The 47,268-nt window shown below is 68.9% G+C and carries 50 protein-coding genes (1 of these 50 running past the window's edge); 35 read left to right on the forward strand and 15 right to left on the reverse strand.

What is annotated here, in order from left to right; all coding sequences use genetic code 11:
* Together DMA15_RS36240 and DMA15_RS36245 are read left to right on the forward strand one after the other, a co-directional pair.
* On the forward strand, window positions 1–210 hold the end of the coding sequence (locus DMA15_RS36240) for a TetR/AcrR family transcriptional regulator (protein ID WP_125517065.1). Its footprint begins 405 nt before the window's first position; 210 of the gene's 615 nt are visible here — the last part of the coding sequence; its start codon lies off the left edge, out of view; the stop codon is at window positions 208–210.
* 81 nt (window positions 211–291) lie between these two features.
* Window positions 292–453, forward strand: coding sequence for a hypothetical protein (locus DMA15_RS36245; protein WP_240660132.1), 162 nt, complete (start codon window positions 292–294; stop codon window positions 451–453).
* Between the two features lie 552 nt (window positions 454–1,005).
* Here DMA15_RS36245 and DMA15_RS36250 read toward each other — a convergent pair.
* The 3 genes from DMA15_RS36250 to DMA15_RS36255 form a co-directional block, all read right to left on the reverse strand.
* The gene (locus DMA15_RS36250; RefSeq protein WP_125517067.1) at window positions 1,006–1,188 is read right to left on the reverse strand and encodes a hypothetical protein; all 183 of its coding nucleotides are present in this window, start codon (window positions 1,186–1,188) and stop codon (window positions 1,006–1,008) included.
* Between the two features lie 39 nt (window positions 1,189–1,227).
* Window positions 1,228–1,362, reverse strand: a complete 135-nt coding sequence (locus tag DMA15_RS38105; protein ID WP_276314385.1) for a hypothetical protein — start codon at window positions 1,360–1,362, stop codon at window positions 1,228–1,230.
* Window positions 1,363–2,067: 705 nt separating this feature from the next.
* Window positions 2,068–3,867 carry an acyl-CoA dehydrogenase gene (locus tag DMA15_RS36255; protein ID WP_125517069.1) on the reverse strand — a complete coding sequence of 600 codons (1,800 nt, stop codon included), beginning with the start codon at window positions 3,865–3,867 and terminating at the stop codon, window positions 2,068–2,070.
* Window positions 3,868–4,503: 636 nt separating this feature from the next.
* On the opposite strand from DMA15_RS36255, the gene DMA15_RS36260 reads away from it, so the two are divergent.
* From DMA15_RS36260 to DMA15_RS36305, 11 genes are all read left to right on the forward strand, one after another.
* Window positions 4,504–5,037, forward strand: coding sequence for a PDZ domain-containing protein (locus tag DMA15_RS36260; RefSeq protein ID WP_240660133.1), 534 nt, complete (start codon window positions 4,504–4,506; stop codon window positions 5,035–5,037).
* A 690-nt stretch (window positions 5,038–5,727) separates the two neighbouring features.
* Complete coding sequence (locus DMA15_RS36265; protein WP_125517073.1) at window positions 5,728–6,753, forward strand: hypothetical protein; 1,026 nt, start codon at window positions 5,728–5,730, stop codon at window positions 6,751–6,753.
* Between the two features lie 292 nt (window positions 6,754–7,045).
* Window positions 7,046–7,249, forward strand: coding sequence for a cold-shock protein (locus DMA15_RS36270; RefSeq protein WP_125517074.1), 204 nt, complete (start codon window positions 7,046–7,048; stop codon window positions 7,247–7,249).
* Window positions 7,250–7,532: 283 nt separating this feature from the next.
* Complete coding sequence (locus tag DMA15_RS36275; RefSeq protein ID WP_164551912.1) at window positions 7,533–7,766, forward strand: hypothetical protein; 234 nt, start codon at window positions 7,533–7,535, stop codon at window positions 7,764–7,766.
* 153 nt (window positions 7,767–7,919) lie between these two features.
* Window positions 7,920–8,135: a hypothetical protein gene (locus DMA15_RS36280; RefSeq protein WP_125517077.1), complete on the forward strand. Its 216-nt coding sequence runs from the start codon at window positions 7,920–7,922 to the stop codon at window positions 8,133–8,135.
* 2 nt (window positions 8,136–8,137) lie between these two features.
* On the forward strand, window positions 8,138–8,563 hold the full coding sequence (locus tag DMA15_RS38110) for a hypothetical protein (RefSeq protein ID WP_276314386.1): 426 nt from the start codon (window positions 8,138–8,140) through the stop codon (window positions 8,561–8,563).
* Entirely contained in the window at window positions 8,478–8,999 is a 522-nt protein-coding gene (locus DMA15_RS36285) for an ATP-dependent DNA ligase (RefSeq protein ID WP_276314387.1), read from the forward strand. The genes DMA15_RS38110 and DMA15_RS36285 overlap by 86 nt, the downstream gene beginning before the upstream one ends.
* A 126-nt stretch (window positions 9,000–9,125) precedes the next feature.
* Entirely contained in the window at window positions 9,126–9,641 is a 516-nt protein-coding gene (locus DMA15_RS36290) for a hypothetical protein (RefSeq protein WP_125517079.1), read from the forward strand.
* A 62-nt stretch (window positions 9,642–9,703) separates the two neighbouring features.
* Window positions 9,704–10,504: a DUF6042 family protein gene (locus DMA15_RS36295; RefSeq protein WP_125517081.1), complete on the forward strand. Its 801-nt coding sequence runs from the start codon at window positions 9,704–9,706 to the stop codon at window positions 10,502–10,504.
* A complete protein-coding gene (locus DMA15_RS36300; RefSeq protein WP_125517084.1) occupies window positions 10,501–11,064 on the forward strand; it encodes an AAA family ATPase in 564 nt (187 codons plus the stop codon). Before DMA15_RS36295 ends, DMA15_RS36300 begins: the two co-directional genes overlap by 4 nt.
* 149 nt (window positions 11,065–11,213) lie before the next feature.
* Window positions 11,214–11,759, forward strand: coding sequence for a hypothetical protein (locus DMA15_RS36305; RefSeq protein ID WP_240660134.1), 546 nt, complete (start codon window positions 11,214–11,216; stop codon window positions 11,757–11,759).
* A gap of 13 nt (window positions 11,760–11,772) precedes the next feature.
* On the opposite strand, the gene DMA15_RS36940 is transcribed toward DMA15_RS36305, so the two are convergent.
* The 6 genes from DMA15_RS36940 to DMA15_RS36335 all read right to left on the reverse strand — a co-directional run bounded on the left by DMA15_RS36940 (window position 11,773) and on the right by DMA15_RS36335 (window position 17,881).
* Window positions 11,773–12,084, reverse strand: a complete 312-nt coding sequence (locus DMA15_RS36940) for an HTH domain-containing protein (protein WP_164551913.1) — start codon at window positions 12,082–12,084, stop codon at window positions 11,773–11,775.
* Window positions 12,081–13,001, reverse strand: coding sequence for a replication initiation protein (locus DMA15_RS36315; RefSeq protein WP_125517090.1), 921 nt, complete (start codon window positions 12,999–13,001; stop codon window positions 12,081–12,083). Before DMA15_RS36315 ends, DMA15_RS36940 begins: the two co-directional genes overlap by 4 nt.
* A gap of 799 nt (window positions 13,002–13,800) precedes the next feature.
* Window positions 13,801–14,565, reverse strand: a complete 765-nt coding sequence (locus tag DMA15_RS36320; RefSeq protein WP_030786692.1) for an SDR family NAD(P)-dependent oxidoreductase — start codon at window positions 14,563–14,565, stop codon at window positions 13,801–13,803.
* Window positions 14,552–16,030, reverse strand: coding sequence for a hypothetical protein (locus DMA15_RS36325; RefSeq protein ID WP_125517092.1), 1,479 nt, complete (start codon window positions 16,028–16,030; stop codon window positions 14,552–14,554). The genes DMA15_RS36320 and DMA15_RS36325 overlap by 14 nt, the downstream gene beginning before the upstream one ends.
* Window positions 16,027–17,001, reverse strand: coding sequence for an LLM class flavin-dependent oxidoreductase (locus DMA15_RS36330; RefSeq protein WP_030786698.1), 975 nt, complete (start codon window positions 16,999–17,001; stop codon window positions 16,027–16,029). The genes DMA15_RS36325 and DMA15_RS36330 overlap by 4 nt, the downstream gene beginning before the upstream one ends.
* A 7-nt stretch (window positions 17,002–17,008) precedes the next feature.
* Entirely contained in the window at window positions 17,009–17,881 is an 873-nt protein-coding gene (locus DMA15_RS36335; RefSeq protein ID WP_125517093.1) for a phytanoyl-CoA dioxygenase family protein, read from the reverse strand.
* A gap of 1,294 nt (window positions 17,882–19,175) precedes the next feature.
* On the opposite strand from DMA15_RS36335, the gene DMA15_RS36945 reads away from it, so the two are divergent.
* From DMA15_RS36945 to DMA15_RS37865, 19 genes are all read left to right on the forward strand, one after another.
* Window positions 19,176–19,328, forward strand: coding sequence for a hypothetical protein (locus DMA15_RS36945; RefSeq protein WP_158708900.1), 153 nt, complete (start codon window positions 19,176–19,178; stop codon window positions 19,326–19,328).
* A gap of 91 nt (window positions 19,329–19,419) precedes the next feature.
* Window positions 19,420–20,313 carry an aminoglycoside phosphotransferase family protein gene (locus DMA15_RS36340; protein WP_125517094.1) on the forward strand — a complete coding sequence of 298 codons (894 nt, stop codon included), beginning with the start codon at window positions 19,420–19,422 and terminating at the stop codon, window positions 20,311–20,313.
* Complete coding sequence (locus tag DMA15_RS36345; RefSeq protein WP_125517096.1) at window positions 20,300–21,205, forward strand: T3SS effector HopA1 family protein; 906 nt, start codon at window positions 20,300–20,302, stop codon at window positions 21,203–21,205. The genes DMA15_RS36340 and DMA15_RS36345 overlap by 14 nt, the downstream gene beginning before the upstream one ends.
* Window positions 21,202–21,927 (forward strand): flavoprotein, encoded by a 726-nt coding sequence (locus tag DMA15_RS36350; RefSeq protein WP_125517098.1) that lies wholly within the window; start codon window positions 21,202–21,204, stop codon window positions 21,925–21,927. The genes DMA15_RS36345 and DMA15_RS36350 overlap by 4 nt, the downstream gene beginning before the upstream one ends.
* A complete protein-coding gene (locus tag DMA15_RS36355) occupies window positions 21,924–22,499 on the forward strand; it encodes a GNAT family protein (RefSeq protein ID WP_030786714.1) in 576 nt (191 codons plus the stop codon). Before DMA15_RS36350 ends, DMA15_RS36355 begins: the two co-directional genes overlap by 4 nt.
* A complete protein-coding gene (locus tag DMA15_RS36360) occupies window positions 22,499–22,954 on the forward strand; it encodes an ester cyclase (RefSeq protein ID WP_164551914.1) in 456 nt (151 codons plus the stop codon). The genes DMA15_RS36355 and DMA15_RS36360 overlap by 1 nt, the downstream gene beginning before the upstream one ends.
* A complete protein-coding gene (locus DMA15_RS36365; protein WP_078594340.1) occupies window positions 22,951–23,931 on the forward strand; it encodes a ketoacyl-ACP synthase III in 981 nt (326 codons plus the stop codon). The genes DMA15_RS36360 and DMA15_RS36365 overlap by 4 nt, the downstream gene beginning before the upstream one ends.
* Window positions 23,932–23,983: 52 nt before the next feature.
* On the forward strand, window positions 23,984–25,138 hold the full coding sequence (locus DMA15_RS36370) for a zinc-binding alcohol dehydrogenase family protein (protein WP_125517102.1): 1,155 nt from the start codon (window positions 23,984–23,986) through the stop codon (window positions 25,136–25,138).
* Window positions 25,139–25,144: 6 nt separating this feature from the next.
* Window positions 25,145–25,984 (forward strand): class I SAM-dependent methyltransferase, encoded by an 840-nt coding sequence (locus DMA15_RS36375; RefSeq protein WP_051819766.1) that lies wholly within the window; start codon window positions 25,145–25,147, stop codon window positions 25,982–25,984.
* Window positions 25,981–26,541, forward strand: a complete 561-nt coding sequence (locus DMA15_RS36380; protein WP_051819769.1) for a DUF6624 domain-containing protein — start codon at window positions 25,981–25,983, stop codon at window positions 26,539–26,541. Before DMA15_RS36375 ends, DMA15_RS36380 begins: the two co-directional genes overlap by 4 nt.
* 151 nt (window positions 26,542–26,692) lie before the next feature.
* Window positions 26,693–27,307: a phytanoyl-CoA dioxygenase family protein gene (locus DMA15_RS36385; protein ID WP_125517105.1), complete on the forward strand. Its 615-nt coding sequence runs from the start codon at window positions 26,693–26,695 to the stop codon at window positions 27,305–27,307.
* A 104-nt stretch (window positions 27,308–27,411) separates the two neighbouring features.
* Window positions 27,412–28,923: a hypothetical protein gene (locus DMA15_RS36390; protein WP_125517107.1), complete on the forward strand. Its 1,512-nt coding sequence runs from the start codon at window positions 27,412–27,414 to the stop codon at window positions 28,921–28,923.
* Window positions 28,924–29,315: 392 nt separating this feature from the next.
* Window positions 29,316–29,954 (forward strand): hypothetical protein, encoded by a 639-nt coding sequence (locus tag DMA15_RS37845; protein ID WP_240660135.1) that lies wholly within the window; start codon window positions 29,316–29,318, stop codon window positions 29,952–29,954.
* Window positions 29,955–29,993: 39 nt separating this feature from the next.
* Window positions 29,994–30,278 carry a hypothetical protein gene (locus tag DMA15_RS37850; protein WP_240660136.1) on the forward strand — a complete coding sequence of 95 codons (285 nt, stop codon included), beginning with the start codon at window positions 29,994–29,996 and terminating at the stop codon, window positions 30,276–30,278.
* Window positions 30,279–30,312: 34 nt separating this feature from the next.
* Window positions 30,313–30,927: a Mu transposase C-terminal domain-containing protein gene (locus DMA15_RS37855; protein ID WP_240660137.1), complete on the forward strand. Its 615-nt coding sequence runs from the start codon at window positions 30,313–30,315 to the stop codon at window positions 30,925–30,927.
* Window positions 30,924–31,577: an ATP-binding protein gene (locus DMA15_RS36400; protein ID WP_240660138.1), complete on the forward strand. Its 654-nt coding sequence runs from the start codon at window positions 30,924–30,926 to the stop codon at window positions 31,575–31,577. The genes DMA15_RS37855 and DMA15_RS36400 overlap by 4 nt, the downstream gene beginning before the upstream one ends.
* A gap of 104 nt (window positions 31,578–31,681) precedes the next feature.
* Window positions 31,682–32,422, forward strand: coding sequence for a hypothetical protein (locus DMA15_RS36405; RefSeq protein ID WP_240660139.1), 741 nt, complete (start codon window positions 31,682–31,684; stop codon window positions 32,420–32,422).
* Window positions 32,423–32,557: 135 nt separating this feature from the next.
* Window positions 32,558–33,880, forward strand: a complete 1,323-nt coding sequence (locus DMA15_RS37860) for a hypothetical protein (RefSeq protein WP_240660140.1) — start codon at window positions 32,558–32,560, stop codon at window positions 33,878–33,880.
* 17 nt (window positions 33,881–33,897) lie between these two features.
* The gene (locus DMA15_RS37865) at window positions 33,898–34,629 is read left to right on the forward strand and encodes a Shedu immune nuclease family protein (RefSeq protein ID WP_240660141.1); all 732 of its coding nucleotides are present in this window, start codon (window positions 33,898–33,900) and stop codon (window positions 34,627–34,629) included.
* Between the two features lie 153 nt (window positions 34,630–34,782).
* Here the strand turns inward: DMA15_RS37865 and DMA15_RS36415 are convergent, their stop codons facing one another.
* The 4 genes from DMA15_RS36415 to DMA15_RS36430 all read right to left on the reverse strand — a co-directional run bounded on the left by DMA15_RS36415 (window position 34,783) and on the right by DMA15_RS36430 (window position 39,642).
* Window positions 34,783–35,025 carry a hypothetical protein gene (locus DMA15_RS36415; protein WP_125517108.1) on the reverse strand — a complete coding sequence of 81 codons (243 nt, stop codon included), beginning with the start codon at window positions 35,023–35,025 and terminating at the stop codon, window positions 34,783–34,785.
* A 166-nt stretch (window positions 35,026–35,191) separates the two neighbouring features.
* On the reverse strand, window positions 35,192–36,088 hold the full coding sequence (locus DMA15_RS36420; protein ID WP_125517110.1) for a hypothetical protein: 897 nt from the start codon (window positions 36,086–36,088) through the stop codon (window positions 35,192–35,194).
* Window positions 36,089–36,523: 435 nt separating this feature from the next.
* Window positions 36,524–36,826 carry a hypothetical protein gene (locus DMA15_RS36425; protein WP_125517112.1) on the reverse strand — a complete coding sequence of 101 codons (303 nt, stop codon included), beginning with the start codon at window positions 36,824–36,826 and terminating at the stop codon, window positions 36,524–36,526.
* Window positions 36,823–39,642 carry a DEAD/DEAH box helicase gene (locus tag DMA15_RS36430; RefSeq protein WP_206302902.1) on the reverse strand — a complete coding sequence of 940 codons (2,820 nt, stop codon included), beginning with the start codon at window positions 39,640–39,642 and terminating at the stop codon, window positions 36,823–36,825. Before DMA15_RS36430 ends, DMA15_RS36425 begins: the two co-directional genes overlap by 4 nt.
* A gap of 854 nt (window positions 39,643–40,496) precedes the next feature.
* Between DMA15_RS36430 and DMA15_RS36435 the strand changes: the two genes are divergently transcribed.
* From DMA15_RS36435 to DMA15_RS36445, 3 genes are all read left to right on the forward strand, one after another.
* A complete protein-coding gene (locus DMA15_RS36435; protein WP_164551653.1) occupies window positions 40,497–41,762 on the forward strand; it encodes a Mu transposase C-terminal domain-containing protein in 1,266 nt (421 codons plus the stop codon).
* A 370-nt stretch (window positions 41,763–42,132) separates the two neighbouring features.
* On the forward strand, window positions 42,133–42,570 hold the full coding sequence (locus tag DMA15_RS37875) for an ATP-binding protein (RefSeq protein WP_240659622.1): 438 nt from the start codon (window positions 42,133–42,135) through the stop codon (window positions 42,568–42,570).
* 637 nt (window positions 42,571–43,207) lie between these two features.
* Window positions 43,208–43,771, forward strand: a complete 564-nt coding sequence (locus DMA15_RS36445; protein WP_125517116.1) for a hypothetical protein — start codon at window positions 43,208–43,210, stop codon at window positions 43,769–43,771.
* Between the two features lie 215 nt (window positions 43,772–43,986).
* Here the strand turns inward: DMA15_RS36445 and DMA15_RS36450 are convergent, their stop codons facing one another.
* The gene (locus DMA15_RS36450; protein WP_240660142.1) at window positions 43,987–46,140 is read right to left on the reverse strand and encodes a DEAD/DEAH box helicase; all 2,154 of its coding nucleotides are present in this window, start codon (window positions 46,138–46,140) and stop codon (window positions 43,987–43,989) included.
* A 417-nt stretch (window positions 46,141–46,557) separates the two neighbouring features.
* Window positions 46,558–47,118: a putative phosphothreonine lyase domain-containg protein gene (locus tag DMA15_RS36455; RefSeq protein WP_164551915.1), complete on the reverse strand. Its 561-nt coding sequence runs from the start codon at window positions 47,116–47,118 to the stop codon at window positions 46,558–46,560.
* Window positions 47,119–47,268: the final 150 nt, after the last annotated feature.

Consider the following 47,268-nt stretch of genomic DNA (forward strand, 5'->3'; position numbering starts at 1 on the left):
AGCGCGCTGGTCGCCGAGCGCATCCGCCGTGCCCAGGCGGACGGACAGGTCGCCGCCGACATCGACCCGTACCGCGCGATCGAGCTGATCTATGCCCAGCTGTACTACCGGCTGCTCGTCGTGCGCGGCCCGAACGACGAGGCGTACGTCGAGGACGTCGTCGAGCTCGCCATACGCGGGCTCAGGCCCCCTCGTCAGGACGCGACGTGACTCAGCTACGCCAGAAAGCCGCCAGTGGATGATCTTGAAGTAGGAGAGTGCTGCATCCCAGCGGGCGCCACCCACACCGTGATGAGCGTCGTGATCGGCGACCCGGTGCCGTGCACCGCGGTCGCCGTGAACCTTCAGCAGCTGCGCGCGACACGCTTTACGGACGCCACCCGCGTCGGTGTAGTGCCGGCCGAGACGATGGCACGAATGGACCAGGCACTGCGCGCGGTTCTCGATCTATGAGGCGCAGCCGCACCTCAAATCCCGTCTTTGAACCTCTGTTGCTCTCGTACACGCGCCACGCCACCCGATTTCACTGGTATGGCGTGCATCACGCTGAGCACGTAAGCCCTGCTCCGTACGAGGGACACGGCGCTTGCCGACAGACCGCCTGTGGCAATCATTCCGATGGCATTGCCCAACGCGAAGAAGGTGCTTCATGCGTCGTCTGGTCGCTCTACTGCTGGGGGCAGTTGCACTGACTGCCGCCCTCTCTACTCCTGCCTCTGCTCTCTCCGCAGATCCACCGCCACCGCACCACGACCGGCCTCAGGGGGTAGCGCTGTATCCCTGGAACTGGATCGGTCCTCCCCCAGTCTGACCATCCAGGATCGGCTCCCCGAGCTACAGCAGAGCTCCGGCCGGTCCGTGAGGACCGACCGGAGCTGGGCTGACCCGGGGGACAGTCCCCCCGGATCGGCCACTGTGGGCGCATCGCTGGAAGCCTCCTCAGAAGCTATCGACGCCCCGGCCCAGCGTGATGCCGGGCCGGGGCGTCGGGGCGAGCCGGGGCTGTTACAGGTATTCGATCAGCCAGCTGGCCGGGTTGTCGTCCACCGAGTCGCCGGCGTTCTTCTTCATGCGGCCGATGGCGATCTTCATGGATCCCTGGGCGAGCTTCTCGGCGAGGCGGGGAGCGTTGTCCTGCACGTCCCGCACCTTGACGCCGCCCCAGGTCTTGCCGTCGTACACGCTCACACCCAGCTTGACGTCCCCCCAGGCGCAGCCGAAGCTGAGTCACAGGTCGCCCCACGCTCCGCCTTGGTTGGCCTGCGGGACGGACAAGAGGATCGTGTGCTTGTAGTGGATCAGCCCGCCGTTCTCGTAGAACGCGAAGCCATGGGGGATCTCGCCGTTCTGGAAGCTGGACATCTGCACTCCTTGTCTCGTCGGCGACCTGGCGCGGCTCGAAGAGCGGCGCCGGGCGCCGGAGGCTTGGTAGTACGCCTGCATTCAGCGGGCACCCCATGCTCCGTCCACCAGGCAGCCACCAGACTCCTCCATAAGGGCATTTGGCGCTATCCAGCCTAAGGCTGACGGACTTTCGCCTATCCGGGCCAGTACGGCATTCAACAAGAAAGCTGCCTATTAGGACATTTTTTCGTCCGCTACGTGACGTTGTGAACCTGCTGTAACGACCGCATCGGCAGGTCCAGCGGATAATCCTTGCGGACTGCCGTGTACAGATCGACCTTCGACTGCGAGTTACCCATCAGGCCCCAGCAGCGGCAGCACACCTCACAGTCCCACCGCAAGCCCCCGACTGACGTCAAAACAAACCGACATCGCGAACTCGGTCAGAATGCGACTCCCACACTCATCGCGAAACGACTCCCCAACTCACGTCCACAGCCAGCAGCTTGGCACCCCTTCCGCAGCATTCACTCATCTGTGCCCCGCAGTTCCCCGTGAGGACCATAGGTGAAGTACTGGCAGAAATTTTTGTGCCGAGGCTCACTCGGAAGCGTGCGGAAGGGACACTGATCCGCCCCGGGGCTGGGCAAAGCCGCGGGCCTTTGTCGGGGCGGTTCTGTCCGGTGTGGGCCGGTCTGGTGGCGAGTCCGGGGTGCTGTGGGGTCAGGGGGTTGTCAGCATGGGCAGGGTGGCGAGGTGTTCTTCGGGGATGGAGAAGGCTTCTGCGAGGGTCGGCAGACAGGGAGCGAGCCGGGCGGTGAGGGCGTGCTGGGCCTGGGGCAGTGCGCGGATTTGTTCGGCGCTGAGGGCGCCTTCGGCCAGGAGGAGTCCACTGTGGGATTGCACCTGGTTGAGGAGGAACAGGACGTACAGGTCGTTGAGGGCCGTCCGGGGGTGGGGGTCGGTGGTGCGGGTGAGGGCTGTGGCGAAGGCGTCGGCGGCCTGGCCGACGGTGTAGGCCTCGGCGAGGTTCAGGGCGGCGGCGGAGGCGTTGTTCCAGCGCGCGAGCGCGTCGCCGGGCTCACCGCGTCGCAGATCTTGCCGTGCGCTGGTGTGCCAGTAGTGCTCGGCGGTGGTGATGCATCGGCGTAGGAAGTCGGGGTCGTTGAGGCTCTCGTGGCCGGTTGCCTTCGGGGGCTGTGAGGCGCGAGTGTGCCCGAAGATCATTTCGGCTGCGGCCTTGCACCAGATCGCGAGGTTGTCTCCCTCCGCGGTGATCGCTCCGTCCGCGTTGGCGGGATACTCCGCCAGCCCGTTCACCGGGAACAGGGCGCGGGCGCCGCAACGCTCCCGGCTCTCGATCATGATCTCCCGGGCCTGCCAGGTGATCCACCCCTTGGCCAGGGCCACGAGCCGCTCGCTCTCGGCTCGTTCCCCGGGCCGGTGGGTCATCCAGCGTTCGGTGACCATGCGGTGGAGGAAGGTCATGGCGTAGGCGGTGGCCACCCGCTCCAGCAGGCGGGAGTGGTGACTGCGGTGCGCGGCCAGCGGGACGCGCTGTCCGGCCGCCGGGCCGGAGATGTGACGGGTGTACGCGTAGCGGACAGCGATCGCCAGCGCCGCCCGGCTACCGCCGACGGCGCTCGCGCTCATGCACAGCTTTCCGACCGTCACCCGGGCGATCGCATGCAGGAACCGCTTGCGCGCACTGCCCACGGTGCTGGTGAAGCTGCCATCCGGCAGCAGCCGTCCGTGCTCGCCCTGGATGAGTGCGGTCCGCGGCAGGCGCACCTGGTCGAAACTGGTGGTGCAGTGGTCCACCGGGCTGCCGACGCGTTCGGGCAGTACGGTCACGGTGACACCCGGCAGAGTTCCGTGCTCGTCGCTCAGCGGGACGAGGAACAGGAAGACGCCCTGGTCCTGTCCGTCGGCCAGCAACCGGGCCGCCACCACCGCGCTCTTGGGCCCACCGGCCTCGCTGGTGTTGGGCATGTACTTCTGCGCCCCCTCGTTCGGGGTGTGCAGCACGAACTCCTCGCGCTGACGGTCGTAGCGGGCCCAGGTTTCCAGTGCGGCCGCATCGTTGCCATGAGCGCGCTCGGTGCACAGGAACGTGCCGGTGCGGGCCAGGGAGGTAAACGCGCGGAGGTCACGCGGCGGTGAAAGGCGGTCGTCGAGCAGGCTCCCGAGGAAGAGGTTGTAGTGGATGCCCGCCACCGTCGCCGTCGCACCGTCCACCACCGCGGTCCACTCGTGCAGAGCGGCCAGTGCCCGCGGATCCTGAACCAGGGCTTCAGGGCAGAGGAGTTCATCATTGAGCGCGTGCAGCCGGTCATAGGAGAGCTGCCACCGCTCTTCGGTGCCGGCATTGCCGCGGTGACGGAACAGGCCGGCCGAGATGGCCTTGCGCCATATCCCGTGGGCGTCAGCGCCCTCGGGCCTCTCAGTAAAGAGAGCTTCGGTGAGCCGGGCGCTGTCGAGGTCCGGGTGGGAGCCGGCTGCGGAATGAAGGTGAGTCGTCATGTCCGGGCCAACGCCCCAGGCCGGTGAAGGGACACCACCCCGGACACAAAGATTGATCAAAAGCGAGCGTAGAGAGGGGCAGCTGCGTCCTGGCCGGAGGGAAGGGAGCAGGTGCTCGGCCGCAGGGAGGCGGCTTTTTTGACTCTCGGACGCGTAGCCCATTCTGGCGTTGGTGACGCCCTTGAACTCCCCTGCTTCTCGGACCGATCACATTAGTTGGGGCGCATTTGGCCATGTTCTGCGCGCAAGGGCTACTTCGTGGCCTGGAGTACTTCTTCGGCGAGGATGCGCCCTTGCCGCGTGCCGTCGCACCCGTGAAGGATGACGGTTGCTGAGCACAGGCTGGCGTCGCGTCTTGGTTTCCAGCCGCCGTCCGGCAAACGTGCTGCCTGCCGTAGGGAAGAAGCGGAAATCGCTTCGTCACCGCCGGGATGAGCAGCAGGAAGACGCCCGGTTCCGCCGCATCGCCGGGCGGCAAGCCGAGGGCATGGTCAGGGCCCCTGTATTGCGTGCAGTCACGAGCAAAGGGAGTAGCGCATGTCTTTGCCCCCTCAACAAAACGTTCCCGATCTGGAAGCCGGCGGGGCGGCAGCGAGCGTCGAGTACCCACCCGATGGCCAGCGGTACAACCAGCCGTTGTCCATCAGCATCCAGGCCCCGCCCTACACCCGTATCACCGGGCTGGACCTCCATAACCAGCAGATGTCGAGCAGCGACATTGTTGCCCCGGACGGCAAATCCGCCTCCGCCACAAGCTCGACCAGCCTGTTCGACTTCCGCCTTCCTCACATCGTGTACGTCGTCGCCGACATCGACGCTCCCCTGGCAGGAGGCACCTTCAGCGGGAGCTACACGATGAACGGGGTAACGCAGCCGCTCACCGTCACCATCAGGCCCGGCATCCAGGGCGTCATCGCGGGCAACCTGCGCAACACCAGCCCCCCGGGCGGAGGCGTACGCGTGCTCGCCGTGGACCCCGGCAGCCGCACCCTTGCCGCGGGCCTCCAGCCCGGTGATCTCATCATCGAGGTCAACGGCATGCTCACCCCCACCGTCAACGACCTCGACGATGTGCTGCGCGGCAAGCGCCAGGGCGTCACGTGCGATGTCACCGTCCGGCGCGGCGGCCAGCTCGTGACCCTGCAGATCCCGCTCGACCCGGAACCGTAGGACCCCGTTCCTCCCCGGCGGCTGCCGCATGGCGGATGCATTGGGAGAACATCGGGGGGAAAGCTGAGGGGGGAGGACGGCTTGCTGCCAGGCATCAGTTCCTCAACGTGCGGTGACGAGAGGCGGGTTAGCGTCCCCTCCGCATGAGGGGGCCGAATGAGTCCCGCACTGTCCCTCGAAGAGCTGCGCCGCCGATGTATGAGCGTCGCCGACCGGCTTTGGGGTGGCGCCCGCGCGCCTGCCGCTGCGCCCTTCAGCGCCGCACCCTGGCATCCGGCCCTCCGCCTGGCAGCCTTCTCGTCCGGCACCAACCCGTCCGTGAGCCAGCGGCAGGGGTGTTGCGGTGCCTGACGACCGCCAGCTGGAAGGGTGTGGGCCTTCACGCGCCCGGACAGTCAAGGGCGGGGCAGACGATCGTGTCGAGCGTGGCCGGCGTACGCGCCCCCGCTCTCAGGCTCATGGTCACCGTCAGTATCAGCATGTGCCACGGAGATCGATCTTCCGATGGCTAGCTTCACTGCGCACGGCGCTTCCAGATTTGGGAGCGTTTCACCGCCTTTATCAAGGATCTGGTCGTTCGTGTCGGGATCGCCTTTTACCGCTGAGCAGCGCTTGGAGCGCCTGAATGCTTCACTGTCCGGAACGCCCCGGGTCCAGGGTGAGGAGAGCCGGGGCGAGCGCCGACTGAGGATGAACCGCTCGTCGAACCTGCTGGTCGGGGTGCTGCTGCACGCCGCCGCCCGCCAGGACGCGGGTCTGGCCCTGACTGACCTGGAACAGCGCCTGATCAAGACCGCCACCACGCTCCTGCCGGAAAAGGAACTGCCCGCCTTCGGCCAGGCGTACCGCGACGCCTGCGCCCGTGGCCCGGTCTCGGTGCTCCCCGAGGCAATCACGAGCCGGCCGCTGGAGAGCGGGTTCAGCAAGGCAGACCTGAAGGCCGCGTTGCCTGCCCTGGCCGAGGAGATCTGCGCCCAGCCCAACGTCCGAATCATCGATGTCAGCAAGCACGACATGGCAGACAGCGAGGAGTTCGCAGCAGCACTGGGCGAGTACGGACGGGGCGTCACCATCCTGACCGGCCCGCGCCCGGCCGGCGACACCCAGGGCGTGCTGAACGAAGTACGGGTGCGGATGCAGAAGTTCGACTGTCTGAAGGAATCGGGAGAAATCTCCGGGAGCGACGAGATCTACTGGGCAGTGAGCGCAGGCAGCGACCAGCACATCGCGAAGTCGTTCAAGACCCGCAAGTACGGAGACATCGACGTCAACGACTACCCCACGGTGTTCGACTACGACTTCAACGCCCGCCAGACGTACGCGTACAGCGGCCCCGTCGACCAGCACCTGTCGGTCGAGTTCCAGTGCTGGGAACAGGACGACAGCCCTGGCGGCTTCTACGACGACCTGCGAGGAGCTCTCGCCGACTTCGCCGAGTACGCCGTGGACGCGTCCGCCGACATGACCGCAGCCGGTGGCGACGGAGCGGAGAAGGCCGCCGACTGGGCAGCCCTGCTCGGCATCGCAGCCGGCCTGCTCAACGCCATCCTGGGATGGGTCACCAACGACGACGACCTGGTGTGTGAGAGGACCATCGGCTTCGACCGCGCCGCCCTGTACGCGATGCGCGACCGGCCCGACAGCAAGAACTTCTGGCACTTCAACGGTGGCGGGGTTGGCTACCACTACCTCTACCTGACCACCAACGACTTCTGACCCACAGAACCACGCCCGGCGGCACAGAGCCCAGCCCCTGTGTCGCCGCTGCGCCCACCCCCGGGCCGCAGCCACGCCCGAGACCCTCAGGCGACCCGCCGCCTCGTTCCTGAATCAGAACAACCAGGCAAGGCGCGGCATCAAAGTGCGCAGAACGGGATGAAACACCGGAAGAAAACGACCTCTAAGAAGCCCGGGCGATGGGTAGTGCTGTGTGTGCCGGAGCCCAGCACAGGGGCTGCGGTCGGCGTGGGATGGCCGCGTCGTGGCACGGCATAAGGGATACGGACTGATGGCTTCGGGCACCGTGAAGTGGTTCAACTCCGAGAAGGGCTTCGGTTTCATCGAGCAGGACGGTGGAGGGCCGGACGTGTTCGTCCACTACTCGGCAATCTCCGCGAGTGGGTACCGGGAGCTGACCGAGGGCCAGAAGGTCTCGTTCGACGTCACGCAGGGCCCGAAGGGCCCGCAAGCCGAGAACGTCAACCCCGCATAGCCGGAACGCACACGGCGAACCCTGAGCCCGGCCCACTCTGCCGGGCTCAGTTCGCCAGCCGAATGCCGCTACCTCCGGACATGCTCGAATTCGGCTGACCACACAGCAGCGGGGACGCACCGGCGCCGACGCCACACAGGCCACAGGGGAGCGGCCCAACCTGCGTGGGGCTCCGCGCCAGCCCGCCGGCCGACCTCGGTCTCGTGCGAGGCGGACACGGCTGATGCCAGGCGCATCCGCATCGCCCAGAACGGTGCCGCACGTCCTCTCACACATTGCCTAGTTGGCAGGGCATGACGACGTACTGCATTGCTCCTCGGTCTGTCCCGAGCGGACGGCACAATCCCTACTGGACGCGGCCGAGCTGCAGCGCCTGGTCCTCGCGGCGGTGGAGCGGCACGTCGACCGCCAGGCGCTCGCGCAGGTGGTGGCGGAGGAGGCGCGGCAGCGTGCCGCGCTGTCGGCCTTTGTGTCTGGGTGGCCCGGGGCGAGGGTGCCCGGAGGCGAGGGGCGGTGACCGCGGCCGCCTGAGTGTGCCCGGCGGCAGCATCGGCTTCGGGGATGGGCACCGCCGGGCCCACCCAGGGTGGCATGAGGCACTGACAATCTCCTTGGCGCGACCGGAGTATCAGCACACGCGCCGCATCCGCTACGGCCGCACGCTGGTCGCATGGCTTCTGATCGCCCGGTCGTCGTGTATCCGCCCGATGAGGAGGGCGGCCGCCGCGTGCGGGTCGACGGGCAGATCTCCGGCCGCGCGTACAGCGTCCGGGACATCGCGGCGTTCATGCAGGAGGCCGGGCTTCAGGACTTCGACGAAATGGATGTGGTCCGCACCTCGTTGATCGAGTGGCGCGGTGGCGGGCCCGACGTGTGGGCGCGCTGAGCGTGGAGTACCCCGTCGCGGTCGCGCTCGCCGAGTCCGTCACCGTCCTGCCGCGCGGCCCGGGCTGGTGGTACGAGCCCAAGTTCGACGGGCACCGCCTCGTGATGCACCGCACCGCAGACACCACGCGCTGCCACACCCGGTCGGGGCACACCGTCACCTCCGCATGGATGGACCTTGCCGTGGCCAGCCAGGCGGTGCTGCGCCCCGGGACGGTCCTGGACGGCGAGGCGGTCGTATGGGTGAACGGGCAGTTGTCCTTCTCGGCTGCGCAGGCCCGCGGCAACTCCACCGCGCGCCGCTCGGCCGCCCTCAGCGGCGGAGTACCCGGCGAACTACGTCGTGTGGGACTGCCTCCAGGTAGACGGTGTCGACCTGCGCGGACGGCCGTACACGGAGAGAAGGGCCGCGCTCCTTCAGGTGCTTGACGGTGTGCCGCCGCCGATCCAGGCGACGCCGGCGAGCGACGATGCGGACGTCGCGCTCGCCTGGTACGAGCACCTGCCCGCTCAGGGTCTGGAGGGTGTGGTCGCCAAGCGGGCGACGAGCGTGTACCGGGCCGGGCGGATCTGGGCCAAGCTGCGGCACGCGGAGACGGTGGACGCGGACGTCGTCGGCTACGTCGGGTCCACCGCCCGCCCGCACCGCGTGGCCGTACGGCTGCCGGACGGGCGCCGCGTGCTGTCGCGGGCCCTGACCGCGCCGCTGTCCGCTGCTCTCGCCCGCTTCATTGCCGCCGCCGGGCCCGGGCAGCGCGCCCACACCGACGACGGCGAGCGGTACACCACCACCGAGGGCCTGGTCGTGGAAGTGGAGGCCGGCACCACCCGGCACGCCACCGTCTCGGTCACACGCATCCGCTGACCGGGGCCGGACAGAATCACCCTGTCCGGCCCTACTGCTGGCTCCCGGTCGCTCACCGGCTGAGGCGGATGCGCGGCCCCCCCAACGAACTGCAGGTCGTCCAGAGTCTGCGGTACACCTGACGGCATGAAGCTGAAAGACCTCAGCCCCCTGATGAAGCGCCGCCGAGCTGGCGGTCTCAGCTACGGCTACGACCGCTTCCGCATCGACCCGGCCGTGGCCCCGCTTCAGTGGCCGGACGACGTCCTGGAACAGTTCCTCTACGACTTCGGCGACAACGACCACTTCGTAACCGACTACGGCAGCATCGACCTGCGCGAGATCACCTGGCGGCTCGAGACGATCCCGGCCGCGGACTTCCACGGGGTGCCGACCGGAGCCTCCGACGACGGCTGCATCGAGGAGTACGCCAAGAACCCCGCGTACTGGGTCGACGTCCGCCCCCGCGAAGTCGGCCTGCACTGGGAAGAGCACGGGACGTGGCTACGCCCGCCGCTCCTGATCGACCGGTGCTTCCTGGACCCGTCGGGCAGCGGGCTGCAGGTCGTGGAGGGCCGCACCCGAGTCGGCGTCCTGCGCGGCCGCGTGCGCGAAGGACTGCACGTCGCTCCCGCCCACCAGGCGTGGGTGGCGCGTCCGTGAGAATCTGCCCCGTCTCGCTGCGTACGCTGCGGGCATCGAGGTGTTTCGAGGAAGAGCTGCGGATGACTGAGAAGGCGTCTGTGCCCGGGCCGCGCCGGGACCTGGCGATGCACAACGACTGGTGGGTGTCGGGCTGGGAGTACGTCCTGCCCCGCCAGGGCTTCCCGCTGACCATGCTGATCGGGACCGCGAGTCAGCCAGGCTTCACCGGCTCCCTGGACGACCTCCTGCAAGAGATCTTCGACGGCCGCTGGGACATGATCGGCGGCAACCTCGACAGTCCCCTCACCTTCTCCTGGCCCGATGAGGAATGGGACTACGAGGCCGCGCCGGAGGGCCGCGAGGCATGCGAGGCGGCCCGCTGGGAGCAGTTCAGCACCCTGCTGACGACAGCCGGCTTCCCGGTACCCACCACCGTGCGAGACCTGTCCGAGCTCTACCTGACGTGGGGCCTGGCCCGCCGCGCAGAGACGCCGGACGGCACCCGATGGTCCATGCCCGCCGTGCTGCCGCTGCCCGGCGACCTGCTGCCCCTGGACCCCGAACTCACTCAGCGCCTCGACGGGATCCGCTGGACGATGCCCACCGGCCCGCTCCTGGACACCCTCATCGACCACCTGGTCAACGATCTGGGTGAACCGGCAGAGACCCTCACCTCCCTGGAGCGGCTGGCGGCAGCCACGGGCCAGAACGTCGACGACGTCCGGCTCGCTCTTGCGGAACTCGTGACATCCGGCGATGCCCGTGTCCAGCGCGGCGAGGAGCCGGCCGACGCGGAGCGCCTGGAGGCCCACCGCCGCTTCCGCCTGGTCATGGACTGGGAGCACTTCCACAACAACCGCATCCAGGTGAGCCGCGGGTGACCGAGGCCGCGCACGGCACCGCGGGGACAAGCGACACACGTCTGATCGTGCTCCGCGGCAACAGCGCCTCGGGCAAGTCGTCCGTCGCGGCCGGCCTGCGCGAGAGGTTCGGCCGCAACCTCGCCATCGTCGCCCAGGACAACCTCCGCCGGATCGTGCTGCGCGAACGCGACCGGCCCGGCGGTGCCAATATCGGCCTGATCGACCTGACCGCCCGCTATGCCCTCGACAACGGCTTCCACGTCGTCCTGGAGGGCATCCTGTACGCCGACCGCTACGGCACGATGCTCCAGGACCTGGTGCGCGCCCATCAGGGCGTCACACGGTGCTACTACCTCCACGTGCCCTTCGAGGAGACGGTGCTCCGGCACGCGACGAAGCCGGATGCCGAGTACCTTGCGCACGTCAACGAGGGCCACCTACGCGACTGGTACCGAGACAAGGACCTGCTCCCCGACGGCCTGGAGACCGTCATCGACGCGGCCAGCACCCTGGACGACACGGTCCAACAGATCCTCTCCGAGAGCGGCCTGGACGGCATTCCCCCGATCGACCGCTGAGGGACGCCACCGCGCAGGTACGGTCAGCTTCACGGCAGGCAAGAGGGCACACACCACCGGACCCAGGGGGGCCAATGGGCGTGGAGAACGGACCGCAGAGCATCCCGTGGGGCGGCGAGTGGCGACGACATCTCCGCTCCGATGCCGAGATGGATCTCGTGCGTTCGTGGATGCGCCGTGTCGAATGCCCGACCTGCAAGGCGGCCGCAGGGCAGGCCTGCCGCACCAAGGGCGGCCGCCCGACCAACGAACACCGTGCACGCCGTGACGCCGTCGGCCCCATCCCGTACGAGGAGTGGCGGAGGGAGGGCCTCATTCCTGAGCAGCGGACGTACACGATTCCGGTCGTGCTCAAGGAGTCGGAGAAGGCCCGCGCCGTCTTCAACGTGGACACCGCCCTGGCCGACGGTGTGGCGGTCGTCCGTATGTTCCTCGCCGACCGGCTCGGGTTGTTGCTCCAGGGCGAGGAGGCCATGGACCGCATCGACGACGCCGTGCGCAAACTGATCGAGGTCCGCGGCCCGGTGGGGACGGCCGACGTGGTCACTGTCCTCGCCAGCCAAGTCGCCTCGCTGCTGGCTGCGAGCGCCGGCCCCGACGGCGATCCGGAGGCCCTGTTCGACACGGTGATCCGAGCGCAGATCGACACGGCCCGCACGATGCAGAAGATCCAGAGGGAGCGCGCCGAGGGTTGACCCGGCCGGCTCGCTACGCCTGGCCCTGCTCCTGGGTTTCACCGGCAGCGGCGTAGCGGGTGAGGTCGACACCGGCCGAGCGGGCTTCCTTAAGCCGGATGGACACCAGACCGGCGGAAACATTCAGCTCGCGCGCGATCTCGTAACCCTTCAGCCCCTGCCGGTGCAGCTTGACGATCTGGTCCCGACGTTGCCGGGAGCGGCCCTCGTACGCCGCGCGTTCCTCAGCGACCATGCGCACCACCGTCCGCGGGGACACTCCGAACCGGTCCGCAAGTTCACGGGCCGTCACGGTACGGCGCTCCCGGCTGGGTTCCTGCGTCACGACGTCCCCCTCATGTACTCCAGCATCGCTGCGGCGCGCTCGTCCCGGCGCGCAGCTCGTACTTGCCCGGAAGCCTTCCCGCCCTTGGCGCCGCCCTTCTTGCCGCGGGCGGACTGGATGGCGACGAAGGTGGCCTCGTAGACAGCTGCGCCGTCCTTCCACATCCTCGACTTGGTCGTGATCCACCGATGGATGCTGTTGGCGATCCCACGCGCCTCCACCGCCGGCAGCGGCTCCGCGAACTGGGCGTTCCGGGTGTTCACTTCCGCATGGATCGCGGCGTGCAGGGTGTCAGGGCTGCCGAAGTGGTGGCGTACCTCGCGGTACGCCCAGGTCCGTGCCGTCTCGAAGATCGAGCAGTTGCGCCCCAGCCCGGTGATGTTGGTGCGGAACCGCTTGGTCTCACGCCAGCGCGAAGGCGGCATGTAGCCGTCCAGCGCCTCCTCCAGGCCGCCGAGCGTGTGGAGTCCGCCGTGGAGCCACTCGGTGCTCCAGTCCGTGTGCAGCGGGTTCTTCGTCATCAGCCCCGAGTACGCCGCATCGCCGTCCAGCGCGCGACGCAGGCCCTCGGTGACGGCGGCGGCGTAGGCCAGTGGTTTGCGCCGGGCGTACTCGGTCCGCGTCACCGCCTCCAGCGCCCACACCGCATGAGCATGCCCATTCACCGGGTTCTCCACGACCGCGTTCGGCACCGGATGCGACCCCACCGACGACACCGCCCGCAGCACCGCATCCGAGTGGTCCACATCCACGACGAGAAGATTGCTCACCGCCGACGCGTTCGCCTCCACGTACCGACGCGTCATCGCCACCGGCCGCCGCTCCCGCCGGATCCCCTCCTGCAGCCGGTTCGTCGCATACGGCCGCAACGGCAGCCACAACTCGTCCCGCTGTGCCACCGGCAACTCCACACTCATGCGCTGATCATCCCGGTCCGGTCGAGCGGGGAGGTACGGACACGCCGCAAGATTCAAAGTGAGTCACGAAAGCCAAGTCAGATGGTTCCCGCCCACCCGCCGCTCGTTCGCGCTGGAAGTCTTCAAAGTACGCCACGAAGACCAAGTCAGATGGTTCAGCTCCCCCTGCCGGGAACCACGACCTACCCCCGACTCCCTGACCGGCCCCGGCCGCCACGTAGTTCGCGGGGGGAGGACCCTGAAGATCCCAGGGCCTACACGCACACCAGTGCGATGCCGCAGATCAGAACCCCCGGACATCGCACCCCAGTGCGTGTAGGGCCTGGGATCGGTGCCGCTGGCCCCGGACAACGAAGGACCCCGGGCCGCTCTGCGCCCGGGGTCCTGTCGCCGGTCTCACCGCCGCCGCTCACCAGTCGTCAGGCGCGCTGCCCACCCACGCGATCGGCCGGCCCTCGCCGTTGCGGCCCCAGTGCGGTTCCTCCACCGAGGTGCGTCGGGCAGGACGCAGAGCCGTGCTTGCCCCACAGAGCCCAGCGAGCCCGTTCGCGTCACCTTCCGACAACCCTGCACCATCGGAGCCGAGCACCAGCGGGCCGCGACCCGGGCGGACCCTGACACCCCGCAGCGTCCACAGGTCGTGGTGGTTGAGGGAGGCAGCGCGCACCGTGATGACCGCCCAGTCTTTGTTGGGCGGAAGCGGGGCAGGCACCCTTCGTATCTCCAGTCCGTCGAGAGGCGTGTCGGCATCGAATCGAACGGCGCAAACGGCAAGCACGTGCACGCTCCGTCTTTCCAGTTACTGTGCGGGCAGCCGCAGCGCGCCGTCGAGACGGATCGCGGTGCCATTGACCATCGGGTTGGCGAGTACATGCCCGACCAGCGAGGCGAACTCATCCGGTGACCCCAGCCTGCCGGGATGGGGCACGGACTCGCGCAGCGTCGCGCGCACCGGCTCCGGCACTGCACTGAATACGGGGGTGTCGAACAGGCCTGGCGCGATCGTCACCACGCGGATGCCGTGCGGTGCCAGCTCTCTCGCCAGAGGAAGGGTCATACCGACGATTCCCGCTTTGGCCGCGCTGTAGGCCGCCTGCCCCGGCTGGCCGTCCCAAGCGGCGATTGAGGAGGTGTTGATGATGACGCCACGCTCCTCCCTGACCAGAGGCTGAGCCATCATCCGGTGCGCGGAGAGCCTGGCGAGGTTGAACGTCCCCAGCAGATGAGTGCGGAGCACCGTTTCGATCTCGTCCAATGGCGCCGGGCCGGAGCGGCCGACCAGGCGCCGCGCATACGTCGAGCCAGCACAGCACACCACAGTGCGCAATTGGCCCACTGCCTCGGCCACGTCCAGGGCGTCCTCGACGTCGCGTGGGTCGGCCACGTCGCCGGCGACGAACCGTGCACTACAGCTGCCCAGTTCGGCGACCGCCGTCTGGCCCGCGGCCTGGGTACGCGCAAGCAGGACGACGCTCGCCCCTTCCTTGACTAGGTGCTTGGCCGTGGCGAGCCCAAGACCGGAGGTGCCTCCGGCGATAAGCGCAACCGTGTCAGCAACTTTCATCGGAGCGCTCCTCCATCGCACGGGCGATGATGTCACGGGCGGCCTCCGCGGCATCCACGGGGGCCACGACCGTCATCGCTGGCCGCCGCGAGCCCAGCCGGGTCGGCACTTCGACCGGGCTGGCCAGGCGGAGGACGAGGGCCCCACGGCCCTGACAAGGAACGAGGAAGACGTCCGGGGTGCCGTCCTGGCCGGACGCGGACTTTGATGGCTCCGCCCTCACCTCTTCCAACGTCTCAACGGGTACTACGAGTTCTTGATGCAGGCCCCACCGCAGACGCAGAGCACCGCCGTGACTCACATGCGGTCTGGTGCTGCTGGCTGCGGCCATAGCTGCGGTCAACAGGGCTCCGTAGAGGAGCGGCACCCCCACCACGTAACGAGGCAGAGTGGGTGACACTGTGGCAAGGACGACTGCCCCGGCAGTTGCCAGGAGCACAGCAAGCACAGTGGACACCCGGCGTCCGTCGCGGCCGTACCCCAACGGGATGCCGCCGAGCCGGCTCCGCTCGGTCCGGCGGGCCGCCGCCAGGGCAATAACCCTGAAGATGCTCATCTCGCGGCGTACCAGCTCCGCCATGGGAGGTGGCAGCAGAGCGAAGAACGACGATGAGAACGCTTCAGCCCGAGGCACCCCGACGCGGCGCAGATTTCGGTACTGCGAGACGAAGGCCGCGCCGTAGACCACGCCCAGGACGGCAAGGGTGCCTTCAGTCACCGCCAGGATGCCCGCAGCGATACGCCAGTCGAGGATGCCGCTGGTCACGAGGACGATCTCGGCGAGCAGGATGAGCAGCCCGGCCCAGCGCAGCCTGCGCAACCAGCCCGGCACCTGCGGCCTGCTTTCCGCGTCCGGGGCCGACGGCGCTTGGGGAGGAACCGGCGGCGTGCCCTCGATCGCGGCGCGCACTAACTGCACTGCTGTCTCCGGCTCTGTGGCGAAGAAGCGGATCTCCTGTAGCGAGATGACATTCTTGCGCAGCTCCATCTCCACTGGGGAGTCCAGGGCCACCAGCACATTGGTTACGCCCATGACGGGGACTATCATCGCGCCGTCGATCACTTCAGCGGTGCGCCGGTAGTCACCGCCCCTGCGCTGACCGCTGACGGACGTGATCAGGCTCGTGTTGACGTCCGCTGCGAACGTAGCTCCGTAACGGATCCTCAGCCTCCCGTTTGCCACTTGGTGGGGGTAGGCGCTGAGCGCCATGGAGAATCCGATGAGCAGATAGCCCGCTGCGAAACCGGCTGCGGCGGCCACGAGGCGCACCCAAAGCGTGTCGAGGACCAGGTCGACCAGGACGATCTCAAGGACGGAGAGACAGAGGATGATGGCGACACCCGCGCCCACGCTCTCCTGATAGGTCACCGCGCCGTTCTCGGCCCGGTTGCGCCGGGCTACCCACGGCGCCGCGAGGGCACCGCCAACGCTCACGCCACGTGTGCCGACCTGCCTGGTCGTCATGTGTCTTTCCCCCTTGCACTGCCTCGACTTTGGCAAACTTCCGTGATTTCCAGCAGATCACGCAATGCCGCTTCCGGACCTTCAGCTTCCAGTGCCGTGGGATTCAGGACAACCTCGTCGACGCCGGCGGCCCAGAAGTGTTCGATCTCGTCCGCCACGGTCTGCGGTGATCCGGCCAACACCACTCCGTGTTCAACGAGTGCGCGGGCGGAGCTTGGCCCGTCGGCGATTGGGCCGAGGCCAGCTGCGGTCAGCATCGCCCGATAGTGCCCTTCCCCGGTATGGCCGTGTGTCGCCCGCCAGACGACCTCGTCCACGTCGAGCCCGGGACGGACTACGAGCACGTGCACCACGCTGACCACGCGCACTTCCGTGAGCACGGGTAAGAGCTCACGGCGCAGGTACGGCAGAGGTGCCATCCAGGTGAGAGCCACATCAGCGGTTTCTGCGGCCACGCGCGCCATCCCGGGCCGGAGCACCCCCAGGCCGACGTCGACGTGGGGAGTCGCTGGCCACGGGGGAAGCTGAGCAGGCGTGTGCACATACTCGCCCCGGGTGTCCGTCGGCTGGCCATCCAGCAGTCGCCGCACCGTGCTCACGTACTCGCGGGCGGCGCCCAGCGAGCTGGTGTAGGGCGCGCCTCGCAGTGCGGCGACAAACGAGGGCTTGGACGTGCCGAACACCGAGATGAGCCGCTTGCCTGACAGCGAGGCCAGAGAACGCGCTGCGAGCGCCGCCTGAAAGGGGTTGTGCAGTGGCATGAGCGACACTCCCATCCCCAGGGCGGGGTTGATCCCCTGCCCCGCCAGATAGGCCAACACCTGGTGCGTCCCTAGGGCCAGCGACTCGCCCAGCCAGAGCCGGTCGGCGTAGCCCCGGGCCACCAGCCGACCGAAAGGGGCCAGTTGGGATGGGTGGTGCGGCTGCAACGGGTAGTAGACGCCGAGGCCGGAAGCGGGCGTGGCCTGCATACTTGTCTCAGGACTTGACAAGCAGGCCAGCCTCCTTCTTCTCCGCTGCGGCGGTCACCCGCCGGCGCATGCGCAAGAGTGCCGCCTCGTGGAACTCCTTCTGGGCCGACTTGTCCATGTCGCCCTCCGGGGACTTCTCGGGGGCGAAATGGCCATACCTATCCGTCCCGCTCACCAGCAGTGCGGAGTCCGGCTTGCCGTCCTTTGGGCGGACGGACGTCGCCAGATAGTCGATGGCGAAGGTGACCCGGGGCTCGTCAGTTCGGTTGATCCCCGACCCGTGCACGACCCGCTTGTTGTGGAGCGAGCACTGACCCGGGCTGAGCAGCACGTGGTGCTGGTCGAAGTCCTTTTCCGCGAAGGCCGCTTCGTCACCCCGCATCCGGCCGCCCAGGTGAGACGCGCGGTGATGGACCAAGATGCCCTGGCGGTGGGTTCCGGCTGCGAAGCGCATGGTGCCGTTCTCCACCGTCGTGGGGGTAAGCGCGAGCCAGCCCCGGAACGCGGCGACTTGGCCGTCGCCATCCAGATCGTAGGTAAGGGTGTCCTGGTGCCAGGCGAGGTCGGTCTCTCCCCGTGGCTCCTTGACGAACACACTTGTCCCCCACACCAAGACGTCGGGGCCGACGACGGTCCGCGCGATCTCCAGGAGACGGGGATGCCGCACGAGGCGATCCGCCCACGTCCACAGCAGGTGAACCTTGGGCCCGCCGGCCAAGGCGGCTATCGGGCCACCCCGCTCCGCGCTGACCGCCATGTGGTGCAGCACCGCGTCGCGCAGCGCGTACGTCTCCTCCTCCTCGAGCACGTCGAGCGGAAAGAGGAAGCCGTCCTTGTGAAAGTCGACCTTCTGCTGGGGAGTCAGACCCGGCACCTTCATCACCTCTCGTCCAATCGTTGGAGCAGTCGCTGTACCGCTTCGATGGACGTGGATTTGTTCACGGGTCACCCCGACGTTTCGACACGACTCCGGGCGTCGCACGGTCGTGCGAGGCGATGTGCACGGCTTCGGAAGGCACTTCTGCCCCGAGGCGTGGTGGTCGGCAACGGTGCGGCCACGACCGGCTGTCTACGCCCGTAGCCAGCGCCTTTGGTCTTCATCTGGTGACCAGCCGCAGACGCTTGGCCCAGAGCGCCGCCTTCCGGGCGTTCGCGGCGCCTTCCGAAAAGGATTTCGCGAGCCATTCGTAAGCGGGGGGTGCATCGATCATCTAAATGGACAGTGATCGCGGGCGCAATCAAATTTCCATTCAATGTGACGTAGATCACTGCGGAGTATCTTATTCCGTAATCAGCTGGCAGGAAATTTGACAAAACAAGCCAGAGAGGAGGGTGATTTAAGCCTCAGGGTCCTGCAGTGCACCTCGCGAGGAACGCTGCTTCACTGGCTTTTTGTTCGTGGATTCAATAACTCCGTTTCTGTTTACTAAGGACCTCCCTTTTAATTTTCCCGCATTACGCGCGCCCCGATTGACCTGTTTGTCCGTTTCCATTTCGGGCATACTGTCGCGAAAGGAATCGCTGAATTGGTGGGTGAATCCCATATTCCGCATTCTGACGTTGAATCGATCCTTGACGATTCGGCGCGGTCGATCTAGCGTTCACATCAGCACCACGGGGTTATACGCACCACTGGAATCGGTTTACGACCAGCGGGAGACACGTGTTAGTGCACTTAGTGACTGAATGTCCGAAGGTTTTACGAAGTGGCAGTGGAGTATTTCCTTCCGCCTCTGAACGACCGCTCGTGATAGTCCGAGGGGATCCGCCTGCTGCTGCGGCGGACCTCGGGTGAGAGTTTCCTTCCGCCGACGCCTTGCCGGGCACAGGAGTCCACTCCGTGCGCGCAGCGGTCAGGCGCTCTGGTACGAACTGCGCGAGGAACCCGTCTCTCCCGCCGGTTACCCTCAGTCCTCCTTCCTGGAGCAGGCGCCCACCACGCGCTGACTCCCCACATCCGTGATGCGTGCCGAACGTGCCAGAAGTCGGATCACAGTCGTGCGGAATGGATTCAATCAAGCAGAACACGGCATTCCGTCCCGCTCGCTGATCCAACCGAAAGCACGGGGAGTGCATCACTTTGTCCGGGGTGGTTATCGGCATTCCGGAAATTCCCCCGGCACAACCCGCATCCTCATTTGAGGTGCGTTGAAATCAACACTGGAGGTATCGCCATGGAGAACACCACTGAGCTGGCCGTCGAGGACATCTTGTCCACCCTGCTGGACGACGAGACGGCCGGCGACCTGGCCGAGCTGGAGATCGACCCGTCGCAGATGCCGGTCGCCAAGAGCTCGGTCGTCTGGACGGTCACCGCCCACTGCTGACCGGACCCTGATCGACTCGCTGGTGTGCGGCGACGGGCGGTATTGCCCGTCGCCGCACACCAGCGGCACACCGGAGAAAGGTCCTGCCCCGATGCGATCACCTGCCCCGCCACCGGCCCTCGCCCCGCCGTCACCCGCCGCCGCACCGGCCGTCGGCAAACTGCGGCCCACCGAGACCGAAGTGGCGCAATGGGCCGCCGGCCTGCGAGTACCCCCGCGTACGGCTATCGCTCCGGCTGTCGTTAGCACCCGCCTGGGGCGGCCCGTGCTCAAACACGTGCCAGGGCCCCGGCTGGATCTGCGCGTACAGGACGGCAGCGAGCCCGACGGATGCCTGGCGGCAACGGGACGCGCGCTGGCCGCGCTCCACGGCGCACCGCCGCCCGGACGGGACGCGGTCACCGTCGAATCACCGCCGTGGGGCGCGCTCCCGGTACGCCTGTGGGCCGGGCTCTCCTCGGTGCAGCGCGGACTGGTCGGCGCCTTCCACGGCGACGCCGAGCTGCGCGAACGCGGCAGGCGGACCCGCGACCACCTCGCACGACCGGCCGTGTGGTGCCATGGTGACGCCCGCACCAACAACGTCGTCATCACACCTGACGGCCTCCCTCTCCTGATCGACTGGGAGTGCGCCGGCCTCGGGCAGCCGGAGACGGACCTGGGATCGTTGTGCAGCGCACTGCTCATGGACAGCCTCTCGGCGTCCTCGTCCCCCAGCGGACCGCAGGCGCGGGCCGCTCTCTCCGCCGCCATGACGCGCGGCACCGTCCTTGTCCGCTCCGCCCTGACGGGATATCGCGAGGGCGGCGGACAGGAACTCGACAGGGAAATGCTGGCTTCCGCCGTCGGCTGCGGACTACTGGCGCGGGCTTTCATGCGTGCCTCCATGACGAGCCGCGACCGTATCGTCTCGGCACTCTACGAAATAGGCCGGGGGCTTCTGCTCGACCCCGCTCGCTGGGAGGTTCTCGATGGACGCGCGTGACCACCGGAACCTCGACAAAATCCGGCGGGGCATCAGTGGATTACTGAGTTCCCACGGCACGAGAGGGAACCTCACGGTCTCGCGCCGTGAAGACCTGATCGAGAAAGTTTACAGTGCGGTGCACGCACGGCAGCCGAATCTGCAGAGCGCGTTCTCCTCCAACCGGGCAGAGTTGTCTGAATTCAGCGGAATGGCCCTACAGAGCCTGTCGGGCCTGACGGTCGAGATCCGGGGGTTCTCGTTCCTGAACCGGACAGCGGAGCTCGTGACGGTCCGCTGCCCGGACGGCATCGAAGTCGCCGTCCCGGCCGCCGATACCGACGTGTCTGATTCCGGTGACGCGACCCTGAGGGTCAGCCCGCTGAACACCCCCATGGATTCGCGGTGGTTGCACTGGAATCCGCCCGGCCGATTCACGGAGAAGCCGGACGCTCGCGTGTACGTGAATGTGCGCGCCGACGAAGCCATGACCGTGTGGTGCGCCCTCGTCCGGGCGTTGGAGGGCGCCGCGGTGCCCTTCTCGACCAAGATCGGCGGCTCGACGGAGATGCTGGGCCGCGCAGACGGCGTCGTTGTGTACAGTGCGGCCCGCGACGTCCACCGGATCCTCAACTGCCTGGACGGCCTCGGAGCCGCCGACTGCCTGCGCGGCCCCGTCCCCGGCTTCAGCGCCATGGCGACGGACGGCATCGGCGTCGCGCTCGACCCCGAGCCGTCCGGTGGAGCGCTGTCGGGCAGCGTCGGCTACTACTGGTCGCGCGCCGTGGTCGAGAAGTGGACCGCGTCGGGGGACGAAGGCCTGGAAGCGGTGTTCGCGCGGCTCACGGCGTCGTGGGCCGACGCCCGACGCGCCATCGACGCCGCACGCGCGGCGGACGAGGCCCGGGTATGAGCCACGAGACCGACGCCGTAGGGACGCCTGGCCCCGAGACGTCCGCAGCTGGGACCGCTGCCTTCGAAGCCCCCACCGCCGAGGAGGCCCCCGCCTCCGAACTGCCCGCCACCCTCGGGGTGAAGCGCGTTCTCGTCGTCGGCACCGGCGCCATCTCGGTCTGCCACCTGCCCGCCTTCGTCACCTTGCTGCGGCACCACTTCGAGGCCGACACAGCGGTCTGCCTGACCCGGTCCGCCCGCGAGATGGTGTCTCCCCGCGCGCTGGAAGTGGTCTCGGGCCGCCCGGTGATCGCCCCCGACTGGTCGGGGGATAGCGGACCCTCCCACGTCAGCTGGGCGGACTGGGCCGAGGCCGTGATCGTCTGGCCCGCCACTTTGAACTTCATGTCCCGGTGCGCCCTCGGCCTGGCCGACAGCCTGCCGTCCGCCATCGTGCTGTCCACCTGCGCGCCCGTCATCTTCGCCCCGTCGGTGGCCGAAGCGGCCGTCCGCGGCGGCCCGTTCCGGCGTGCGGTGCGACTGCTTACCCAGGACGGCCACGGTCTCGTCGGCCCCGTCGTCGGCCACTCCGTCTCGAACTGGGAGATGACCCCGGGAGCCTGCGCCCCTGCGGACAAGGTGCTGCGCGCCCTGGCCGATCTGGTCACTCGGTCCGCGCCGCCCGCGACGGACCCGCCGCACCCCGCCCACTCACTCCCGCATCCGAAAGGAACACGATGACCGGCCAGAAGCGTCGCCTGTTGCCCAGTGAGCTCACCGTCCGTCCCGCCACCGTCGGCGACCAGTCGCTGCTCGACACGTTCATCTCCAACGAGCGCATCGCGGAGATGGCCGAGTCCGGATTCACCGCGAGTGACGAAAACACCCGCACCCAGGTGCTCCCCCTGATTGAGCAGGGGCTGATCAAGGGTTGGTTCGTCGAACTCCCGGGCCACGGAGCCCTGTCCGTCCAGATCTACGCGCCGACCGGGACCCCCGGCGTCTGGAGCGGGGACACGATCAACGCTCCGGACGTCGACGGCCTCCCGTTCCGCTGGATCGGCACCGCCTGTATGGCGGTGACACTCGACGCGCTCTTCGCCGACGAAGAGGTCTACCGCCTCTGCGGACATGTCGCGGTCACCAACCCCCCGTCCCTGGCCATGTGCGACCGGTTGGGCTTCACCCGCGAGGGGATCGCCCGCGAGCACATGCCCGTGGGGCCGGGACGCCGGGCCGACGCCGTAGTCATGGGCATGCTCCGCCGCGAATGGCAGGGAGCGGCCACGTTGGAGAAGCTGGCGACCGCCTGATGGCCGCGCCCGCCCGTGGCCCGGCGGCCACCGGGGTGGTCGGCGGACTCCTCGAACAGGTCTGGACCCAGGGGCGCGTGGACCTGATACCGGAATTCATCCACGCCGACTACGTACTGCTCGACGAGCGCGCCGAGCTGCGGATGCGCGGCCGCGAGGAGTTCGCCCAGGACGTGCTCACGTACCGGGCACTGCTGGCGGACATCACCATGCGCGCCACCCACGTCGTCCGTGAGGGTGACATGGTCGTGTACCGCTGGGAACTGATCGGGCGGCTGAACGACATCCAACAGTTAGGACCCGGCCTGCGAATCGTCATCCGCGACATCCCCGATGTGGGGCTGATCAGCGTGCGGGGCATCAACATCGCCCGGCTGTCGGACGGGCTGCTGATCGAGGAGACGTGTGAGACGGACGTGGCGTCCCTGGGTCAGCAGATGGGGTGGTGGAAATGACCACCGCAGCGCGTACCGGAGCGAGCACCGGCCCGGACGGGGGATCCGGCCTGGGCGTCGTCGCCCTGGCCTCCTACCTGCCAGGTGAACCGGTGACCAACGATTCGGTCGGTGCCGCCATCGGCGTCGACCTCAAGTGGATCCAGGACCGCATCGGGATCCGCACGCGGCACCACGCCGCACCGCACGAGCACACGTCCGACCTCGCCACCCGCGTCGCCCGGCGCGTCGCGGAGCACTCGCCGGTCGGCCCCGACCTGATCGTGCTTGCCACCGTCACCCCCGACCGCCCGGTGCCGGCCACCGCCTGTCTCGTCCAGGACCGGCTGGGCCTACCAGGGACCCCAGCGCTGGACATCAACGCCGCCTGTGCCGGATTCATCTACGCCCTGGTCACGGCGGCGGGCACGGTTGCCGTCGGCGCCGCACGGACCCCGCTGGTGATCGGCGCGGACGTCTTCACGCGATTCGTGGACCCCACCGACCGCCGCACCGCGCCGCTGTTCGGCGACGGCGCCGGGGCGGTCCAGCTCGGCCCTGTTCCCGAGGGCTACGGCATACTCGCGACCGAACTGTGGGCCGACGGCTCGCAGGCCTCCTACGCCACCGTGCCCCCGGCGGGCGAGGGCTGGTTCGAGATGAACGGCCGCGGCGTGAGCGAAGTCGTCCTGGAAATGGGCCCCAAGGTGCTCGGCACCGCCCTGACCAAGGCTGGGATCCGGTTGGACCAGCTCAACCGGGTCATCGTGCACCAGGCCAATCCGCGCCTCGTCGGGACCCTGGCGGAGTCCGTCGGACTCGACGACCGCATCGTCCCGCGCTACGGAGTCCAGACCGGCAACACCGCTGCCGCCTCCATCCCCATCGCGCTGGTAATGGCGCATGAGGAACAGCCCTTCCGGCGGGGCGACCTGGTGGCACTGGTGGCCGTGGGCGCCGGGATGACCGCGGGCGCGGCCGTACTGCGCTGGTACTGACACCGGGACCGAGGCCGCTACCGGGACCGCATCGGAAAACGAGGAAGTGCACATGAGAGTTCTGGTTGTTGACGAGGAACAGGGCGCGCCACCGGACCACTGGTCGGCCATCGCGGAGCACACAGTCCGGGGACGAGCGCTGCGCTTCGGCCTGGCGGAGGCGGCCGACACTGCTTTCGACCCGGCGGCCGACCACAACCGCGAGTACGTACTGGCGCGCGTACGGGCCTTCTCACTGAACTACCGCGACACTGCCCTGGCCCTGGGCGAGCACGCCGAGGGAACCCATGACCGGGGCCGGGGCTTCGGCTCCGACTTCGTCGCGGAGGTCGCCGCCACCGGCTCCGCCGTACGCGGACTGCGTCCGGGGGACCGGGTGATCCCGTCGATGGACTGGCCGCCGCGCCCCGGCGACACCGTCTCGGCGGGCGTGGTGACCAACACCGCCTCGCGCGAACTGCAGCGGGTCCACCACTCCCGGCTGGTTCCCGTCCCGACTGCGATGAGCGACGCGCAGGCGGCGTCGTTCTCGATCGGTGCCCAGACGGCGTACGCGATGCTGCGCCGGGCCGAGGTGGGCCGGGACACCACCGTGCTGGTGACCGCCGCCACCTCGATGACCAGCCTGTTTGCCATCAGCGCAGCCTGCGGGCGCGGCGCACGGGTCTACTGCCTGTCGCGCAGCGGACGCGGCGCGGACCTGCTGGCGGAGCTGGGGGTGGTGCGGTCCTTCGACCCCAACGACCCCGCCGACCTGAAGGACCTCGCCAGGCTGGCCCGCCAGATCCGTGGATTCGACGCGGTCGTCGACCCGTTCTGCGACGCCTACGTCCTGACCGCCGTGAAGCTGATCGGCTTTAACGGCCACTACGTGACGTGCCGGCTGATGGGCAGTCCCCACGACGAGATGGCCGGTACCGACACGCCGGGCGGGCACTGGCTGTCGATGCTGACCAGCCTCGTCTCGAAGAACGCCACGATCCACGGCCAGTGCCTCGGGGTGCGCGCGGACCTGGAGGCGGCGCTGGGCGACTGGGACGCGGGCCGACTGAGGGTGGTCGTCGACTCGGAGTTCTCCGGCGCCGACATCGGCCCGTTCGTCCGCAGGACCTTCGACCCCGCGCGGCTGGGCAAGGCGGCGTACGTGTTTGGCGACCGCGATCACGACGAGTACCCCGAGCGCGACGATACTACGAAGGGTGCGTGACCTGACATGCCGGACCTCGCCGATGACCTGTTCGGTCCCTTCGTGGGCATCCACGCCCTGAACCTGCCCGAGACCCGGTTGACACCGCCCTTCGAAGGAGTGCTCGGGGCTTTTTACACCAAGCTCGTCACCCAGGCACAGGACGACAGCGCATGGTTCGCGGAGCACACCGGGACCGGGCCCGCCGACACGCTGGAACTGTGCTGCGGAGGCGGGCGGTCGGTGCTCGAACTCGCCCGGCGCGGCCACCGCGTCACCGGCGTGGACCTGTCCCTCACCCAGCTGACTGCCGCCCGGACAATGACCGCCGCAGCCGACGAGGAGACCGCCGGGCGGATCACCTGGCTGCACGCGGACGTTACCGGACTGGACCTCGGCCGGAGCTACGACAATATCGTCATCGGCGGGCTCAGCCTGACACTGTTCGACGGCCCTGCGCGCGAAGCCCTTCTGCAAGTGGTGCGCGGCCATCTGCGGCCCGGCGGACGGCTGCTGTTCGACCACACCCCGGCCCTGGACCAAGAGCGGGCGACCGAACGGGTGCTGAGCTGCCCGGTACGACTGCGGGAGCGCTCGGGCTTCGTCCTGGTCGGCTCCCGGCGGGACGCCGCCGCACGTACCCAGTACACCAACATGTACGCGGAACTCGTCGCCCCCGACGGACACACCCGGCGGTTCCTGACCGGATTCCGGTTCCGCCTCGACGGCCCGGCCGAACTCGCGGCCGAGCTGGCGGAGTACGGATTCGTGTTGAAGGAGACCGAGCGGATTACCACTGGCCATGACGACGGCACGGACACGCCCTTCATGGCACGAGACTTCGTCGTGGCGGAGCGGGTCCGGTGACCTCCGCCCCTGAAACTGCCACCGCACCCCGCGCGGCGCAGCTCGCCGCGGAACTGCGCCGCCGGGCCGACTGGGACCAGGACGTGCGCCGGACGCCGGGGAAGTCGGCCGCCGACGTGGCGCGCTGGATGGCCGTGGACGCGGAGAACCAGCAGTGGATCTGGCGGGTGCTGCGCGAACACGGATGGCCCGGCCACCGGCTGGTCGGTGAACAGGGGTCGGACGACGCTGCCCTGCTGGTCCAGCACGCCGACCGCGACCGGCCCCTGCAGCGCTACGGCCTCGAACTCCTCATCGAGGCCGTGGACGCCGGTGACGCGACTGCCTCGCACGTCGCCTACCTGATCGACCGCATCCACCTGCACGCGGGCGTGCCCACGCGCTACGGCACGCAGTACGCGCGCGCCGAGGACGGCCGCTACCGGATGCTTCCGGTGGAGGAGCCCGGCGGACTCGACGCCCGGCGCGCCCAGCTGGGCATACCCCCGGTCGCCGAATTCGAACGGCAGCTGCGGGAACTGCACGCGGGCACCGAGATGCTCGAGGAGTACCAGTGACGGACCGGACGCCGAGACTTGCCCCGCGGCAGATCCCCGCCTACCGCGAGAACGGATTCGTCTCCCCTGTGGACGTTCTGCCACCGGACGGGACAACGGCGCTTCGTGAGGCGGTCCTGCGGTACCTCGTCGACTCGCACCGACGGGCGGCGTGGCCGCCGCGTTGGCCAACGGCCCGAAAATCCACCTGCTGCGGTCATGGGCGGACCGGCTGGTCCGGCACCCCCGCCTGCTGGAGATCGCCACGAGCCTGCTCGGGCCGGACGTCCTCTTCTGGAGCACCAGCATCTTCGTGGAGCCCGGCGGGGACACCGACCTGGCCTGGCACCAGGACGCCCTCACCCACGAGCTGGACGACGGCGACCTCGCGGCGTTCCGGGTCCGGCTCGCCCTCACACCGACCTCACCGGAGAACGGCACGATGCGCTTCGCCGCCCGTACCCACGGCGACGGCGTCCTGCGCCACCACCGCGCCGGGCACGCGGCCGGCCGGTTACGCGGCGAGGCAGCCGACTTCGACGCGTCCGCCACCGAGCGGCACGATGTCGTGCCGCGCCCCGGCCAGTGCTCTCTGCGCAACATGCTGGTGGTGCACGGCTCCGGACTGAACCGCACTGACGAGCCCCGAGTGGACGCGGTCATACTGGAGCGGTTCTACGGTGCCGTACGCGTGCACCTGGAACGCTTCCTGTCGGCCTCGCAGTCCAACGTGGCTACAGGGCAGTTGGTTCGGGAACCCGCCCATGGAGCCGGAACGCATGGGTGAGCGGGATCGTTTTCACTCCGCGTGGCTCTTTCCCGCGGTTCGCCCCCGCGGAACGGCCCGCGTGGCACGCTTTCTGTAGGGCACCCAGACGTGAGGTGGAGAACATGCGACACGACCAGGCCGCTCCGGACTGCATGGTGATCACCGCACACGGGCTGAACTGGACCAAGGCCGCACGCGCGCTGTGGCTGGCACCGGGCGCGGGCAAACGCGCCGCGGACCCGAGATCGATCCCCTACCAGAGCAGTGTCACGACGCAGGTGGTCCTGATCACGCTCTCGTCGGTGGTTGAGATCGCCCTGGTCGACTTCCTGCTCTCCGCGGCCTGGGCGAGAGTGCTCGCCTTAGCAGTCGGGCTGCTAGCCCTGATTGTGATCCTGGCGTTGGTCGTCGCACTGCGCGCGTTTCCCCACCGGGTGGAGAAGGGCACCTTGACGGTCCACTACGGGGCGACCTTCGAGGTGCCCGTCCCGCTGGACCGCGTGACGAAGGTGACCGAACGCCGCTCCCTGAGCGGCCAGAAGCGCACGGCAGAGGTCGCGGACGGCGTCCTGTCGGTGCCGATGATGGGCGTCACCAACCTGGCGGTGACCCTGGATCCGCCGGTGGAGATGACACTGCCGAAGGCCGATACCGCCACGGTACGCGAGATCCGCCTCTTCGCCATCGACCCCGTGTCGGGCACCCGGACACTGCGCGGCGGCGGACGGCCCGAGACCACGTCCTCCGAACGGAGCGACATCCCTGCAGCCGCAGCCCCGGCACGAACGGGCACACCGCACAACACACCCCGGTGGATGCGGTGGCTGCGCTGGACCGGCGTGCTGGTGCTGCTCGCCGAGATCGTCCTGGTCACCACGGGCCTACTCGACTGGCGAATCGCGGCCGGCATCCTCGTCGTGACCGAGGGTGCCCTCGCGGTCCTCGGCCTCATCGCCGGGGCGGCCTTCATCAGTCAGTACCGCCGCCTGCGGGCCGCGGGCGAGACCCGGGCCGACTCCTTCAGCGACGCCCTGTTCTCCCTGATGCCCGAGCCCATGGCCGCGATGGTCCGCAGAGAACTGAGCGTCGTGCGAGTGCTGACGCTCGTCCTGCTGCGCCGGACCGAACGGCCCCGCCCCGGCGACCTGCCGCTGTCCTACGGCAGCGCGTCCCGCAAGGCCCTGGTCGGCACGGCAGCGCTACTCCTGGTAGCGGGCGTGTCCGCACTGTTGAGCCTCGCCCCAGGGGTGCCGCGCATCGTGCTGGGCGTCGTCCTGCTCTACGCCGCCCTGTTGACGGCCACCATGGGCCTGGCCGCCGGGGTGCGTCCGCACCTGCTGCGCGCCGACGGCCTGGTCGTACGGTGGGGCCTGCACCACGAGTTGGAGATCCCGCTGGCGACGGTGCGCTCGATCACGCTGGAACAGCCCGCGCGGGGGCGGCCGAAGGACGACATCACGTCCGACCGGTTCACGGTCCCCGCGTCCGGCCGGGAGCAGGTGGCGGTCGTGTGCGAGGAGCCGGTCGAGGTGCCGGCCCGGTGGGGCGCGCGACGACCGGCGCAGACGATCGTGGTTCCCGTGGACGACTCCAAGGCAGTGCTGGCCTACATCACGCGGCCGGCGGGAGCCTGAACTCGCCCTCTCCCGCCACCACCGTGTCAGGGACAGCATGCAGGCCGACATCGTGCTCAGCTTGTCCTACCTTCCAAGTGCGATCTCTCGGTTTTGGGACAGTGGGTGAGTGGCAGTGGGCTTCGGTGTGTTGCTGCTGGTCAGTGGTGGTTGAGGGGGTTGGGGTCGCTGTTCTGGACGCGAGGTTTCCGAGGGGTGTAGCTGTTCTGGGGGCGTTATTGCATGAGGGGTGACGCTGTCTCAGTTTGGTGAGTTCTGATCCGCTGGCCGATGGGTGTTGGTGTGCTCAGGGGTGTGGATCAGGAGAGCAGGACCTGGCCCCGGAAGGGGTGGGTGGTGACGCGAGTGGGGCTTTGCCGGCTGTGTCGGTTCGGGCGTTGCGGGGACCGGCGGTGCGTCGTCTGCTGGCCCTGCGGCGGGAGGGAAAGCTCACCACGGGGCAGGTGAGGTCAGCGGCGGACGTGCTTGGGGTGCGGGAGCGTGCGGTGTGGCGGTGGCTGGCGGCCGCCGAGCGGGACGAGGCTGTGGCCCGGGCGCCGGGGGAGCGGGGCGCGTATCACGGGCGGTTCACGGTTACGGATGAGGTCCGGGCTCTGCTGGCCTTGTGGAAGGGGAACGTCGCGGCGGTGCATCGCGAGCTGACCGCTCGCGCGGCCAGGGGCGAGGGACAGCCGCCTCCGTCGATTCCGACGCTGCACCGGGCGATCCAGCGGTATCTGACGCCGGGAGAGCGGGCGGGGCTCGCGGGTGGGGAGCGGGCGGCGCGCAAGCATGATGTGTTCCTGGCCCGGCCGCGGGGCTGGCGCAATCAGGTGTGGGAGACGGACCACATGCAGGCGGCGGTGCTGGTCGATGTCGATGGCAAGGCTCGCAGGCCGTGGATCACCTGGTTCACCGACTGCGCGACGAACGCGATCACTGGTGTCGCGGTCACGCTGGGAGATCCGTCGCGGGAATCGGTGCTGGCCGCGCTGCGCTCCGCAGTCCTCCGCGAGGACCCCTACGGCCCGTTCGGCGGCCTGCCCGAGTAGGTACGTGTCGACCGCGGCCAGGACTTCCTGTCCCGAACGGTGACCGCCGCGTTCGATCTCCTGGACGTGACGGTGGAGGACCTGCCCGCCTACACCCCCCACCTCAAAGGCACCGTGGAGGGTCGCAACCGGGCGGTGGAGAGCATGTTCCTGGCCGCGCTGCCCGGCTACGCCCGTCAGCCGCGCCCCGGTAAGCGTGCTTCCCGTCCGAAGGACGAAGTGCTGCTCGGCTTCGAGGACTTCACCGCCCGTCTGCTGGCCTGGACACGGTGGTGGAACACCGAACACCAGCCCGCGCCGTTGCGGGGCAGGACCCCCACTTGAGGCGTGGCAGGACGATCCCACCCCGCTGCGGGACGTGGCCGCGGCGGATCTGTGGACGTTCACCCTGGAGGACGCCGGCACCCGCACCCTGACCACCCGCGGTATCCGCTTCAGGAGGCGTGACTACGTGGGGCCGTGGATGACCGGGCAGGCCGGGATCCAGGTCCGGATCCGCTTCATGCCCCATCACGATCACCGGATCGAGGTGTACCACGCGGCCACCGGCCGCTACCTGGGTCCTGCGGACCTGGCCGATCAGGCCACCGACGAACAGATCAGCGCCGTACGAAGAGCGCGGGCCGCCCGCTCCCGCCGTCTGAAGAAGGACCTGGAGGCTTCCCAGCGCGAGCGCTACGCCGCCGTGAACCAGCCCGAGGCACCTCAGCGGCTCGGCGCGCTGACCACCGCGCAGGCCGAGGCCGAACTCGCCCAGACTGCCGACACCGACCTCGCGCAGCTCGCGATGCCGGAGCTCATCCCGCCCGCCGCGCCCCCGGCCGACTGGCGCACCCCTGCTTCCCTGGCCGCGCTGACCACGTCAAGCCCGCCCATCCTGCACCCGTCCGGCCGTGATGGCGCTTCCGTCCCGGACGGCCGCGACGGACGGGCTACACCTCTCACCACCGACGAAGACGGAGACGCCTCGTGACCGCGGCCACCTACCAGTACGTTGACCTGCCTGATGCGTCCGTGGTAACCACCCGAGCCTTGCTCACCGCCCGGGAGAACATCACCGACACCGTCGCTGCCCGCGCCATGATGTGCATCCACGGCGGCGCCGGCTTCGGCAAGACCCTCGCCGTCAACACCTGCCTGCGAGAACTCGAACCCGGCGAGGACGTCCGCAAGATCACCTTCCGGCCTCGTCCCACCGCCCGCGCGGTGCGCTACGAACTGTTCACCGCGCTCGACCTGGCCGGGGAACCACCGCGCCACCCCAGCGAGTTCGACCGCCTGCTGAAAACTGCCCTGGCTGAACGCCCCCGCACCTTCCTGGTCGACGAGGCCCAGTGGCTCAATGGGGAGGCGTTCGAATACTTCCGCTACCTGTGGGACGAACCCTCCACCCAGCTCGCGATTATCTTCGTCGGAGGGGAGGGCTGCCACACCGTGCTGCGCCGCGAACCGATGCTCTCCTCCCGCATCTTCATCTGGCAGCACTTCACCCGTCTCACCCCCAGCGAAGTCCTCGAGGCCATCCCCCTGTTCCATCCGATCTGGGCCGATGCGACCCCGACGACATCACCTTCGCCGACAGCCACGCCACACACGGCAACTTCCGCGCCTGGGCCCAGCTGACCGCCCACACCCGCACACCGCCCTGGCCCGCACCGGTCACCCCCGCGTGGACCAGGAGCTGCTGCGCTGGGCCTTCAGCCGCCTTGCCTGACCACCACGCCGTCATGCCGCTCGTCGCGCCACTGCCCGTCACCGTGGTCATCGACCGCGATGACGACGTGGTCCACACGCACACCGCTCTGGCCGCCCACCATCCGCCGTCAGGCCAGATCACCCTGCATCCGGGCCCGGGCACCACCAGCGAAACCGGGCTTGCCCACAACCTTCTGGCCGCCCTGGGCAAGCCGCCCCTGCTTCCAGGCCGTTTCCCTGGCGGTCGTCAGTCCGCATGGGAAGCCGCCACGGCCTGGATCACTGCCCTTCCCGTCACCCGGCTGACCGTCCTGCGCGCCCACCGTCTCACCGCCCGCCGCGCGATGCGCCTCCTGCAACTACGCACGCTCACCGGCATCCGCCTGACCTTGGTCTGCCACCGCCCCTACCTGCCCGCTGCCTTGCACCAAGCTCTGCAGACGGCCGACCACATCCTCACCACGGACATCCAGGCCGCACGCTGTCACTACTACGGCACACTCGCCGCCGAGCCCCGCCCGCGGACGAGCCCGCCCGGCCGACAGATCGGTGGCTCACCCTGCCCGCACTGGACCGCCTCGTCTCCTACGACAGCCCTGCTCCCTGTCGACCGGCTCGAGGCTTCCGGCACACGCTGCGGTAGACATCCGCCGACTGGCAGCACGAGACTCCAGGCCTCCGAGGCCTGGGTTCGGAGCGCGGGGAGCGGCCAGATCGCACTCGCTATGGTGGTCCCGCTCCAGCAACGGCCTCGCCGGAACGGGCCGCGCTGACGGCGGGTGGGCCGGGGCGGGCCGGTCGACGGTTCCCCCACCGCCCCGCTGCGCTTCGTCGTCTGACGTCCCGTTCGGCAGATGGAAAGTTCCGATCGACCGGTACCTGACCGCCCTGCCCTCCATCCTGGACACATGACGTCCAGCGACACCGCCCCGGCACACGCGCAGCCATCTATCACGACGGTGACGCGGCACGACATCTTCAGCTATCTGCGCGGGATATCGAGCCCCTGGTGGGGGAAACTGGACGAGGTCACGTTCCTGGAGGACCTCTACGACCTGGACCGACCTGCGTCCGAGAACGGCCGGCTCCCGACTGTCCGCGCTGATATCCAGCAGCACTGGATTAACAACTACGATCTGGACGACGACTGGATCTTCGAGGACTCTCGGCTGGAGCTCTCGGACGGGCCGGACGAGGTGCTGCTTGCCTTCCTGGCACGAATGGTCCATCCCGAGGTTGCGGCCAGCGCCGAGGAGGCGATGAAGCAGGTTGAGGAGCTGAACCGGCTGCTGGCACCGGACGGGTGGGGCCTGCGTTCCTACGAGTTCCTCTCCGGCCGCCCGATCTACACGCCGGTCCGGCTTCCGCCGACGGGCCCGTTGGTCCCGCTGCCGCTTAACGATGACGACACGGGCAAGCTCGACCTGGTCCTCGGGCAGACCTACAGCCTCCTGGACTGCGCCGGCGAGGAGACTGCATGCGACCTGCTGCGCACAGCTGTCCTGACCCTGCGCCGCGACGGCGGCTTCTTCAACCCCGTGCCGGGTGACGGCTGGACGGCGGACACTTACGAGGCGGTCCTGACCGTGGAGCGCGAGCTCCATCCCACCTGTGCCCCGGAGACGAAGGAGACGATCTGGCGGACACTGGAGAGCCTACTCAGCCAGCTCGGACGCACCGAAGTCCAGGACCTCGTGGTCGAAGGCGATACCCGGCCTCTGCCCCACATCCCGCCGGACTGGCGGGCCCAAGCCACCGCACCCGCCACCCCCATCGTTCGCGGTCTCCGCCTCCCCTTCACCACCACCGAGTTCGACGTCACCCGCGCAGACTTCGCCAACCTGGAGATCCGCGCCTCGCATGACAACAGCGGGTTCCACTACCTCTACGACACCCGCGCACGCCGGATGATCACCGACTTCGTCCTCGACGACCGGCCCCAGGTGGCCACGCTGTGCAGCGTCACCATCATCAAGAAGGGCAGCACCTTCACGCCGAGGATCAAGCTGTGGAAGAAGGACAAGAAGAAGGCGGGGGAGATCCCTGCCACGCAGATGGTGCCCGACACCGTGGCCACCCGGGCCGTCAAGGCGCTCGTCGACACCGGGGACGTCCACGAGAACTTCTGGAAGGTCATCAACTTCCTCCGGGGCTGTGCCGGGCTGAGCACGCCCGGCGGCTCCCTCCAGCTCGTGGCCGGAGACGAGGCCCAGCTGACCCAGCTTTGCTGACCGGCCAGGACCGGACGATGGTGCTCGGTGCGGTCAGGACCGCGATCGGCGGCGGTCTCACCGAGGAGGACATCCGGTTGATCAGCAACCGCAGAGAGCAACTCCAGAAGTTCAAGCGGCTGCTGAACGATCCGGACTACTTCCAGCAGGAGGAGAGCCTTGCGACGACGCGCGGGGCGGAGGCGGTCTGGCAGGCCTTCTTCGAGGCGAACCAGTGGATCTTCGGCTACGGGCTCAACCTCATCGCCTGCGAATCCATCGACGACGGCAAACTGGAACGCATCACCACCGGGGCCGACATCTTCGGCGGAGCCGGGAAACGCATCGACGCCATCATGCGTTCCAAGGGCCTGATCAGCAGCATGCTCTTCTGCGAAATCAAGACCCACGACACGGAGCTGCTCGCCAAGACCCCGTACCGCGCGGGCGTTTACCAGGCATCGAAAGAACTGGGCGGCGGCGTGGCGCAGGTGCAGAAGACCGTGAGCAAGGCCCAGCAGCTCATCTCCGGCGAGTTCCTCACCCATATCCACGACGACGACGGCACCCCGACCGGCATCGAGCTGTCCACCACCCGGCCCCGTCAGGTTGTGGTGATCGGGAGCCGGCGCGAGTTCACCCACAACGGCCGTGTGAACCCGGAGAAGATCAACTCCTTCGAGCTGTACCGGACATCGATCCAGGACGTCGAGATCATCACGTTCGATGAGCTCTACCAGCGGGCGTGCTTCATCGTCGAAGATCGCTAAGACTCCCATCCACCTGTCTGGTTGGCCTGTGGGTGTGTCCAGTACGTACGGCGGCCCGCGGGTGATGACCGTCGTACGGGGTGAGCCGCTGGTGGCCCCGGCTCGGACCGGGACCACCAGGTCTGCGGGTGTGCGATCAGCGGGTGTTCCGGGTCAGCGCTGCTGGATCCACCAGATGATCCATCCGGTCCCGCTGGCGCCCAGGGCGCCAGCGGAGCCGCGGACCACGCCGTAGCCCGCCGTACGGGCGAGGGCGCGCAGGCGACGGCGGCGGCCGCCGTCGGGCAGCTGCCGCAGACGGGTCCGGATCTCGGACCAGATGTGGCGCAACTTGCCGTTGCCCTGGTAATGCCGGGTCGACGCCCGGCGGTCGGTGCCCTTAGGCTCGTTGGACATGCTGGTGGTGCCTCCTTGGGGAGTGACTGTCGGTTTGTTCACTGGGCGGCTCCCTGCTGGAACAGGGGGCCGTCGCCCGTTTCGGGGCGGCGGCCTGCGCCGCGCCCGGCCCATGTGTGGCAGGGCCGGGAGTCGTGGGGCCGGGGCCGTAGTGCCCCGGTGGTGCTCATCGCGGAATCGCGGCCCCCGAGAGCGCGGGGATACGGGCGCCGATCCGCACCGCGGTGCGGGCGATGCCCTCAGGAGTCCAGGCGGCCTCTGCCGCCTCGCGCTCCGTCTTGTTGACGTTCAGGTCGAACGGCGCGGCGAGAGCCCAGCGAACCTGTGTGCTCTGCCCGAGGACGGAGAAGCCGTCCAACTGCTGCTCGCAGAGGAACCCGTACAGCAGGCGCTCCTTCTTCAGCTCCTCGATGCCACGCCCGACCGTCGACGGGGAGACCCCGTACCAGAGCGCATACTCCCTGGCCTTGCGCAGGGCGAAGGACGGCTTGCGCTGGCTCATGAGGATGAGCAGCATCGTCTTCGCCGGCATCGACAGCTTCCGGTAGTAGTGCTGCTCCCAGTACGCGAATGGCACCTTGAAGTAGGTGCTCTTGCGGGAGCCCTCCTTGTCGCCCGACGGCAGTGTGTACGGGTCGCCGGAGCCGTCCTCGAGCAACTTGGTGATCTTCGTCATCCGGCCGTGCGGCTCGGTGCTGATCAGCTTCAGTTCCTTGAGCTTGTGCAGGTGTCGGGAGACCGCCGCGCTCGCGGTGCCGTTGGTGGCGAAGGAGATCCCCGCGGCGCGGCCCCAGGTCTCGGACCGGTGAGTGACACTCCAGTCGGCGCGCGCGGTGACGCAGTGGATCAGGAGGAAGAGGTCCAGCCGCTCGTTACTGCGCAGCATCTTGGAGAACGGGCCGGGCCGCGTGATCAGGCGGAGGCCGGGATCGGCGTCCTGGACGAAGGCACGCCGGATGAGGACGGCACGGCCGGTGCGCTTGGACTGCTCCAGCAGCATCCGTATCGTGTCGTCCTGGCTCACGGGCATGTCCCGCTTGAGCACGGTCAGTTCGGTGGTCACGGAGCCATGTTCACCGATCGGTCGTACGAAGCGGGTGTCGAATTCCCGGTGCGGCCGCTTGGCTGCCTCCCCTTCAGACTGGGCTATCGGAACACATTGGATAACTGATGACCCCGGTAGGAAACCATTGGTGCCCGAAGCAGCAGGCAGGCACGTACTTGTCGCCTGGAACCTTTAACGCTTCAGATAGTGATCTTTGATGTTCTGGAACCCAACTCTTGGATAGTTCACGCCGTGACTCCGCACCTGGGAGAACAGAGCGGCTAGCCCGGGTTCGAGCCGCGCATAGGGCTGGTCGTGGTGGTGAAGCCTCCTCTCCAGGTCAACTACTACTCCGCATAGCTGAGTTCGTTCCGGCGCGGACAGCACAGACCCCAGGCCTGAAGAAGGGGCCTGGCGCTCTGTGCTGTGGGGAGGGCGCAGGCAGGGGCCGTCTCAGTAAACGTCCCGTTCGGAGGGCGGTCCGTACTGCTCGATGAGGTCGCAGGTGCAGGCGGCGCCCTCGTACAGCGTCTTTTCGCACTCGTCATGGTGGGCCTGCTTCGGCAGGCGCTTCGCCGCAACGGGCCGCGCGGTGTCTGCGGCGTGCCGGGCGGTGGCCCGGAGCTCGATGTCCACGACGGCGGAGGCGATCTCGTCCTTGCGCCACTTCTCGGGGGAGTTGTGGTTCACCAGGCCGCCCGCGTAGGCCATGCGCAGCAGTTCGGCCTTGGTGTGGTTGCGCATCAGCTCACTCATCGCCCCACCCGCTCGGTGCCCCACGCTGCCTGAGTCTGGCGCTCTTCCTCCGCCGCGGTGTCGTCTCGGTCGTGGTGTTCCTGCGCCGACGCGTCCGACAGCGCGGGCTGGACAGGGAGGTCGACCGTCGCATCCGGGTTGTCGGGTTGGCTCGGCACCGGCGCGGCCTTCATCCACGGCACGCCCAGGGCGGCGAGGGCGGCCTGCTGCTCGGAGGCGAGCTTGTCCCACCTCGATTTCGTGTTCGAGACCCATACGCCTAGCTTGACGGGTACCGGTTCCGTCTCGCCGTCGACCGTGACCTCAACGATCGCGCCGCGCGGGACGGGCCGGTCCGCGCCTTCCCGTTCCACCCACTGCGCGAGGGCCGCAAGGCCGCGTTGGAAGGCTTGCTGCGCTTTGCCCTTCGTCGCGCGGGTGGCCGCCGGGGCCTCAGCGGGCTGTACGCCCAGCTTCGACAGCCGCTGCTGCTGTTCGGTGGACAACAGCTTCCAGGTGCTCGCCTCGCGTTGCCGTGCGAGCCAGGTGCCGATGTCGTCGCCGTCCATGAGGACGCCGGGGGCGATGTGGGGGAGGTGGCCATCGGCGTCGGCGAGGTCGGTGAGGATGCGGTAGTGGCGTTGCCAGTTGAGTGGCCATGGGCAGTTCCAGTCCGGGTCGATCGCCGTCAGCTGCTTCGCGCGCTCCTCCGCCCGCTTCGGGGCCTTCCCGAGGCCGCCTTTGCGGCGGAGGTTGGCCATGTGCTGTCCGATGGGCACCATGGCCTCGCCTTCGCCCCACACTGCGTCCTGGCGCGGTGCGACGTGGCCGGTGGCCCGGTGGTAGGACCGGAGCGCGGCGAGCTTGTTCTCCCAGGCTTCCTCGCCCGGCTCCCAGACCATCCCGGCCTCCGGCGCGTCCAGCAGCTCCTTGCGCTGCTCCTCCAACTCGCCCGCCCGCAAGGCCTTGCGCTGTTGGTGGACCCACCTGCCCAGCGGGAAGTCCTTGGTGACGCCGACCTGGGTCTCGGTGTCGTACGGAACGGCGTACAGGCCGGTGATCTCGTTCTCCCGGCGCCACCGCAGCAGGGCCTGGTAGCCCTCCAGCCACACCAGGGACTCCGGCCGGTAGACGCGGGTGCGCAAGAACGCCGCGATGGTCGCTGCGTCACGCGGGCTAGAGAAATGCAGCAGCGCGGACTCGGCAGCGCTGTCGGTGTCGTCCTGCTCCTGGTCCTCACCGTCGCCCCCGCCGCCGGCCCCGACGATCCGCCCCTCCTCGTCACGCTTCACGTGGACCTTGCGCTTGCCGCTGGTGAGCGCGCGGGAGGCGAGCTGCTCGACCAAGCGCTCATCATGGCTGCGCAGGCCCTGGAGCACAGCCACGAGCGGCTTGAAGCTCGCGGAGGCGACCATGTCGGTCGGGTCCTCGTTCGGCTCCAGGAACACTGGCACGATGATCCTGGCGATCTTGGTGGAGCCGTCCTTGTTGAGCCTCTGCGCGCGGCCGATGTTCTGCACGATCTCCACCTGCGAGCCGCGGGTGTCCGCGAAGCAAATCGAGTCGACTCCCCGCTCGCCGGTGATGTCGACGCCTTCCCCGAGCACACGGCAGCTGGCGAGGAAGGCGCGGTGGACCCGGCGCCCGGCCGCGTCGATGCCGTTGGCGAACTGCTTGAGCACCTCGCGGCGTTCGGACACGAGGTGGTCGCCGCACAGCCACGCCGACCACACCCGGTCCGGCGGGACGTGGCGGCCGGCCTCGAGTTCGTAGAAGGCCGCGTCGATGGAGGACTTCGGCAGCTTGTCGGCGGCGGCCAGGTCGGCGTCGGAGGCGTCGTTCAGGTACAGCTCGGCTGCTGTCTTCGGCAGCTTCTCCGCGAACGCCGCGGCTTCCTCGACCTTCTGGTGGAAGGTCATGACCGTACGCAGGTTGTACGCCGCGGCGTGCTCCAGGAGCGCGGTCTGCAGCAGCGCCAGGCGCCGGCCGCGCCGCGCCTCCTCCGACTCCCCGAGTACGGGGGAGGGGTCGCGGATCTCCAGGACGTCGATCTCGAACCCGGCGAGGATCTCGCGCTCGATCGCCTCGGAGAGCCCGAGCTCCGCGAGCCACGCGCCGTAGGTCCCGTTCGGGTCGTCGGCCATGGTCGCGAGCGCCACCTCCTGGCCGTCCGCGTCCTTCTGCGGCCGGGGCGAGGCCAGGATACGCGGCGTGGCGGTCAGGTACAGCCGGAAGTCCGCTGGGATGCGGGCGTTGTCGTGGATTGCCGCCCACGGCCGACCCATGTCCCCGGCGGTTCCGTGGGCCTCATCGACGATGGCGAGGTCGAAGCCTGTCATGCGCTGGCCGTAGAGCCGCTCTCCGCCCGCCAGAGCGGCCTCGAGCGGTCCGCGAACCTTCCGCTGGCCCTCCGGTGCGTCGATGTCCTCGCGGTCGACGAGGGAGGCGTACGTGGCGAACACGACGACCGGCCCGGACCCGGCCCACAGGGCGAGCTGGATTGGGTTCGTGGTGGTCCGCACCCCCAGCGAGTTCAGCACGGCGTCGTTCTCCAGCGAGCACACCGCGACCATCGGCGCCCGGTGACCCACCAGACGCCACGCCTCGGCCGTCTGCACCAGTAGGTCCAGGGTGGGCACCATCACGAGGATCCGACCGTTTCCGAAGCACTCGAGCGCGCAGGAGGCGGCGGTGATTGTCTTGCCTGATCCGGTCGCTGACACGATGGTGCCTCGAGCACCCTGCGGGGGCACGGATGGCCTTGCAGGGAATCCCACCCATTTCCGGAAGCCCGACTTCTGGTCTACTTGGTGTTCCTTAAGGGAAATGCCGTGCATTCCGAGTGTCCATTCTGTGCGGCAGAGGTCGGGTGCGAGGCGTTCTGGGGATGTCTAACTGCCGAGTCCTCTGAGCCCCCACTGGTCGAGGCCGCCGTAGATGGTGGCGGTCTGGCATTGGGGCGCGTTCATGACTTCGGCTTCGCCGCGGTAGATGGCGATGAGGGAGTCAGTTCCGCGCCACCAGGTGTCTGCGAGGCCGGCGACTTCCGGAACAGGATCGAACCCTTCGAGGCCGAGGTTGTCTACGGCGTCACCGGTGACTGTCTTGGTGGTGCGTGCACATTGGAAGTTTTCGCGTTGTTGTCCGGGGTGGTTCTCGTTTCGATGTCCAGTAGAGGGTGCGGGGTGGGTGAGGTGATCGGTTTGTTTGCTGGGGTGTTCGGGGCGGTGGCCGATGGGGTTGAGGGCGGACAGGAAAGTGAGGACAGCTGGTCGGTGGCTGAGGATTAGCTGGTCAGCGGGGTGATAGCTCCAATGGGGTAGGGTCCTTCCTTGATCATTCTCGGTGGGCGGCTGTGCCTGGGGTGGTGGGGGAGCGCGTGGGGGCTGGGGCGGATGCCGAGGTGTTGCGGCCGGTAGCGGTGCGAAGATTGCTGGCGCTTGAGGTGCGGGGGGAGTTGACGGCCGGTCATCGGCGGATGGTCGCTGACACGCTGGGAGTGTCAGAGCGGACGGTGCGCCGGTGGCTCGCCGTGGCGCGGGATGAGGGCCGCCTGGAACGGGCTGAGCGCCGCCGGTTCACTGTTACGCCGCAGCTGGCTCGGCGGCTTGCGTTTCATCGAGGGAACGCGGTCGCGTTGCACCGGGAGTTGGTGGCGGAGGCGGCCGTGGCGGGTGGGAAGGCGCCGTCTTTGGCGACGTTGTACCGGGCGGTGGAGCGGGATGTGGCGCCGGGGATGCGGGCGGGGATGCGTGGTGGTGAGGCCGCCCGCCGGGATCATGACGTGTTTTTTGAGCGGCCTGCCGGTCACCGTAATGAGGTGTGGGAGGCCGACCACGTCCAGGTGAAGGTTGAGGTGGACATCGACGGGGCTGCGGGGCGTCCGTGGGTGACCTGGTTTATCGACTGTGCTACGCGGGTGATCTGTGGGTTTGCGGTGACCGCTCAGGTTCCCTCCCGGGAGTCGGTGCTGGTGGCGCTCAGGGATGCGATCTCGCGGGAGGGGGAGCACGGCCCGTTCGGCGGTCTGCCGGGGGCGGTGCGGGTCGACCGCGGCAAGGACTTCCTGTCCCGCACGGTGGGTGAGGCGTTTGGGGCGTTCGCGGTCCCGGTGGTGGACCTGCCCGGCTACAGCCCGCACCTCAAGGGCACGGTGGAGGCGTTGAACAAGGCCGCCAAGCAGATGTTCTTCGCCTCTCTGCCTGGTTACAGCGCCGCGCCGCGTCTGAAAGGCGGCAGGAAACCGGCCGCCGGGCAGCGGCTTTTGCCGCTGGAGGCGTTCATCGCGCTGCTGGGGCAGTGGGTGGCGTGGTGGAACACCGAGCACCGGCCCCGGTCTCTTTCCGGCCGTACTCCGGCGGCCGCGTGGGAGGAAGACCTCGCCCCGGTCGAGGACGCGGAGCCGGGCGCGCTGCACATGTTCACCCTCGAGGACGACGGCCGCGTGCGCACCCTGGGCAACAAGGGAGTGCGCTGGAAGAACCGGCACTACGTCGATTCCTGGATGACTGGTGAGGCCGGGCGGAAGGTGCGGCTGCGCTACATGCCGCACCACGAGCACGAGATCGAGGTCTACGACGCGGCCACGGGGCGGCACTTGGGGTCGGCGTACCTGTCGAACCGGGCCAGTGCGGAGCAGATCCGTGAGATGAAGCGGGCCCGTGCCCGGGAGGCCGACCGGCTCAAGCGGCTGCTTCGGGCGGCGGAGAGGGACCGCGCCACCCGCTACGCCGCCGCTACCCGCGGCACGCCGGCCGAGGTGCTCGGCACGGTCACCGAACTGGAGGCCGGCACCGCGATGCGAGCGCTTGCCGCCTCGGATCTTGCCGAGGTGGCGTTGCCCGGCTATCTGCCGCTGCCCGCCCAGATGCCCGCGTCCTGGACCGAGCCGAAGCCCGGTGAGGCCGCTGCTCCTTGCATCGAAGACGACGACGAAAGCAGCCTTGCCGCGCGATGAACGCCATACCCGCCGCCCGCCCCTCCTCGGCCCGCCCGCGCCGTGGCCCCCTGCCGCCGCCCCGCAAGGACCACTACCTGTCGCTGCCCGACGCGAACGTGATGGGCACGATGGCGATGAAGGAGACGCTGGCCAATCTCGGGGAGGTGATCGCCGCCCGAGGGATGATGTGCGTCTATGGCGCGGCCGGGCTGGGCAAGACTATGTCGGTCAACGCCGCCCTGCGCGAGCTCGCCCCCAAGGCCACACGCCGTATCGAGTTCCGCGGCCGTCCGACGGTGCTGGACATCCGCCACAACCTGTTCAACGTGCTCGCTGTGCCCGGGACCCGCCGCGGCAGCCGACCGCGTTCGACACGCTGCTCAAGGACGTGCTGGCCGATCAGTTCCGGGTGCTGGTGTGTGATGAGGCGCAGTGGCTGCGGGAGGAGTCGTTCGAGTATTTCCGGCACCTGTTCGACGACCTGTACACCGACATCGCGGTGGTCTTCGTCGGCGGCGGCAACACCTACGAGGTCCTGGCCAGTAAGGACATGCTGGCCTCTCGGGTGCACATCTGGCAGGAGTTTCGGCCGCTGCCCCGTGAGGAGGTCCTGACCACGATCCCCGCGTACCACCCGGTGTGGCACGGCGTGGACCCCGATGATCTGCTGTACTGCGACGACGTGGCCGCTCACGGCGTCTTCCGCACCTGGGCCAAGATCACCTACCACCTGGGGCGCGCCCTGGACGCCACCTCCGGTCTTGAGGTCAACCGGGACCTGCTGCGCTGGGTCTTCAGCAAGCTCGGCCGACGCAGCCTGCCGTGAGCAAGCCCGGCCCCGCCCGCATCTGTCCGCCGCGCCCTGGCGCCGACCCGAGACGCCACGCACCCGTGAACGACACATCCCCTGCTGTCACCGTCCTGCTCGACCCCGGCGACGATGCCGCTGTCACCCGCGCGGCCCTCGCCGCGCACGACCCGGCGGCAGGCTGCGTGACCGTCCACCCCACCGCGGGCACGACCAGCGACCGGTACTTCGCCCACGACCTCCTCGCCGCGCTGGGCAAACCTGCCCACATGCCAGGCTTTCCAGACGCTCGTGCTCCGGTGTGGGAGGCCGTCACCGCCTGGATGGCCGCGATCCCCGCCAGACGCCTGACCGTTGTTCGCGCTCACCTGCTCACCCGTACCCGTCTGCAGCGTCTGCTCGACCTGCAGACGTACACCGGAGCGCACCTGGTCCTGGTGTGCCACCGCTCCAAACCGACCGCCGCCCTGCGCGACGCACTCACCGATCGGCGCCACACCCTCACCCACGCCCAGGCCGCCGGCGACCTCCTCGCCGCGGCCCCCGCGCCTGGCCCGCACCAGCCTTCCGCGCCGCCGCGGGCTGCCAGCCGCTGGATCACCGTGCCGGCGCTGGAGCGGCTGGCGGACTGGGACAGCTCGGACCACTGCATCGGATGCGTACCGCCGCCGATCAAGTGGCGGTACAGGCCCCGGCCCCGGCCGCGCTCGCCCCAGACCACCGCATCGATCACCCGCCGCATCCACGCCGTCACCGCGCACCCCGCCTGGCCGCCGTGCTGGCCGCCGCCGTCTTCACCGGCGTCACCGGGCAGCAGCTGGGCACCGCCCGCCTCGCGGACTGGCGCGAGGAAGCCGCCGCCCTGGCCCTCCACGATCCCCTCGGCGAGGTCGACGGCTGCGCCACCCACCCGGTGCCCGACTGGGCGGCCGTCTTCCTGCGCGCCGCCGCCCACTTCACCCGCCTCCTCCCCGCACCCGGCGCACCCCTGCTCATCCGGCCCGAGGAGCACCCTGCCCTGCTCCGGCTCGCCGAAGAGGCCCGGCTGCGCCCACCTCAGCCCGGCATGGACACCGAGCACGACGCCGTTCCTGCTGGGATCGAGTGGTTCTACCATCAGCTGAAGGAGACAGGCGTGGACGCTGAGGTGCCCCTGCCGACCCGGCGCCCGCGACTGCGGGCACGACGTGTCAACAAGCCACCGGCCGGCGCAGCATGACCAGGCCACGCAGACCCCTGGGGGAACCATTCGCCCCGAAGCCGAGGCGGCTTCGGGGCGATGACGAGCGTGACGCCGACTGGCAGGACGGCGAGTGTACGAGTCGCCCCTGGCCAATCCCCCGGCGTCCAGCCTGTCGGTCGTCGCGCCGGGAGCCGCGTGGACGCGGACCGTGTGCGTGGGGTGGATTCCGCCGGCGGGCAGCTGCCCCGGTGTCAGCTCCAGCGCATGCCGAGAGCGTTGAGCGCGTCGATGCGCTGCGGGGCCAGTTTCGCTCTGCGGGAGCGCTGGTTGGAGATCCATATCCCCAGCCTGATCTCCGTGCCCTCAGCGATCTCCACATGCTTGCGGGGGACGTTCAGGTGTCCTTCGCGCTGGGCGTATGCGGCCGCCGCGGCGAGGTTGCGTGTGAACTTGTCGTCGTGGGTGACGCGCGCTTCCTCCTGCACACCACCCTCCCCGGGGATGGCGCCGAGCTCGGTCAGCAGCCGCCTCTGCTCCGTGTGCAGGATGCCCCAGTCGGCTTGCTGGCGGGCCAGCCATGCGCCGACGTCTTCCCCGGCCATCACGTGGCCGGGGGCGATGTCCGCCGCTCCTTCCGCGGCGACGTGCTGCCGCAGCAGGGTATAGCGGCGCTGCCACACGAGCGGCCACTGAGGACACCAGTACGGATCGACCTCGGCCAGTGCCGCCTTGCGCTTCGCACTCAGCGCCCCTCGTGTGCCGTCGGCAAGGCGCGCTTCCCGGCGCCGGTTGGCCAGCCACGTCCCGACCGGGTAACCGTCCATGACGGCGCTGTGTCCGGCCGCAAGGTGGCCGTGGACCGCGTGGTAAGCGCGGGCCACCTGAAGCCCCGTGTTGAACGCGTGGTCAGGGTGGCTCCACACCATGCCGAGGCGTTCCAGAGCGTCGATGCGTACCGCGGCCAGCCGGCCGGATCCGTAGGCCTTGCGCTGCTCGGCGATCCACTGCCCCAGCGGGAACGCGCCGTCCTTCGCGTGGTAGGGCACGTTCAGGTGGCCGTGGGCTGCGTGGAAGCGGCGCCCAGCCGCCCAGCCGCGCAGCCATCCGCGCCGCTCGAGGTTGATCACCCGCAGCCTGACGAACTCCGCGATGTCGGCCGCATCCCGGGCGGTGGCGAACAGCAGCGGGCCCTGCAGACTTGCCGCGCCCGTGGCGTTGTTGCCGGGCCAGGCGGCGAGCCGGTCCACCACGTCGGTGTCGTGGGCGGCCAGCGCGGTCAGGACCTTGACCAGCGGCAGGTAGGAGCCAGATGCCAGCCAGTCTTCCCGGCGCTCGTCGGGGGAGAGAAAGACCGGCACCAGCAGGGAAGCGACCTTGTCACCGCGCGGGCTCTGCCGCAGCGCGCGCCCGACGGTCTGGACGGTGTCGACGATCGACTCCCTCGGGTCGGCGAAGACCACCGCGTCCACCTCGGGGATGTCCACGCCCTCAGCCAGCACCCGGGCGCTGGAGAGCACGCAGCGCTCCGCCACCACGCCGTCCGTGCCCCAGCCGCGGGCGAACTGGGCCAGCACCTGGCGCCGGTGGGCCATCTGGTGGCCGCCATACAGCCAGCCTGACCACACGCGCCGCGGATACACCGCCGATTTTGCACCCCACAGGTGACCAGACGCCTCCGTAACTGCCTGATCGAACGCGCGGGCTTCGGCGACACGGTGATGGAACGTCATCACACGATCAAGCTGGTGGACGGCCGCGGCCTTGAGCACGGCCGTGGTCAAGACCTCCAGCCGCGCCGCGCTCACATCGGCCTGCGGGCCTTCCTCCGGTGCCAGTGCCGGGGCGCTGATCTCCAGCACGATGATCTGGTAGCGGGCCAGGAGCCCGCGGGCGATAGCCTCGGCCAGCGACAGCCGGTACACCACCGGGCCGAAGACCTGCTCGTCGTCCATCGAGGCCAGCAGCACCGGCCCGCTGTACGACCCGTCGTCCTTGTCGTCCGCGACCGCCCGGTAATCGGCCACCCGCGGCGTCGCCGTCAGGTACAGCCGCCGGTCCGCAGGCAGCGCGGCATCGTCATGGACCGCCGCCCACGGCTTTCCCCAGGGCCCCGACGTGCGGTGCGCCTCGTCCACCACCATCAGATCCCATCGCCGAAGGCCTGCCCCATGCGCCTCGGCGAGCACCGGCAGCGACGCGTACGTGGCGAAGACCGTCACCCGCCCCGCCCGGCCGGCCCACTCCAGCAGCTGCCGGGCATCGGTGGTGCACTGCACCCCGGCAGCGGCAAGCTCCGCATCCGCTCTCAGCGAGCAGACCCCCACCATCGCCCCGCCCCGGCCCGCCTCCCGCCAGGCGGCAACCGTCTGTACCAGCAGATCCAGCGTCGGCACCAGCACCAGCACCAGGCCTGCGCCTGCCACCCGCAACGCGGTGTGCGCGCCATGAAGGTCTTGCCCGTCCCGCACGCCGAGACGATCGTCGCCCGCAACCCCGCACCGGCTGACGGGACGGCCCCCAGGGCGCGCACCGCCGCGTCGACCGCCTCGGCCTGATGCGCTCGCAGCACCGCCGCCCCACCTCCGCGCGGTTCCCGCCCGCCTGCCCGTGTCCTGTCCGTACCCGGCCCGTGGTCCGCCTGCCGCCAGGACCTGGGCTGCGTTGTCCGTCTCCGCCGGCGGCGATCCTCAACTGCATGTGCACCAGCCCGAATCCACGGATCAAACAGATCTGCAACCTGCAGTCACGTACGAGCTTTGCTGCTGCTAGGCGCAGTGGACACTGTTCCTGAGCCGTGCCCTGCCACGGGGTCGCAGGTGCCGTCAGCAGGCGGGAGCGGCCGGGCGTGTTCCGCGCCCGCCGGTCCCGGCCGCGGGGGCGTGCGGGCCGGGCGAGCCTGACGGTCGCGCCGGATGACTTTGGTGGTTCCGGCGGGGCTGGTGTAGATGCTGGTTCCGTCTCCGTATTCTCCGAGCGCCGTGGCCTCGTCGGTCTTGGTACGCCAGTGCGTCGCGGACGCCGAGTGCGCGGAGGGCGTTCAGAACGCGCTGTACGTCCTCCTTGTCATGATGGTTGGCGGTGTAGATGATCACTGGCCGGCGTGTGGGGTCGCCGTCGAAGTCGCTGCCGAGCGTGGCGACCTTGGCTCCCGGTCCGAGCTGTCCGCCTTCCACGGCCGTCTTGATGAGGCGCCAGCCCGCATCGAGGGCGCGGACCGGCAGGAACCACAGCCACTTGCCGGCTTTCGCGAATTCGTTGACAGCGGCCGGGGCCGAGAAGTCGACCCCTGGAGCCATGGCCCACTGCCATCGCTGGCGGGTGTCGGCCGCTGGCGGGAGCGCCTTTGCGGGCTGTTGGCCTGTCTGGGTGGGCTTGTCGTGCACGAAGTAACGGTATGTGACATTAGGCATGTTCCGTGGCTATATGTTCCGGTGTGGCTGTCAGAGAAGTGGCCGCGGATCAGGAGCGGCGTGACCAGGCTTTGACGGCGTGCTGCATGGCGGTCGTCGCGGAGAGCGATCCGGTACTGGCAC

The organism is Streptomyces sp. WAC 01529, from assembly GCF_003945545.1.
In the GTDB taxonomy this organism is placed as follows: Bacteria; Actinomycetota; Actinomycetes; order Streptomycetales; family Streptomycetaceae; genus Streptomyces; species Streptomyces anatolicus.

Coding starts and splice junctions, on each gene's coding strand:
- DMA15_RS36330 (WP_030786698.1), bottom strand. CDS start 17,001: ATGCAGGCCACGCCCGCTTCCGGCCTCGGCGTCTACTACCCGTTGCAG.
- DMA15_RS36370 (WP_125517102.1), top strand. CDS start 23,984: ATGAGAGTTCTGGTTGTTGACGAGGAACAGGGCGCGCCACCGGACCAC.
- DMA15_RS36280 (WP_125517077.1), top strand. CDS start 7,920: ATGGCTTCTGATCGCCCGGTCGTCGTGTATCCGCCCGATGAGGAGGGC.
- DMA15_RS36365 (WP_078594340.1), top strand. CDS start 22,951: ATGACCACCGCAGCGCGTACCGGAGCGAGCACCGGCCCGGACGGGGGA.
- DMA15_RS36360 (WP_164551914.1), top strand. CDS start 22,499: ATGGCCGCGCCCGCCCGTGGCCCGGCGGCCACCGGGGTGGTCGGCGGA.
- DMA15_RS36320 (WP_030786692.1), bottom strand. CDS start 14,565: ATGAAAGTTGCTGACACGGTTGCGCTTATCGCCGGAGGCACCTCCGGT.
- DMA15_RS36405 (WP_240660139.1), top strand. CDS start 31,682: ATGCCGCTCGTCGCGCCACTGCCCGTCACCGTGGTCATCGACCGCGAT.
- DMA15_RS36265 (WP_125517073.1), top strand. CDS start 5,728: ATGAACCGCTCGTCGAACCTGCTGGTCGGGGTGCTGCTGCACGCCGCC.
- DMA15_RS36245 (WP_240660132.1), top strand. CDS start 292: ATGAGCGTCGTGATCGGCGACCCGGTGCCGTGCACCGCGGTCGCCGTG.
- DMA15_RS36415 (WP_125517108.1), bottom strand. CDS start 35,025: ATGTCCAACGAGCCTAAGGGCACCGACCGCCGGGCGTCGACCCGGCAT.
- DMA15_RS38105 (WP_276314385.1), bottom strand. CDS start 1,362: ATGTCCAGCTTCCAGAACGGCGAGATCCCCCATGGCTTCGCGTTCTAC.
- DMA15_RS36335 (WP_125517093.1), bottom strand. CDS start 17,881: ATGAAGGTGCCGGGTCTGACTCCCCAGCAGAAGGTCGACTTTCACAAG.
- DMA15_RS36255 (WP_125517069.1), bottom strand. CDS start 3,867: ATGACGACTCACCTTCATTCCGCAGCCGGCTCCCACCCGGACCTCGAC.
- DMA15_RS36295 (WP_125517081.1), top strand. CDS start 9,704: ATGACTGAGAAGGCGTCTGTGCCCGGGCCGCGCCGGGACCTGGCGATG.
- DMA15_RS36945 (WP_158708900.1), top strand. CDS start 19,176: ATGGAGAACACCACTGAGCTGGCCGTCGAGGACATCTTGTCCACCCTG.
- DMA15_RS36390 (WP_125517107.1), top strand. CDS start 27,412: ATGCGACACGACCAGGCCGCTCCGGACTGCATGGTGATCACCGCACAC.
- DMA15_RS36305 (WP_240660134.1), top strand. CDS start 11,214: ATGGATCTCGTGCGTTCGTGGATGCGCCGTGTCGAATGCCCGACCTGC.
- DMA15_RS36425 (WP_125517112.1), bottom strand. CDS start 36,826: ATGAGTGAGCTGATGCGCAACCACACCAAGGCCGAACTGCTGCGCATG.
- DMA15_RS36290 (WP_125517079.1), top strand. CDS start 9,126: ATGAAGCTGAAAGACCTCAGCCCCCTGATGAAGCGCCGCCGAGCTGGC.
- DMA15_RS36315 (WP_125517090.1), bottom strand. CDS start 13,001: ATGAGTGTGGAGTTGCCGGTGGCACAGCGGGACGAGTTGTGGCTGCCG.
- DMA15_RS36350 (WP_125517098.1), top strand. CDS start 21,202: ATGAGCCACGAGACCGACGCCGTAGGGACGCCTGGCCCCGAGACGTCC.
- DMA15_RS36375 (WP_051819766.1), top strand. CDS start 25,145: ATGCCGGACCTCGCCGATGACCTGTTCGGTCCCTTCGTGGGCATCCAC.
- DMA15_RS36340 (WP_125517094.1), top strand. CDS start 19,420: ATGCGATCACCTGCCCCGCCACCGGCCCTCGCCCCGCCGTCACCCGCC.
- DMA15_RS37865 (WP_240660141.1), top strand. CDS start 33,898: ATGGTGCTCGGTGCGGTCAGGACCGCGATCGGCGGCGGTCTCACCGAG.
- DMA15_RS37860 (WP_240660140.1), top strand. CDS start 32,558: ATGACGTCCAGCGACACCGCCCCGGCACACGCGCAGCCATCTATCACG.
- DMA15_RS36430 (WP_206302902.1), bottom strand. CDS start 39,642: ATGCACGGCATTTCCCTTAAGGAACACCAAGTAGACCAGAAGTCGGGC.
- DMA15_RS36355 (WP_030786714.1), top strand. CDS start 21,924: ATGACCGGCCAGAAGCGTCGCCTGTTGCCCAGTGAGCTCACCGTCCGT.
- DMA15_RS36325 (WP_125517092.1), bottom strand. CDS start 16,030: ATGACGACCAGGCAGGTCGGCACACGTGGCGTGAGCGTTGGCGGTGCC.
- DMA15_RS36445 (WP_125517116.1), top strand. CDS start 43,208: ATGCGTACCGCCGCCGATCAAGTGGCGGTACAGGCCCCGGCCCCGGCC.
- DMA15_RS36345 (WP_125517096.1), top strand. CDS start 20,300: ATGGACGCGCGTGACCACCGGAACCTCGACAAAATCCGGCGGGGCATC.
- DMA15_RS36270 (WP_125517074.1), top strand. CDS start 7,046: ATGGCTTCGGGCACCGTGAAGTGGTTCAACTCCGAGAAGGGCTTCGGT.